We start from the raw sequence: 57,671 nt of genomic DNA, 5'->3' as shown, positions 1-57,671 counted from the left end.
ATCGAGCTGTCCCAGTCCGCCAAGGAGCTGCTGTCGAAGAAGGGTTACGACCCGGTGCTGGGTGCGCGTCCGCTGCGTCGCACCATCCAGCGCGAGATCGAGGACACGCTCTCCGAGAAGATCCTCTTCGGTGAGCTGCGTCCCGGTCACATCGTGGTCGTGGACACCGAGGGCGAGGGCGAGACCCAGACCTTCACCTTCCGCGGTGAGGAGAAGGCGGCACTGCCGGACGTCCCGCCGATCGAGCAGGCGGCCGGCGGAGCCGGTCCGAACCTGAGCAAGGAGGCGTAACCTCTCGGGGTTCGCCTGAACGGAAGGGGCCGGTGCCGATCAGCACCGGCCCCTTCCGCGTGTCCGGAGGAGTGACGGGAACTACGACAGCTGACCGTCGTAGTCCGGCAGCTTGTACGTCGTCTCGGCGTGGCCGCCGGAGAGGTCGGTGGCGCTGTTGCCGATGTTCGCGATGATCGTGTACCCCTTCGACTCGATGCCGACGCGCTGGGCGGTCTTGTACGCGGCGACGTCCTTGAAGAGGTCGAGCAGGCCGCGGGTGTAGAGGCCGGAGACCTTGTAGCCGTCGTACGTGAGGTTGTACTCGGTCACCGGGCCGATGATGCCCGGGCGGGCGGTGACGAAGAACAGGGAGACGCCGTGCTCCTGGGCGTACCTGGCGACGTCCAGGACCGGCTTGTTGGCCGGTGCCGGGTAGGAGAAGCCGAAGTCGGTCTCCAGGGTGGTGTTGTCGATGTCGAAGACGATCGCCTGCTTCTCGCCCGGCCTGGTGGCGGCGATCCGCTGCTTCAGGGCGGGCAGCGCCTGGTTCATCAGGGCCTGGCAGTCCTGCTGCCAGGTGGCGTAGTCGACGTCCTCGGCGGCGGCCGCGGTGGTGGAGGTGCTCGTCGTCGCCGCGACGGCGTCCGCCGGGGCGGCGACGGCCACCAGGGCGGCCGCGGAGGCGGCGATGACGGCGGTGCGGTGCGCCAGGGGGCGTCGACTTCTCATGTGTGGGGGTTCCTCTCACGTCCGGACGTACCTGCGTTGACGGGTGCATGTTCCTTGACGAGGGTGGCGCGAGGGGAACCGTAGGGTTACTGGGGGGTAGGTGGCCAGAGACGTGCGTCACACAACGCTGTGAATCCTCAAGACGTCCGGAATGACCGGGAGTTGGTCGAGTAGGTGCTCCGGGACCTCGCCGGTCTCCGGGGCGAGGGCGAGGGTGACCGCGCGCAGGCCGGGGAAGATCCTCCGGACGTCCGAGAGGTCCTCGGTGCCCAGGAGGTTGTTGAGGCGAAGGTCGGTGACGCCGGGCAGGGGCGGGCCGTTCCAGCCGACGGCCTGCCAGTTGGTGCGCAGCTCCGTCAGCCCGGGAACGCGGGCGATCTCCTCGAAGTCCTCGGCGCGGAGGGTCTCGTGCAGCGTGGCCAGGCTCAGCTGCCGGAGCGAGGTGAACCGGCGCAGGCCGCGCAGCCCGGTGTGCCGGAGCGCGTCCTTGGTGAAGCGCAGGTAGCGCAGCGGGAGACCGGCGGGAAGGGCGTCGTCCAGGGACTCGCCGTGCAGGGCTACCCCCAGGTCCAGCTGGTCCAGCGTCGCCGAGCCGGCGAGCGCGTGCAGGGCGCCCGGCCGCTCCACCCCGGGCAGCAGATCCAGCGCCAGCCAGGACAGGGGAAGCCGGGCCGGCGCGGTGAGGTCGTCCACCTCCGGGCATCTGCTGAGGTCCAGATAGGTGAGCCGGTGCAGGGCCGACAGGCAGCTCAGGTCCCGCAGTTCGTTGTTGCCGCGGATGACGAGCGCGGTCACCCGCCCGGGGTCGAGGACGTCGCCGAGCGCGGCCGGGTCGATGTCGCCGACGAGCTGGAGGCGTTGCCGTCCGCCGAGACCGTTCAGGACCCGCAGCTGCCGTGCCGAGTGCGCGGTGAAGAAGAGGTCGTCCTCGGGCAGGTGGGCGATGACCTCCTCGCCGTAGCGGGACGTCTCGAACCGGTTCCAGGTCCAGGTGAGCTGGGCGCGGACGTCCAGCGCCGGATGCTTCCGGAAACGGGCCAGCACGGGTACCGCCGCCTCCGTGCCGATGAGGGACGCCGTGACCACCACCGCCCGTGCCTCCGCGTCGCCGAGCCCTTCCGGGCCGGGCAGCAGCTCCAGGGCGAGCGGGCCGGCCGAGGCCAGGGCGCGGGCCTCCGCCGTGGTCCGGGGCGGGATGAGCGCGGCCGCGTTCCGCTCCACGGCGGCCCGTACGGCGGGGTCGAGCTGGGTGGCGTGTTCCAGCGCGGCCAGCGCGAGAAGCCGTACGCGCGTGGCCGCCGGTCCGTCGAGGTGCCGTGCCGACTCGGTCAGGTCGGTGAGCAGTTCGGCGCGCTCGCGCGGACGGGCGTGCGCCACCGCCATCCTGACCACATCCGCCCACTGTTCGTCGACGGCGCCCCGGACCAGCAGGCCGAAGTCGCCGTCCTCCACGGCGGCCTTCGCGCCCAGGTAGTCCTGGAAGGTGCGGTGCACGAACTCGACGGTGCCCGCGGCGGGTTCGCGCAGCAGTCCGCTGCGGACGAGGAGGTGGCGCAGGATCGAGGCGGCGTCACCCTGCTCCGCGACGGCCGGCAGGGACGGGAGGACGTCGGCGACGATGCGCTCCGCCCGCGCGCGGTCCATCTCCGACTGGTTGTTGCGGATCAGCCAGTAGGCCAGGCGCTGGAGCAGCTGGATCTGCGGGAGTTCGGTGAGCTGGACGCCGCTCCGCTCGCCGCCGCGCGGGAACATGTCGCGCTCCTCGTCCCGGCGGGCGAGCAGCATCGACAGGGCGGCGTCGTACAACTCCTGCCGCCCGTGCGGGAGATAGCCGCGCCGGTCGCGGTGCAGGGCACAGATCAGGCCGCACATGAGGGGGTTGGTGGCGAGGCGGCCGAGGTCGGGTTTGGTCTGGACGGCGTCGAGGAGGCCGCGCTCGTAGCCGTCCAGGCGGTCCAGGTCGGCCTCGTCCGCGTGGCTGCGGGCCGCCGCGTGCCAGCGGGCGACGAACGCGGCGACGTCGGCCGGGCCCATGGGGGTCAGGGCGAGCTCCGTGAAGCCGTCCGGGGTGAGCCAGTCCTCCCGGACGGCGGAGGGACGCGAGGTGACCAGCCACTGGTTGCCGGGATAGACGTCCAGCAGGTCCCGCAGCCAGCGGCGGGTGTGCTCGCGCTCCCGCTCGGGGATCTCGTCGATGCCGTCCACCAGCAGCAGCCCGCGGCCCGCGCCGAGCACGCGGTCCGCCCAGCCGTCCGGCCCGCTGGCGTGGAAGGGGACGCGTACGGCGGCCAGGAAGGCGTCGGGGGCCGGGAGGCCGTCGGGACGGCGGACGAGGGTGCGCAGCGGGAGGACGAACGGGACGCGGTCACCGCGCTCGCCCCGGGCCGCGGTGACCGCCAGCCACTGCACGAGCGTGGTCTTGCCGGAGCCGGCGACTCCGCGCAGCAGCACCCGCTCGTGCTCGGCGAGCGTCTGGTCGGCGGGCCGGGCGGTCGCGGCGGAGGAGATGTGCAGGCCGCCGGGGCCGGTTGCGTGGTCGTCCCCGGCCGGGCCGAGGGCCTGGAGGCTGAGGTAGGCGGCGTCCAGGGGCCAGCGGTCGGGGGAGTCCGTCAGGTCGATGCCGTAGATGGTGAGGTGGCTGTGCTTCGTCGCCAGGTATGCCAGGTAGCGCTGCTCGAAGGCGGTGTCGGTGCCGCCTGGCGGGGGCGTCCGGGCGATCAACGCGTCGACCTTGGCGATGAGTTCGCGCTGCCGGCGGCTCTGCTCGACCAGGGTCCGGGCGACGAAGGAGGACCGCTGGGTGAAGAAGTGCACGATGTGCAGACAGGCCGTGGTGAGCAGCCGGCCGTAGAAGAGGCTCGCGTCGAAGGAGAGGTCCCGGTCCGGGTTGCCGGCGGACGAGCGGAGGTTCGCGGCGAGGAACTCGTGGCCGAGCTCCACCGCCTGGGCGTCCGTCATGGTGAGGTCGCCGAGGGCGTGGAGCGTGTCGGTGAGCGCGTGGACGACGGCCTGTTCCTCGTCGGCGTGGATGGGGCGCTCGCCCGTCCGCAGGGACTGGCGGACCAGTTCGGCCGAGAGCCGGTGCAGCGCCCGTTCGTCGAGGGTGCGCTTCTCGCCCTTGAAGGAGACGAAGCCCGAGATCCGGATCGGCTTGTCGACGAGGGCGGCGCCGGGGCCCTCGGCGACGAAGAGCTTCCTGATCAGCGGAGTGACCACGCCGGACGCCACTTTGGCGCCCAGGGTCGTCGGTTCCATGTGGCCTCCCCCTGAGCCTCGTTGACTGGTCAGCAGCGTAGTCCCCGTCACATTCCCGGGACTTCGGATCTTCTCGGCCGGTGACATGCCGCACAGGCGATTTGTCCGTTACTAGGGCGCATAGTAATTTAGCTGATTCGGGCAAAAAGGACTTTTAGTCTTCAATCAATGGTCGGATCCGGCCGTACTGGGTTGATTCGTCCCGGATGAGCTGTCTGTCAAGAAGCGTGAAGTTTTGAGAAGAAGTACTAGCTTCCGTCGTAGTTAGGCGGTTTGGGTGCTGATGGGATCCAGGGTTACCAAGGTGTGGCCCATCCGGCGGACGTCTTGCGCCGGGTGGCATTCCTGTCCCCGTCCCCGTGAGGTATCCGATGTCCCAGCGCGTCTCGTCCCTTTCTTCCCGTACGTCCCGGCTTCGTACTCGTGCGGCCGTCCTGGCCGCCGGCCTGGGAGCGTCGGTCGTACTGGGGGCCGGGGTCGCGGCCGCAGCCGACACCGGTGTGGCCGCCCTGCCGGCCGCCGGTACCGCCAACGCCGTCCAGGCGCAGGCCGCGGCGCAGGCCAAGGCAGCCACCGTGAAGAAGGCGGCCGCGGTGAAGCACGCCGCCGCCGTCAAGAAGGCCGCCGCGAAGAAGGCCGCCTCCTGGATCGACCCGGTGAAGAAGTACACGCTCTCCGCGAGCTTCGCCCAGGCCGGCGGCATGTGGCACTCCACCCACAGCGGGCAGGACTTCGCCGTGCCGAGCGGCACCAACGTCATGGCCGCGCACGGCGGCACCGTCGTCAAGGCCGGCGGCAACGGTGCCGGTGACGGGCCCGCGTACGGCAACGCCATCGTCATCAAGCACGGCAACGGCACCTACTCGCAGTACGCGCACCTCTCGCGCATCGACGTACGGGTCGGCCAGATCGTCGCCACCGGTCAGCACATAGCCCGGTCCGGCAACACCGGCAACTCCAGTGGCCCGCACCTGCACTTCGAGATCCGTACGACCCCGAACTACGGCTCGGCCATCGACCCGGTCGCCTTCCTGCACGCCAAGGGCGTCAAGGTCTGAGGTCCGAGGCCCCGGCCGACACGGTCCGGCCGGGCCGGGCCAAGGATGGTCCCGGACTGGCCACGTCTGGCCACGTCTGGCCAGGTCTGGTCTAGGACCCCTGGTGCGCCTGCGTCACCAGGTCGACGGCGACCTCGAGAACGGCCTCGCGCTTCTCCTCGGGCCGGCCGTTGAGGTCCTGCAGGAAGAACATCCCGGCGTGCAGCGTGAACAGGGCGCTGACGCAGCGGACCTGGGCGACCAGGTCCGCGTCCGGGTCGACGATGATCTCGCGCATGCCCATCATGCGGCTCTTGAACGACTCGCCGATGCTCAGTTCCCGCATCGTCGCCTGGTTCTCCTGCATGAAGCGGAACAGCGGGGCCGCGTCCGACAGGGCCTGGCTGTAGCGGCCCAGGATCTCCCGCTTGGTCTCCAGGGAGTGCGGCTGCTGCCGCCCCCACTCGATGAGGTCCTCGATCGGCTGCGTCAGGTCGGCGAAGAGACTGACGATGATCTCTTCCTTGGTCTTGAAGTGGTAGTAGAGCGCCGCCTTGGTGACGTCCAGGCGCTCGGCGATCTCGCGCAGCGAGGTCTTCTCGTATCCCTGCTCGGCGAAGAGCTCGAGTGCCACGTCCTGGATGCGCTGGCGGGTGTTGCCGCGGCGCTGCCGCTTGGTGCCGTCCATCGTGCCGCCCATCTTCGCACCCCCGGAAAACTTACTTGACGCCCGGCTAGTTGCGCGTCTACCTTCACAGTGTAACTAGCCGGGCGGCAAGTAAGTAGGCCGCCGGCGGTGGTACCCAGGGGAGTGGGAACGATGGCGGACACAGAGACGGCCGGGACCGGGGCGGAGAAACAGCCCAGGAGCGTGCGGGTGGTACTGCTCGCGCTCATGATCACCATGATGCTCGCGATGCTCGACAACATGATCGTGGGCACGGCGATGCCGACGATCGTCGGTGAGCTCGGGGGACTTGAACACCTGTCGTGGGTGGTGACCGCGTACACCCTCGCGACCGCTGCCTCGACCCCCATCTGGGGCAAGCTCGGCGACATGTACGGGCGCAAGGGCGCCTTCATGACCTCGATCGTGATCTTCCTGATCGGCTCCGCGCTCAGCGGCATGGCCCAGAACATGGGCGAGCTGATCGGCTTCCGCGCGATCCAGGGCCTCGGCGCGGGCGGTCTGATGGTCGGCGTCATGGCGATCATCGGCGACCTGATCCCGCCGCGCGAGCGCGGCAAGTACCAGGGCATGATGGCCGGCGTCATGGCGCTCGCGATGATCGGCGGCCCGCTGGTCGGCGGCACCATCACGGACAACTGGGGCTGGCGCTGGTCCTTCTACATCAACCTGCCGCTCGGCGCGGTCGCGCTCACCGCGATCAGTGTCGTCCTGCACCTGCCGAAGAAGCGGGCCAAGACGCGCATCGACTACCTGGGCGCCGGACTGCTGACCCTGGGCATCACCTCCATCGTGCTCGTGACGACCTGGGGCGGTTCCGAGTACGCCTGGTCGTCCGCGCGGATCATGGAACTCATCGCCATCGGCGTCGCCTCGCTCATCGGCTTCGTGTTCTGGCAACGCAAGGCGGCCGAGCCGATCCTGCCGCTGCACATCTTCCGCAGCCGCAACTTCACGCTGATGTCGGTCATCGGCTTCGTCACCGGCTTCGTGATGTTCGGCGCAACCCTCTTCCTGCCGCTGTACCAGCAGTCGGTGCAGAACGCCTCCGCGACCAACTCCGGTCTGCTCCTCCTGCCGATGCTCGGCGCGATGCTCGTCACCTCGATGGTCGCGGGACGGGTCACCACGAGCAGCGGCAAGTACAAGGTCTTCCCGGTCGTGGGCAGCGTGCTGATGGTCGTCGGGCTGTACCTGCTGTCGACGATGGACACCGGTACGAGCCGGTTCACCTCCGGCGTCTTCATGGCCGTCGTCGGTCTGGGCATGGGCTGCCTGATGCAGATCACCATGCTGGTCGCGCAGAACAGCGTGCAGATGAAGGACATGGGCGTCGCGTCCTCGTCCACCACCCTGTTCCGTACCCTCGGCTCGTCCTTCGGTGTCGCCATCATGGGCGCCCTGTTCAACAACCGGGTCCAGGACGTCATGTCCGAGCGGGCCGGTGCGCTGGGCTCGAAGGTCACCGAGCAGTCGGCGCAGCTGGACGCGGCGAGCCTGGCGAAGCTGCCGGTGGCGGCACGCGAGGCGTACCAGCACGCGGTGTCCTCCGGCACGCACTCCGCCTTCCTGCTCGGCTCCGTGGTCGCGGTGGTCGCGCTGGTGGCGGCCGTGTTCGTGAAGGAGGTCCCGCTGAAGGGAGCGGGACCGGCCGCCGACAAGCCGGGCGAGGACGAGGGCACGGGGACGGTGGCGCAGGCCACGGTCGTCGAGGCCGTCTGACCTGCTCCGACAGCGAGCCGAAGGCCCCCCGGGCGGTGTCCGCCCCCGGGGGGCCTTCGCTGTGGACCGCCCCGGGAGCCGGGCGTGTGGCGCCCCGGCTACGGCAGGGCGCGTGCGCCTTGGGTACGGCGGTATCGGGTGGCTGTCCGTTGTGTTCGTCGGCCGGTGGTGCGCCTTGGGTACGGCGGTATGGGGTGGCTGTCCGTTGTGTTCGTCGGCCGGTGGTGCGCCTTGGGAACGGGGCGGTATCGGGTGGCTGTCCGTCGTGTTCGTCGGCCGGTGCGCTCGCCTCGGCTACGGCGGCATCGGACAGCTGCTGTGATCGTCGGCATGTGGCGCCCCGGTTACGGCGGCACCGCTCAGCTGCTGTGATCGTCGGCAGGTGGCGCCACGCCTACGGCAGCATCGGATAGCTGCCCGTGTTCGTCGGCGCGTGTTCCGGCAGCCACAGCACCGCGACCGCCCCCTCGGCCGGGACGTGCTCCGGCGCTCCCGCCGGGCGGACGTTGCGGAAGGTCAGCCGGGCGCCCAGTACGCGGGCCTGCCCCGCGGCGATGGTGAGGCCCAGGCCGTGGCCGTGCCCGGCGCGGTCGCTGCTGCCGGTGCGGAAGCGGCTCGGGCCCTCGGCGAGGAGGTCCTCGGGAAAGCCGGGGCCGTGGTCGCGGACCCGGATGACCCGGCCCTCGACGCTGACCTCGATCGGCGGTTTGCCGTGCCGGGCCGCGTTGGCCAGCAGGTTGAACAGCACGCGCTCCAGCCGCCGGGGGTCGGTCGTGACCTCCGACTCGTGCACCACGCGCACCCCGACGTGCGGGTCCTTCGCCGCCACCCGCCGGCTGACGAACTCACCGAGCAGGATGTCCTGCAGTTCGGCCCGCTCGGAGGCGCCGTCCAGGCGGGCGACCTCCAGGACGTCCTCGACGAGGGTCCGCATGGCCTGCGCCCGGTCCAGGACCAGTTCCGTCGGCCGGCCCGGGGGCAGCAGCTCGGCGGCGGTCAGCAGCCCGGTCACCGGGGTGCGCAGTTCGTGCGCGATGTCCGCGGTGACCCGGCGCTCGGCCTCCAGCCGCTGCCGTAGCGCGTCCGCCATGGCGTCCACCGCGCTCGCGAGGTCGTCGGTCTCGTCCCGTACGACTCCGCCTATGGCGTCCCGCACCCGTACGTCCGACTCGCCCCGGGCGACCTGGTTGGCGGCGGCCGCCGCCTTGCGCAGCCGGCGCGAGAGCTGGCCGCCGATGAGCACGCCGAGCGCGCTGCCGCCGAGGACGACCGCGATGGAGCCGATCACCAGAGCCTGGTCCAGGTCCTTCAGGATGTCCGTGCTGCGGTCGGGGATCCCGGTGTGCAGCGACAGCACGTGCCCGTCCTTGACCGGCACGGCGGCCCAGATGTCGGGCCCACCGTCGGTCCGGTCGGTGACGTAGGTGGCCCGGCGGCCCTCCTCGACCTTCTGTCGCAGCGCGCCCGGCAGCCGCGAGTCGTCGATCTTGATGTTGGGGAAGTTCGGCCGCCCGGACAGCTCGTAGTTGCGCTGGGCGATCTGCACCCGCTCGTCCGCCAGGTCGCGCGCGTTGTCCAGCATCGAGACCCGCGCCGCGTTGTGCACGACCAGGCTGAGCGCGACCGCCACCAGCGCACCGACCAGCGCGATGGCCGCGCTGAGTTTCCATCTCAGGCCCGTACGCATGTCCGCACGCTCCAGGACCGGGCGCCGAAACTTCCCCCGCATACTCTGATCCCCTGCTCAGGCCTTCAACTTGTAGCCGAAGCCGCGGACCGTCTCGATCCGGTCCTGGCCGATCTTCGTACGCAGGCGCTGCACATGGACGTCGACCACGCGCGTGTCCCCGCCCCAGCCGTAGTCCCACACGCGCTCGAGAAGTTTGTCGCGCGAGAGGACCGTGCCCGGCGCGGAGGAGAACTCCAGCAGCAGCCGCATCTCGGTCGGCGTCAGGGCCACCTGCAGGCCGGCCCGGCGCACCTCCATGCCCTCGGTGTCGATCTCCAGCTCGCCGAAGCTGAGCACGCCCCCGTCCGCGGCGGAGTCCGCCTCCTCCGCCCGGTCGCCGCCGCTCGCGTGGCCGAAGCGGCGCAGCACCGCGCGGATCCGGGCGACCAGGACGGCACCGTCGAACGGCTTGGTCACGTAGTCGTCGGCGCCGGCCTCCAGGCCCAGCACCACGTCGATCGAGTCGGCGCGCGCCGACAGCATGATCACCGGAACCGTCGACTCGTCCCGGATACGGCGGCACAGGCTGACCCCGTCGAGCCCGGGGACCATGACGTCCAGGAGGGCGATGTCGGGGCGGTCCGCGCGAAAGGCCTCCAGGCCCGACAGTCCGTCGGGCATGGCGGTGACCGCGAAGCCGTCCCGCTCCAGCGCGAGTTGGGTGGCCTCGCGGATGACGTCGTCGTCCTCGACGAAAAGGACGTGGGTCTGGTCTGCCATGCCGCTGCTCTCGCCTCTCGTTTCTGCCGTCGCTCACGGTCTCGTGTGAACTCGCCCATATGCGAGCTCGTGAACGCCGGCCCTGCGGACCGGTGCCCCCGTGAAAAGGCCGACCGCTCACTGAAGGATCGTTCCGGGCCGCCCGGTCGGTTCACTCTGCCGGAGATTCGTGGAACTCGCGGACTTCGCGGAACGCACCGCATCCGCAAGGTCCCCAAGGTCGGTAAGGTCCGCAAAGTCCGCGAGGCCCGCAAGCCTTGGGGCGGGTGCTCGGTGCTCAGTCGTCCGGATCCACCGTGGGTTCGTTCCCGACGGCGTTGCTGTAGTCGTTGTGTGTGCGGTACGCCTCGGCGAACCGGTCCGAGCCCCAGCGGTACGTGATCACGTTCTCACCGGACGGACTCGACACCGGGTCGCCCTTCTCGTACACCTGCTTGGTCACCACCAGGTCGCCGCGGTCTATCTCGGCGTAGACCGGGGGCTCCTCGGCCCGGAACACGTTCTCGTACCGGCCGGCCACCTCGCGATACACGTACGAGCCGACTCCGACCGCGTCACCGCAGGTCAGGACGTTGACCACGACGTCGTCCGCCGAGGATCCGGTCAGGTCGCCGTACGACACGTCGACGGGGTACTCGTCGGCGACACACGGTTTCAGCTCACGCTTGACCTCCGCCGAGACCGCCGGGTCACCCTTGACGAGCCTGACCGCGTCGACGCGGTCGGCGGTCCTGCTGGGACTCACCACGGGTGAGGCCGAGGCCGCGCCGCCCCCGACGACGTCCGAGTGGGCAGGACCCTCGTCGCGCGCGCCGGTGCCACCGGTGGCGCAGGCCGAGACGAAAAGGGCGAGGGCGGCGAGCACGGCCACTGCCGTGATCGCCGCCTGCAAGGTCCCTCGAGCCGGTGGGGGCCCGGGCCGGACGGGTGCTCCGTTCTCCGGAAACCCGTCCGCTCGCCCGTCACCCCCGGCCCTCGTGCCTAGGCCGCGCAACGCTCCCGCTCCTCACGCTCCAGCGCGCGTGCGTCCAGATCGCGGCTCTCCAGCTCCTCGCGGAGCCGGGCGAGCGCCCGGTGCAGCGTGCTCTTGACCGTTCCGGCCGACATGCCGAGTGCGGCGGCCGTCTCCTCCGTGGACATCTGCTCCCAGTGTCGCAGGACGACGACGCTGCGCTGCTTGGGAGCCAGCACCTTCAGGATGTCCATCAGCAGGGCGCGGTCCGCGTGCTGCTCGGTGGAGTCGTCGACGGACGCGTCCGGGAGCTGCTCGGTGGGGACCTCCTCCAGCTTCCGTGCCCGCCACCACTCGGTCCGCGTGTTGATCATGACCCGGCGGAGGTAGGCGTCCGCGAGCCGCTTGTCGGCGATGCCGTCCCAGCGGCCGTACGTCCGGACGAGAGCCGTCTGCAGCAGGTCCTGGGCGTCGACCGGATCCGGGACCAGCCGACGGGCGCTGCGCAGCAGCGCGTCCTGCCGGGTGCGGACGTACTCCTCGAATTCGAGCACCTCGCCCTGCGCCATGATCAACCGCCTCCATCCCCGTTTCCGACCTGCCTGCTGCCGGTTCTCCATTGCCTGCGTCCCGCTTGTCCCCGCGGTACGCAGATGAAGTTACGGAGGGGTTGTCACGGGGCTGTCCGAAGCAGCGCGCGGCTAGCACTCGGCTGTCCGTCGGTTGTGTAACGGAAGTAGGAACGGGGTAAGCAGGCGCACCGAATGGGCCAGGTATAGGGCGATTTGACCGATGGTCGGGCGCGGACGGATGTGTGTCAGGCGTGCGGCAACCGATACAGACCATCGGGCAACGGCTCCACCAGACCGTCCGCGACAAGGCCGTCCAGCGCCCGGGCGCGCTGCACCGGCTCGTGCCACACCCGGTCGAGCGCCGCCTGCGGGACGGGCGCATGCGCCTCCCGCAGTACGGCCAGCAGCTTCCCGCGGACCTGGCGGTCCGTGCCCGCGTACGTCTGTCCGCGCCGCGGCGGCCCGTCGTGCTCCGGCTTGCCCGCCAGCTGCCACGCGCACTGCGCGGCGATCGGGCAGCGGTGACAGGTCTCGTTCCTGGCCGTGCACACCAGCGCGCCGAGCTCCATGGAGGCCGCGGCCCAGCGGGCGGCGGTCACCTCGTCGCGCGGCAACAGCTCGCGTGCCAGCCTGCGTTCGGCGGCCGTGGTCGCGTTCGGCGGGTACTGGACGCCGGTCACGGCACGCGCGAACACCCGGCGGACGTTGGTGTCCAGGACGGCGTGCCGCTGTCCGTAGGCGAAGGAGGCGACGGCCGCGGCCGTGTACTCGCCGATGCCGGGCAGCGCGAGGAGCTGGGCGTGATCGGTCGGTACGTCGCCGCCGTGCCGTTCCGTTATGGCCACGGCGGCGCCGTGCAGCCGCAGCGCGCGGCGCGGGTAGCCGAGCCGGCCCCAGGCGCGGACGGCCTCGCCGGGGGCGTCCGCGGCCAGGTCGGCGGGGCGGGGCCAGCGGGCCAGCCACTGCTCGTAGACGGGCAGGACCCGGCTCACCGGCGTCTGCTGGAGCATGAACTCGCTGACCATCACCCCCCACGGCCCGGCCTCGGCCTGCCGCCACGGCAGGTCACGGGCGTGCGTGTCGAACCAGTCGATGACGGGGGAGTGGAGCGACTCGCCGGGGACGCGGTCGGACGCGGTCCCGGAGGAGGCGCTGTGCGGGGGCTTCGTGGGCGCAGTCATGGCCCTTTGATCCTGCCATGGGTGGGCCGCCGGTCGGGGGCAGCGCCACCCCAGGACGTCGCCCGGCTGCCGGACACCCTCACCGGAAGCCACACCCATGGCCAGAGGCGAAGCGCCACGAGGGACACGGTCGCGAACGCACGGGTCCGCCCGGCGGGCGGGGAACGCCGGGCGTGGTGGCGGGTGGTGACAGGCGGGCTGTGTCCACGTCGGCCTGGTGGCGTACCCACGTTGGGGGGTCGTGCGGAAGACCGGCACGACCACAGCGGGGCTCATTGCCCCGCACCTCGTGGTTACGCACCGTAAGTGATCGGTCGTTGTCGTCACACCCCGCGATCTCCGGGTGCCCGGCCCGGCGAAAGCCGAGGGCGAGGCGGCCGCGACCGGAATGATGATCCGGAAAAGTTGTGGCCCGGGGCGGCGGGTGGGGCAAGCGAACGTGGCGATCTCTCGTACAGTTTGCGCCGTGGGATCTCTGCGCAATCCGGTCGGGCCGCTTCCCTCCACCATCTACTGGCGACGGAGGGCCGTACTGCTGTCCGTACTCGCCCTGTTGACGCTGTTGATCGCCTGGATCGTGACCACGGGCGGCGGAGGCGGCGACAACGGCGCGGACGGCTCCAACGGGAAGAACCCCGCGCCCACGATCACCGCGGGACCCTCCGACTCCGGACCGGCGATCAGCCAAGCCCCGGGCGGGCGCGACGAGTCGAGCGGCGGGGCCTCCAACGGATCGGGCTCCGGAACCGGCGACGGTTCGGGGTCCGGCGCGACCTCGGGCGCGGACTCCGGCGGCTCCGGTGACTCCGGCGGTGCGGGCAGCGCGGACGGCGGTGCCGGTGGCGGTTCGGCGGGCGGTACGGGCGGCGGCGTAGGGACCGGCGACACGCTTCCGGCCGGCTCCCCCCTGCCCAACTGCACCGCGAGCAACGTCACCTTGACCCTGCGCAGCGTGAAGAACGCGTACGCGCCCGGACAGACGCCCGCTTTCGAACTGACCGCCAAGAACTCCGCCGCGAGCGACTGCAAGGTCGATCTCGGCCCGAAGACCGCGGTGTTGACGATCACGCAGGCGGGCACCGACGACGACTACTGGTCCTCCGCCGACTGCCCGAAGGTCTCCGGCGGTCTGGTGTTCCGGGTGCCCGCCGGCAGCAGCATCACGTACACCGTGAAGTGGGACCGCAAGCCGAGCGCTCCCGAGTGCGCGACGCCGCCGGCCGGATCGGCCGGAGCGGGCACCTACCTGGTCGAGGCGAAGGCGCCCGCCTTCGCCAAGACCCAGACGTCGTTCGTGCTCCAGAACGACTAGCGGCCCCCGCAAGAACGAGCAGGAGCCCTCGGAAGAACGACCAGGAGCCCCCGCAGCCTGTCGCAGGGCGCCCCGAGGGCCGTGTCTGGCGGCCATCCCCGCCGGGCGCGCGACGCCCGGCACGGCACCTCGCCGCGTAGTCGCACGACCCGAGTACGCCCGGTACGCGGGTCGTCCTCCGGGCCGCCTTGCGGCGCGGGGCACCGGAGGCCGCCCGCCGATCCGACGCGATCGTCGGGCACGGCCTGGGCCGCGCCCGGGTCTCCCGTTCCTAGACGTACCGCTCCAGGATCGACGACTCGGCCAGCCGCGACAGCCCCTCGCGCACACTGCGCGCCCTGGCCTCGCCGACGCCGTCGACCGTCTGGAGGTCGTCCACGCTCGCGGCGAGCAGTTTCTGCAGCCCGCCGAAGTGCTCCACGAGCCGGTCGATGATCGCGCCCGGCAGCCGCGGCACCTTCGCCAGCAGGCGGAAGCCCCGCGGGGACACCGCCGAGTCGAGCGCCTCGGGAGAGCCGGTGTAGCCCAACGCGCGGGCCACCGTGGGCATTTCGAGAAGCTCGGCGTGCGCGAGGGCGTTGAGCTCGTACAGGGCCTCGTCGACCGTGCGGGAGCGCTTGGCGGTGGGTTCGGGGACGTAGTCCCGTACGACAAGTTCACGCTCGGGCTCGACGCCGGCGATCAACTCGTCGAGCTGGAGGGCGAGAAGGCGGCCGTCCGTGCCCAGTTCGACCACGTATTCGGCGATTTCGGTGGCGATGCGGCGCACCATCTCCAGGCGCTGGGCGACCGCGGAGACGTCCCGGACGGTGACCAGGTCCTCGATCTCCAGCGCCGACAGCGTGCCCGCGACCTCGTCGAGGCGGAGCTTGTAGCGCTCCAGGGTGGCGAGGGCCTGGTTGGCCCGGGACAGGATCGCCGCCGAGTCCTCCAGGACGCGGCGCTGCCCGTCGACGTACAGCGCGATGAGGCGCATGGACTGGGAGACGGAGACGACGGGGAAGCCGACCTGCTTGCTGACCCGGTCCGCGGTGCGGTGCCGGGTGCCGGTCTCCTCGGTGGGGATCGTCGGGTCCGGGAGCAGCTGCACGCCGGCCCTCAGGATCGTCGACAGGTCCGAGGACAGCACGATGCCGCCGTCCAGCTTGCACAGCTCACGCAGGCGGGTGGCGGTGAACTCGACATCCAGGACGAATCCACCGGTGCACATGGACTCGACGGTCTTGTCGGAGCCGAGCAGGATGAGACCGCCGGTGTTGCCGCGGAGTACCCGCTCGAGGCCGTCACGCAGTGCCGTGCCCGGTGCCACGGCACTCAGTGAGGCACGCATCAGGCCATCGGCACCGGAACTCCCACCGGATTTTCCGGGAGCTGCTGCCCGGTCGTTGGCTGCCACTGCACTCCTCCGGTCGCAGGTTCTGGGGGCTCCGTTTCGCACATGTGGTTCGTACGGACGGGCGAGACCTGGGCAAAGTCTACCGGCGGTCCTCGGCATCCCGTGGGGCCTCTCTGCGACGCGACCGTGGAAGGACACTCAGGGCCTCTCCCATGTCCGCGACTTCCTGGACCTTCATACCGGCCGGGATCTTGCCGGGATCGGTCGGTACGAGGGCGTGGGTGAAGCCCAGACGGTGTGCTTCGGCGAGCCGGCGCTGGACGCCCGTAACCCGTCTGACCTCGCCCGCGAGGCCCACTTCGCCGATCGCGACCAGGTTCTTGGGCAGCGGGGTGTCGGTCGCGGCCGACGCCAGCGCGAGGGCGATCGCGAGGTCGGCGGCCGGCTCCGACAACTTCACACCGCCGACCGTCGCGGAGTAGATGTCCCTTTTGCCCAGGGCGCTGATCCTGCCGCGCTGTTCGAGAACGGCGAGCATCATCGAGACGCGGGACGTCTCCAGGCCGGACGTGGTCCGCCGGGGCGAGGGAATCTGTGAGTCGACGGTGAGTGCCTGGACTTCGGCCACCAGGGGGCGGCGGCCCTCCAGGGTGACGGTCAGGCAGGTGCCCGGCACCGGTTCCGCCCGCCGGGTCAGGAACAGGCCGCTGGGGTCGGCGAGGCCGGTGATGCCCTCGTCGTGCAGTTCGAAGCAGCCGACCTCGTCCGTGGTGCCGTAGCGGTTCTTGACACCCCGTACGAGCCGGAGGCGCGCGTGCCGGTCGCCCTCGAAGCTCAGGACGACGTCCACCAGGTGTTCCAGGAGGCGGGGTCCGGCGATTGCCCCGTCCTTGGTGACATGGCCCACCAGGAGGGTCGACATCCCGCGTTCCTTGGAGGCCCGGATCAGGGCCCCGGCCACCTCCCGCACCTGTGCCATGCCGCCCGGGGCCCCGTCGATCTCCGGGGAGGCCACGGTCTGCACGGAGTCGACGATCAGCAGGGACGGCTTCACCGCGTCCAAGTGCCCGAGGACCGCGGCCAGATCGGTCTCGGCGGCGAGATAGAGGTGGTCGTCGATGGCCTTGATGCGGTCGGCCCGCAGCCGCACCTGACTCGCCGACTCCTCACCGGTGACGTACAGCGTGCGGTGTTCGTCACTCGCCGACTTGGCCGCCACGTCGAGAAGGAGGGTCGACTTGCCGACGCCCGGCTCGCCCGCGAGCAGGACGACGGCGCCGGGCACCAGTCCGCCGCCGAGCACGCGGTCCAGCTCGGGCACGCCCGTGGGGCGGGCCGTGGCCTGCCTGCCGTCGACCTGTCCGATGGGCACCGCCGAGGTGGTGACACGCCCCGGGGCCGTCGTGCGGACAGCGGGCGCGCCGTACTCCTCGACCGTCCCCCACGCCTGGCACTCGGGGCAGCGGCCGAGCCACTTGGCCGTCTGCCAGCCGCACTCCGTGCAGCGGTAGGACGGCCGGTCCTTGGTGGTCTTCGTGCGGGCAGCCATGGACGAACCGTAACCGCCACCACTGACAACCCGGATGCGGCCGGTCGCCGGGACGCCGACGGCGCACGTCCCACCCCCGTCGACATTTCGGGCACCCCGTACGAACCGGCCACCGGCCGTCACGAACGAGCCATCGACTCGCGGGTTGCTGTCCCCTTATGAGGGATCGTTTCACCCGTACGAATTAAAAGTGCTCAAGGGGGAGGAAGGGGCCAACGCCCGCCGCCTACGGTCCACGGATGATGAGCAGCAGTCCGGAGATCTCGACCCGCACCACCGGCGCACACCGGGCGCACCGGGAGGCGCGTGACCGTGGTGCCGCACGCACGCTCGCGCAGCGGCCGCCCGCGCGCTACGAGCCGTATCTGGACGGCCTGTTCACCTACTGCCTTTCCGTGCTGTGCGACCACGACGCGGCGACCGCCGCCCTGGGAGACGTCCTCGCGCTCGCCGGGCGCCGCCGCGGCCCGGAAGCGGCCGGTGACCGCAGGGCCTGGCTGTACGCGCTGGCCCGCTGGGCCTGTCTGCGCAAGCTGGCCGAGGCCAAGCAGAAACGTCAGGCCACGCACGCGTCGGGCCGTCGCCACGGCCCCGACCGGCAGCGGTCCGCACAGCCCGCCGCCCCGCCGGTCTCCACCGAGATCCACGAGCAGCGCCGCGGCCAACTCGCCCAGCTCGCCTGGCCGGAGGCGGCCGGCACCACCCCGGAACAGCGCGAGGCACTCGAACTCGCGGTGCGCCATCACCTCGCCGCCCACGAGGTCGCCGCCGTCCTCGGCACCGACCTCACCGCCGCCCGCGAACTGCTCGCCTCCGCCGCCTGCGAGGTCGAGCGCACCCGGGCCGCCCTCGCCGTCGTCGAGACCGGCTCCTGCCCGGGCGTGGCCCGCCTGACCGGCGACAACCAGCTCGTGCTCAGCACAGCCGTGCGCCGCGAACTGGTCCGGCACGTCGACGACTGCCCGCGCTGCCGCCGCTGCGCCGAGCGCGCGGTCCCCGGCCGCTGGCCCGGCGCCGGCGTCACCCCCGCCGAGCTGCCCGTCCTGGAGGCACCCCGCGCGGCCCTGCACGTCGCCATGGCGCACCTCCCGCGCGCGCGAGGCAGCGCCGCCCCGCGCTTCGACCGGCGCGGTTTCCCGATGGACCCCAAGGACCGGGCCGCCCGGAAGGAGCGGCTACGCGCGCGTGCCGTCACGACGACGGTCGTCGCGACCGTCGTCGCCGCCCCGGTGCTCGCCCTGTGGGCCGCCTACCGGGGAGCGCCGGCCGGCGACGGCCAGGACGGGCACCCGGCCACCGCCAGCGAGGCGCAGGGCCCCGACAGCCTCGACGGCGAGTCGGCGACCGGCGGCTACGAGAACGCGGGAAACGCCAGCATCAGGCACGGCGGCCGCTTCGCCGGAAAGGACACACCCGACGTGTCCGTCGAGGTCGTCAGCGTCAACGGCGCCGGCCACAAGGGCGCCGGTCACCTCGAGGTGTCGGCCGGCCACAGCGGCGACACCACGCTGGTCACCCTCGCCGCGACCGGCTCGACCCCGGTCCGCTGGTCCGCGACGACGGCCGCCCCCTGGCTCTACCTGAGCCAGTCCTCGGGAACCCTCGACCCGGGCGAGACGTTGACGATCAAGGTGTACGTCGACCATCTGCGCGAGCCGGCCGGCCACTGGAGCGCGCGCGTGGCGATCTCACCCGCCGGCGCCGTCGTCTCCATCGACGGCTACGGCACCGCGCCCAGCCCCTCCGCCCCCGGCAACCACCCCGGCCATCCGGGACACCCCGGCCCGGGTCACGGCGACCCGCACCCGTCCGACCCGGACCCGACCCCCACGACATCGGCGCCCACGGACCCCACGCCGAGCGACCCGCCGTCCTCGCCGCCCCCGGACCCGACTCCCACCGACTCCGCCCCGACCGATCCGCAGGGCTCGACCCCGCCGCCCGACGACAGCGGCGACCCGAGCCCGTCCGACTCGTGACCCTTCACGTTCCACAGGCCGACATGGCCCCTGCCGCGCCCAGGCCCGCAGGCCCGCAGGCCCTCCTCAGCCGACCGGGTCCGCCGGGTGAGGCGCCAGCAACGGCAGCTGTGAGGCCAGCCGCTCCTCGCACAGCTCGACCAGGCGGTCGTAGCCGGCCTTGCCCATGAGTTCGGTCAGCTCCGGCCGGTAGGACACATACACCGGGTCGCCCCCGCCGTGCGCCGAGGTCGCCGACGTGCACCACCAGTGCAGGTCGTGCCCGCCCGGACCCCAGCCGCGCCGGTCGTACTCACCGATCGACACCTGGAGCACGCGCGTGTCGTCGGGCCGGTCGATCCACTCGTAGGTGCGCCGCACCGGAAGCTGCCAGCAGACGTCCGGCTTGGTCTCCAGCGGCTCGCGGCCCTCCTTGAGCGCCAGGATGTGCAGCGAGCAGCCCGCGCCGCCGGCGAAACCGGGCCGGTTCTGGAAGATGCACGAGCCCTCGTAGGGACGGGTCTGCCGGGAACCCTCGTCGTCCTCCGAGACCCAGCCCGTCTCCCGACCCACGTCATGGTGCTGCCACAGCTCCGGCGTGAGTCGGGCCACATGTCCCGCGACCCGCTTCTCGTCGTCCTCGTCCGAGAAGTGGGCACCGAGGGTGCAGCAGCCGTCGGCCGCTCGGCCCGCCTGGATGCCCTGGCAGCCGCTGCCGAAGATGCAGTTCCAGCGAGAGGTCAGCCACGTCAGGTCGCAGCGGAAGACCTGCTCGTCGTCCGCCGGATCAGGAAACTCCACCCACGCGCGCGCGAAGTCGAGTCCCTTCTCGTCGGCCGCCAGGGCCTTCTGCGACTTCTTCGATGGCTTCGCCGGCTTCGCCCGCCCGGGACCGTCGGTCGAAATGTCGGTCTTCGCCTTTTTCGTCTTTGGCACTCGTCCAGGGTAAGTCGCCGGGAGCCGCTCCGGGGACGGCCGAAGCCTCCGCTGGCAGTAGCGTTCCGTGCATGAGACTCGGTGTCCTCGACGTGGGATCGAACACGGTGCACCTGCTGGTGGTCGACGCGCACCCCGGCGCGTGCCCGCTGCCCGCCCACTCGCACAAGGCGGAGCTGCGCCTCGCCCAGCTGCTCGACGACGCCGGTGCCATCGGCCCCGAAGGGGTCGACAAACTGGTCACCGTCCTCCGGGACGCCCTCCAGGCCGCCGAGGACAAGGGCGTCGTCGACCTGCTGCCGTTCGCGACCTCCGCCGTGCGCGAGGCCAGCAACGCCGACGACGTCCTCGCGCGCGTGCAGGCCGAGACGGGCGTGGAGCTCCAGGTCCTCACCGGCGCCGAGGAGGCCCGGCTCACCTTCCTCGCCGCCCGCCGCTGGTTCGGCTGGTCCGCGGGCAAGCTGCTCGTCCTCGACATCGGCGGCGGCTCCCTGGAGATCGCGTACGGCATCGACGAGGAACCCGACGCGGCGGTCTCGCTGCCGCTCGGCGCGGGCCGCCTGACCGCCGGCTGGCTGCCCGGCGACCCGCCCGACGCGGAGGCGATAAGGGCCCTGCGCCGCCACGTGCGGGCCCAGATCGCCCGCACGGTCGGTGAGTTCGCCCGCTTCGGCGCCCCCGACCACGTGGTCGCCACGTCGAAGACCTTCAAGCAGCTGGCCCGTCTCGCGGGCGCCGCCCGCTCCGCCGACGGCCAGTACGTCCAACGCCAGCTCAAGCGGGAGTCCCTGGAGGCCTGGGTCCCGCGACTGGCCGGCATGACAGTCGCGGAACGCGCCGAACTGCCGGGCGTGTCCGAGGGCCGGGCCGAGCAGCTGCTCGCCGGCGCCCTGGTGGCCGAGGGCGCGATGGACCTCTTCGGCGTGGAGAACCTGGAGGTCTGCCCCTGGGCCCTCAGGGAGGGCGTGATCCTGCGGCGCCTGGATCACATGGGGTCGGCCTGACCCGTCGTCGGCGCCCGGATCACCGCCCGGATCACCCGGCATCGGCGCGATCGACCGTCGGCGCGATCGACCGTCGGCGCCACCGAGTATTGGCGCGACCGACCGTCGGCGCCTGGGGCGGTGGCTCGGTACGGCGCGCGTCGACGGGCGGGGGGTGGTGGCTCGGTACGTCCCGCGTCGACGGGCGCGGGCCGGCACCTCGGTACGGCCGCGCCGCGTGGCGGGATCGGCCGCGCGCCGCGCGGGAGGGGCGCACGCCCGTGGCGAACACCACAACGGCCTGCAGACGCCCCGCATCCCCCCGACCGCACCCCGTACGCTAGCCCCCGTGGCAAAACCAGTCGTGCGCATCCCGGATGCGAAGGTCGCGCTGTCCACGGCCTCCGTGTACCCGGAGTCCACAGCGACGGCCTTCGAGATCGCCGCGCGCCTCGGGTACGACGGAGTCGAGGTCATGGTCTGGACCGACCCGGTCAGCCAGGACATCGAGGCGCTCCGCAGACTCAGCGACTACCACCAGATCCCGATACTCGCCGTACACGCTCCCTGCCTGCTCATCACGCAGCGGGTGTGGTCCACCGACCCCTGGGTCAAGCTCCAGCGCGCCCGCGCGGCGGCCGAGAAGCTGGGCGCGAGCACGGTCGTCGTCCACCCGCCGTTCCGCTGGCAGCGCCAGTACGCCCGCGACTTCGTCACCGGGATCTGGCGGATGGCGGACGAGACGGATGTGCGGTTCGCCGTCGAGAACATGTACCCCTGGCGCTACCGCGACCGCGAGATGCTCGCCTACGCGCCCGACTGGGACGTGACGAAGGACGACTACCGCCACTTCACGATCGATCTCAGCCACACCTCGACCGCCCGCAGCGACGCCATGCAGATGGTCGACCGCATGGCGGACCGCCTCGGCCACGTCCACCTCGCGGACGGCAGGGGCTCGGCCAAGGACGAGCACCTCGTCCCCGGCCGCGGCACCCAGCCCTGCGCCGAGCTGCTGGAACGGCTCGCGCTCACCGGCTTCGACGGCCACGTCGTCATCGAGGTCAACACCCGTCGCGCCATGTCCGGCGCGGAGCGGGAGGCCGACCTCGCCGAGGCCCTGGCCTTCACGCGCCTGCACCTGGCGTCCGCGGTGAAGGTGCCCCGGCGGTGACCGGCGTGACCGCCCGCAGGCGTGGCCGTCCCCCTCGTACGGAAGCCGCCGACACCCGCGACCGCATCCTGGGCGCGGCCCGCGAGGAGTTCTCCGAGCGCGGCTACGAGAAGACGTCCGTGCGCGGCATCGCGAAGGCGGCAGGCGTCGATCCGGCCCTGGTCCACCACTACTTCGGCACCAAGGAACAGATCTTCGAGGCGGCCATCACGGTCGCCTTCGCACCCGCGCTGAACGCGCCTGACGCGATCGCAGAGGGTCCCGTCGACGAGGTCGGGGAGCGGCTGACCCGCTTCGTCTTCGGCATCTGGGAGAACCCGGTCACCCGCGCGCCCCTGCTGGCGATCGTCCGGTCCGCCGTGACGAACGAGACCGCGGCCGCCGTCTTCCGCCGGCTCGTCGCCTCGCAGCTGCTGCGCCGCATCGCCGCGCAGCTCGAACTGCCCGACGCGGAACTGCGCGCCGAACTGGCGGCCGCGCAGCTCGTGGGGACGGCGATCCTGCGGTACGTGATCAAGGTGGAACCCCTGGCGTCCGCGGACATGGAACAGATCGTCGCGCGCCTGGCGCCCGTGGTGCAGGGGCACCTGACCGGCGCCTGAAACACCGGCCCGCGCCGAAGCCGCGCCGAACGCCGCGGCGGACCTCGGACGGTCCGAAGGCGGGCCACACCCGGTCCGCACCCGGTCCGAAGGCGGGCCACACCCGGGCGGCACCCGGTCGGCACTTCGCCCTCACCCCGCCCGAACCGACCGCAGCCCCTGAGACGTACATCCCGCATTCCGGACAACCTGTCCGCCCCCTGGATGACCGGCGTACGCTCGTTAGCAGTCAGAAGTCTCTGATCGCAGTCCCCGCAGTCCCCGAAGGAGCGAGCGACGATGCCCGAGCTGAGGTCCCGCACAGTCACCCACGGCCGCAACATGGCGGGCGCCCGCGCCCTTATGCGCGCCTCCGGTGTACCCGGCGCGGACATCGGCCGTAAGCCGATCATCGCGGTCGCCAACAGCTTCACGGAGTTCGTGCCGGGCCACACCCACCTCCAGCCCGTCGGCCGGATCGTGAGCGAGGCGATCGTCGCGGCCGGCGGCATCCCGCGCGAGTTCAACACGATCGCCGTGGACGACGGCATCGCGATGGGGCACGGCGGCATGCTGTACTCCCTGCCCTCCCGCGACCTGATCGCGGACAGCGTGGAGTACATGGTCGAGGCGCACTGCGCGGACGCCCTGATCTGCATCTCCAACTGCGACAAGATCACCCCGGGCATGCTGAACGCGGCCCTGCGCCTGAACATCCCGACGGTCTTCGTCTCCGGCGGCCCGATGGAGTCCGGCCGCGCCACCCTGGTTGACGGCACGGTCCGCACGCTCGACCTGGTCGACGCGATGTCCGAGGCCGTGAACGAGAAGATCTCGGACGAGGACATCCTCCGTATCGAGGAGAACGCCTGCCCGACCTGCGGCAGCTGTTCCGGCATGTTCACCGCCAACTCGATGAACTGCCTGACCGAGGCCATCGGCCTCTCCCTCCCCGGCAACGGCTCGGTCCTCGCCACCCACACGGCCCGCAAGGCGCTGTACGAGGACGCGGGGCGCACGGTGATGGACATCACCCGCCGCTACTACGAGCAGGACGACGAGACGGTCCTGCCCCGCAACATCGCCACCATCGCGGCCTTCGAGAACGCGATGGCCCTCGACATCGCGATGGGCGGCTCCACCAACACGATCCTCCACCTGCTGGCCGCCGCCCAGGAAGCGGGCGTCCCGTTCGGCCTGGAGGAGATCAACGAGGTCTCGCGCCGGGTGCCCTGCCTCGCGAAGGTCGCGCCGAACGTGGCGAAGGACCGCACGTACTACATGGAGGACGTGCACCGCGCCGGCGGCATCCCCGCCCTCCTCGGCGAGCTGCACCGCGCGGGCCTGCTGAACGAGGACGTCCACTCGGTCCACAGCCCCTCCCTCGCGGACTGGCTGAAGACCTGGGACGTGCGCGCCGGCTCGCCCTCCCCGGAGGCCGTCGAACTGTGGCACGCGGCGCCCGGCTGTGTGCGCTCCGCCGAGGCGTTCTCCCAGTCCGAGCGCTGGGCGGCACTCGACCAGGACGCCGAGGGCGGCTGCATCCGCTCCGCCGAGCACGCGTACTCCAAGGACGGCGGCCTGGCGGTGCTGAAGGGCAACCTGGCCGTGGACGGCTGCGTGGTCAAGACGGCCGGTGTCGACGAGTCGATCTGGACGTTCGAGGGCCCGGCGGTGGTCTGCGAGTCCCAGGAAGAGGCCGTCGAGAAGATCCTGAACAAGCAGATCACGCACGGCGACGTCGTCGTCATCCGCTACGAGGGCCCCAAGGGCGGCCCCGGTATGCAGGAGATGCTCTACCCGACCTCCTTCCTCAAGGGCCGCGGCCTCGGCAAGACCTGCGCCCTGATCACCGACGGCCGCTTCTCCGGCGGCACGTCGGGCCTGTCGATCGGCCACGCCTCCCCGGAGGCGGCCTCCGGCGGCACGATCGCCCTCGTCGAGGACGGCGACCGGATCCGCATCGACATCCCGGGCCGCACGATCGAGCTCCTCGTCGACGAGGCCGAACTGGCCCGCCGCGAAAAGGCGTTGGGCGGGGTGTACGCCCCGAAGAACCGCGAGCGGAAGGTGTCGGCCGCGCTGCGGGCGTACGCGGCGATGGCCACCAGCGCGGACAAGGGCGCCGTGCGAGACGTGAGCAAGCTGGGCTGAGGGCCCGAGGCACTCACTCCGGTCCGGTGGGCCGCGCCCTGACGCGAAGTCGTCGGGGCGCGGCCCACGTGCGTGCGCCGTGCTCAGACGTGGCGTTCTTGTGCGTGCGCGGTGCTTTGACCGGCGGCCCTCGCGTGTCCGCCGTGCTCTGACGGTGCGTTCTTGCGCGCGGGTGCTCCGACGGCGCGGCCCTTGTGCGTGCGCCGCGCTCTGATGGGGTGGCTTTTGCGCGTGCGGTGCTTAGACGGGCGACCCTCGTGCGTGCGACGGCCGTGACGAGACGGCCTCGTCCCTACCGCGGCGGCCTCGTCCCTGCCGAGACGGCCCTCGTCCCTGCCGCGCTACCAGGCCGCCGGGTCGCGGCCGTCGACGGCGTAGACGGTGCCGTCGGGAGCCCCGGCGAAGACGTGACCGTCGGCGATCAGTGGTTCCGGCAGCGCCGCCGTGACCCGGTCGGATTCCGTGCCCGGCCGCGGCGAGGTCTGCCCGACGAGCCTTCCCCGGCCGGCGTCGACGGCGAGCAGCCGCCCGTCGGCGGCCGTGAAGTACACGTGACGGTCGTCGGCCACGGGCGTCGAGCCCCGGCTCACAGCCGTCTGAAGGCTCCAGCGCTGCTTGCCCGCCGCCATGTCGACGGCCATCAGTGAACCGTTCGCGGCCAGGAGATGGACCATGTTCCCGTGGACACCGGCTCGGGCGCCCTCGAGCGGGAAGGACAGTGTCACCCGCCGCGAGGCCCCGGTGGCCGGGGTGTAACGGACCACGCCTCTCGTCTCCTCGTACACCGGGTCGACGGAGACGAAGAAGACGGACCCGCCGTGCACGCCGATCGGCTGCAGGGACCCGTCCAGCCGCGCGTCCCACCGCACATCGCCGGTGACCGGGTCCAGCGCGCTGACCCGCGTGCTCGACCCGTCGGCGGAACCGCTCGTCGCGTACGCCGACCCGTCCCCGCCGAAGGAGGAGAAGTACGGCACGTCCTGCCCCGGCACCCGCCGGCTCCACTTCGTGTCGCCCGAGGCGCTGTCCACGCCGGTGACCGTTCCGTCGGCGCCGGTGAGCAGCAACATGCCACCGGCGTACGCGGCCCCGCCGTGGACCGGCTCCTCCCGCTGCCAGTGGCTCCGGCCCGAGGCGGGATCGAGGGCCTCGAACCGCTGCCCGCCGTCGGCCGAGAGCTGCACCAACCCTCCTGACAGGACGGGCGGCCCGCTCCGGCTGGCCGCCGCGACTCGATGCCGCCACAGCACGCTGCCGTCGGCCGGGTCGAGGGCGAAGACCACACCGGGCTGGGCGCAGAACAACCTCCCCGTCCCGTACGAGCACTGCGAGGTCACCGCCCCCTTGACGACCGGCTTCGCCTCCCACGCCCGGAACCCGGCCGACGCGGCACGGGAGTGCGTGTCCTTCGGCGTGGCACCGCCGCTCTCGTCGCGGAACAGCGGAACCGAGGCGAACGCACCGATCACGACCAGCCCGAGCGCCCCGGCCGCGAGGGCCACCTGCCCGCGCAGGCTCTTGCCGCGCCACCCCTTCCCGGTCGCACGTTCCCCGAGGCGGCGCGCGGGCTGCCCCCCGGAATCGAAACTCGGCTCAGCCTGCGGACCCCGCCGCGACGCGAACGGCGACACGGCGGGCGACGCGGACGGCGACACGGCGGGCGAGGCAGCCGGCGCCCCGGCGGACGAGGCAGCCGGCGCCCCGCCCTGCGGTGCGGGCTCGTCCTCGGCGCGGGGCCACAACGGCGGTAGTTCCCCGGTCCGCTGCACCGGTATGAACGCCTGTGTCTCGTACGAGGCCGCCACCGACCGCAGTTCACGCATCAACTCGTCAGGAGTCGGCCGGTTCTCCGGGTCCTTGGCGAGGCACCGCAGGACCAGCGGCGCGAGATTCCCCGGCACGCCCGTCAGGTCGGGCTCGTCGTGCACGACCTGGTAGGCGACGACGTACGGACTGTCGGAGTCGAAGGGCCCGCGGCCCGTCGCGGCATGGACCATGACGGACCCGAGTGCGAAGACGTCGGCGGCGGGCCCGACCTCCCGCGGCCGCCTGAACTGCTCGGGCGCCATGAACGGCGGGGTACCGATCAACTTGCCCGTCTCGGTGCGCAACTCGCTGTCTTTCGGCCGCGAGATGCCGAAGTCGATGACCTTCGGACCGTCCTCGGCGAGCAGCACGTTGCTCGGCTTCAGATCCCGGTGCACGACGGAGACCCGGTGGATGTCGCGCAGTGCCTCGGCCAGCCCGGCCATCAGCCGGCGCAACTGGGCGCCGTCCATGGGTCCGTTCCGCTTCACGTGATCGGAGAGGGTCGGGCCGGGAATGAACAGCGTGGCCATCCAGGGCCGTTCGGCCTCGGGGTCCGCGTCCACGACGGACGCGGTGAAGGCCCCGCTCACCCGCCGTGCCGCCGCCACCTCCTGCCGGAACCGCCCCCGGAACTCGGGGTCCTTGGCGAACTGGGCGTGGACGACCTTCACCGCGACCTTCATCCCGGAGGTGCTCCGGGCCAGGTGCACGATGCCCATGCCGCCGGAGCCGAGGCACGACTCAAGACGGTAGTGACCGGCGTACTCGGGAAGTTCCGCTTCCGCGCCCGCTCCGGCGTTCTGTTGTGGCGCCATGGGAACACCCCCGTGCTGTTCGTCCGCGCGCGCGACGCACGGAGCCTAGTCGATGACTCGTGCGAGACAGAGGCGGCTTGCTAGCCTCGATGTGCGAGTTGCGTACATGTGTTTCATGGCGTGATTCAGGGGAATCAACGGGACCCCATGGCATTCATGGGGTCGCAACGGGGGGAGTTGTCCATGTCTGTCGACCGAGTCGAAGAGGTCAGAGGCGTCGGAGAGGCCGTGCAGGCCGAAGAGGTCGCCACGGCGGAGACCGGCGAGACGAAGGAGGCCGTCACCACGGCGGCCGCGGCACTGCACTACTACGCGGTCGCGCCGGGCGTCCGCCTCAACGTCCGCAGTGGTCCCGGCACCACGTACGGCATCGTCCGCATCCTGGCCGAGGGCGCCATGGTCCCGATCTTCTGCCAGACACCCGGCTCCACGGTGACGGGCCCGTACGGCACCACCAAGATCTGGGACAACATCGACAGCGGTGAGTACGTGTCGGACGCGTACGTGAAAACGGGCAGCGACGGGTATGTAGCAGCGCGCTGCGCCTGATCCGCCACGGAGCCCGCGGACACCCGGAGACATAATCAACGGGTGAGCGACGAGAACGGCACCCCGTCCACCCCCGCGGGCTCCACGGGCCCCCGCCCCGAACCCCTGCGCTTCTTCGGCACGACCTGGGTGAACCACGACGGCGACTACACCCTCCGCCGCGTCGGCGTGGCCGCGGGTTCGCTCGCCGCCGTGGCCGGCTCCTGCCTGGTCCTCCGCTTCGCCTACGAGGGCCTGCAGATCGCGGACACCGGGCGCTTCGTGACCTTCCTGGTGATCGTGATGTTCGCGGTCTGCAGCGCCCTCGCCTTCCGCCAGACCCTGGACGGCTTCACCAAGCGCCCCGACCCCGACCGCCAGGCATCCCTCCGCGGCCTCCTGGCCATCGGCTTCGTCGGCTCACTCCTCGCCTACTTCTTCCGCTCCCTCATCGAGGCCCCGGGAGAGAAGCTGCACCGCGAGGAGTACGAAGCAGCCCGCGTCCAGCACGAAAAGCGTGCCCACCGCCGCACCGGCAACCCCTCGAAGAACCGCACCGCGAACCCACCGAAGAAGCGCCGCCGCAAGTAGGTACGAAGGCAGGCCCCAGCCCGCCTCTCACCGAAAACACCCCGCGCCCCGCACCCACTCCCACCACCATGGTCGTATGACCGCATCCTCGGCACCCCACCGCGCGCCTGCCTCGCCTGCCGTCCGGGCGCACTCCTTCAATGCCGCCGCGGCCCAGTACGCGGCCAACCGCCCCACGTATCCACCAGCCCTCTTCGACGCGATCGAGGAGCTGTCCGGCCGGTCCCTGGCGGGTGCGCGAGTCGCGGACATCGGCGCCGGGACCGGCATCTCCACCGCCCTGCTCCACGAGCGCGGTGCCGAGGTGGTCGCGGTCGAACCGGGCGAGGGCATGGCCGCCGAGTTCCGCCGCACCCTCCCCGGCATCCCGATCCTCAGGGGGAACGGCAACTCCCTTCCCCTGGCCGACGCCTGCGCCGACCTTCTCGCCTACGCCCAGTCCTGGCACTGGACCGACCCCGCCGAGTCGGTCCCGGAGGCCGTACGCGTCCTGCGTCCGGGCGGCGCGCTCGCCCTGTGGTGGAACACCGACGCCCTCGACGTGCCGTGGATCGCCGAGGAGGCCGACCGCATCGGGCGCTTCCTCGGCATCGACCTCGCGGAGGAGAAGGCACGGGCCGGCACTCGCGCCGCCGACCCCGCCGGACGCCTCGACTTCGTCCGCCGCGAGGTCCGCTGGAGCCGGCGCGTCTCCATCGACACGCACCTCGCGAACGTCGGCAGCCACTCCGTCTTCCTCACCCTGGCCGAGGAGGCGGCCGCCGTCTTCCTCGCCGAGGAACGCCGGCACCTGCTGCGGGCCTTCCCCGACGGATTCGTAGAAGAGGTCTACGACGTCGACCTGGCACTCGCCGTCAAGGCGTGATCGCGGGCGGCGGCCCAGTTCCCGATGGCCGCCGCACACGCGTGGTCCACGTGCCGCAGCCCGCCCAACTCCAGCCGCACCCTCCGGTCGTGCGGCAACGCCTCCAGCGCGTCGAGCAGCTTCGGCAGCCGCAGGAAGGTCGCGTGCCCCAGCACCCGTACGTGAAGCCCCGCCTCTCCCAGGTCCTCGGTCTCCACGTGCACTTGGCTCGTGTCCCACGCCGTCTTCCCGACGGCCAGCGCGAGTCCCACCAACACTCCCTCGAAGACGTTGCCGAACACGATCGCCCCCGCCGTCACCCCCAGCACGACGGCCTCACCCCGGTGCTCGCGCCACAGCCCCCGCACCTCCCGGACCGGCACGAGTGCGCAGCCCGCGTGCACCAGCAACCCCGCCAACGCCGCCACCGGAATCGCCCCGAGCAGCCCGGGAACCCCGACCGTGAACACCAGCAGCCAACCTCCGTGCAGCACCCGTGCCGCCTTCGTCCGCGCCCCGGCCCGCACGTTCGCCGCGCTGCGCACGACGACCGCCGTCATCGGCAGGGCCCCGAGCATCCCGCAGACCGCGTTCCCGGCGCCCTGCGCCATCAACTCCCGGTCGTAGTCGGTGCGCGCACCCCGGTGCAGCCGGTCCACCGCCGCCGCGCCGAACAGCGACTCCGCGGACGCGATCAGCGCGAAGGCGAGGACGGTCCCGATCACGCCCACCCCCGTGAGCCGCCCGAAGTCCCCGGCCTCCGGCAGCCGCACGGACTCCAGCAGCCCCCGCACCTCCACCCGCCGCACACCCAGGTCGAACACCCCGGTCACGGCGGCCGCCAGCGCCACCGCCATGAGCGGCGCGGGCATCAGCCGCGCCCCCCGCTTCCACCGCGGCCACATGAGCACTACGGCGATGGTGCCGGCGCCCACCGACAACGCCACCGGATCCCCGAGCCCGGGCAGCGACACCAACCCGGTGATCTTCCCGAGGCCGCTCGCCGGCGCTGCCACGTCACCGAGCGCGTAGACCTGGCCGACGACCAGCACCAGCCCGATCCCGGCGAGCATCCCGTGCACGACAGCCACGGAGACAGCGCGGAACCACCGCCCGAGCCTGAGCGCCCCGAGCCCCAACTGCACCAGTCCGGCGCCGAACACGAGCACACCGAGCGCCTCGAGGCCGTACCTCTGCACGGCCTCGTACACCAGCACCGTCAGTCCCGCCGCCGGTCCGCTGACCTGAAGGCTGCTGCCGGGCAGCGACCCGGCGACCAGCCCGCCGACGATGCCGGTGACCAGCCCCAGCTCGGCGGGCACACCGGAGGCCATGGCGACGCCCACGCACAGAGGCAGCGCGACGAGGAACACGACGAGAGAAGCGAGCAGATCGTCCTTGCGTACGCGACAGCGCATGACAGAAGCACCTCCGGCGATCGAGGAGATGCGCGGGCGCTGAGCCGGGGGAGGGCATGGCGGACCTGCATGCCAGGCATATGACCTCGCACTGAAATCCATTGTCGTAAAGGGAGGTCGGCCGCGCAGCAGGTCGGCGGTACCGCCTCGGGCGCGCGGAGGCACACGAGCCGGAACCTCCGCTTCTGATCGCGCCGGCACACGCCTGCACCGCACCGCGCGCCCTCACTTGACGGCGCCGTCGCCCGCGAGCATTATTCATCACATGATGAATTACTCCTCCGGTCCACCCGACACGGAGCCCGGCACCGTCCGGAGCCCAGCCGTACGCGCCGAAGGGCTCACCGTCGTCCGAGGCCCCCGCACCGTCCTGCGCGCCCTCGACTTCACCGTCCCCCGCGGCCAGATCACCGGGCTCCTCGGGCCCTCCGGCTGCGGCAAGTCGACCCTCATGCGCTCGATCGTCGGCACCCAGGCAAAGGTCACCGGCACGCTGGACGTCCTGGGCAGCCCCGCGGGCCACCCCTCCCTCCGCACCCGCATCGGCTACGTCACCCAAGCCCCCTCCGTCTACGACGACCTGACGGTCCGCCAGAACCTCGACTACTTCGCCGCGATCCTAGACCCCGGCCGCGCGGCAGCCGACCGCCGCGACGCCGACGTCACCCGAGCCATCGCGGACGTCGACCTCACCTCCCACGCGGACGCCCTCGCCGGCAACCTCTCCGGTGGCCAGCGCAACCGCGTCTCCCTCGCCGTGGCACTCCTGGGCACCCCCGAACTGCTGGTCCTCGACGAACCGACGGTCGGCCTGGACCCGGTCCTGCGCCGCGACCTGTGGAACCTCTTCCACGACATCGCCACCTCCCGCGGCGCGACGCTCCTCATCTCCTCCCACGTCATGGACGAGGCCGAGCGCTGCCACCGCCTGCTGCTGATGCGCGAGGGCGAAATCCTCGCCGACGACACCCCGGACGCCCTCCGCGCCCGCACCGGCTCGGACACGGTCGAGGCGGCGTTCCTGCACCTGGTCGACGAGGCCGTCGCCGCAGGCCACCGAAAGGAAACGGCCCGATGAGTACGACGACGAGCACCCGGACCTCCACCAGCGCCCTCAGCGCCGCCCGCACCACCGCCACCGCCACCCGGGTCCTGCGCCAGCTCCGCCACGACCCGCGCACGATCGCGATGATGATCCTCATCCCCTGCGTCATGCTCGTGCTGCTGCGCTACGTCTTCGACGGCAGCCCGCGCACCTTCGACGGCACCGGAGCGTCACTCCTCGGCATCTTCCCCCTGATCACGATGTTCCTGGTCACCTCCATCGCCACCCTGCGGGAACGCACCTCGGGCACCCTCGAACGCCTCCTCGCCATGCCCCTCGGCAAAGGCGACCTGATCGCCGGCTACGCCCTCGCCTTCGGTGCCGTCGCCATCGTCCAGTCCGTCCTGGCGACGGGCCTCGCGGTCTGGTTCCTGGGCCTGGACGTCACCGGCAGCCCCTGGCTCCTCCTGCTGGTGGCCCTCCTCGACGCGCTCCTCGGTACGGCCCTCGGTCTCTTCGTCTCGGCCTTCGCGGCCTCGGAATTCCAGGCGGTCCAGTTCATGCCGGCGGTGATCTTCCCCCAACTCCTCCTCTGCGGCCTCTTCACCCCGCGCTCCAACATGCACCCGGTGCTCGAGGCCATCTCCGACGTCCTCCCGATGTCCTACGCGGTCGACGGCATGAACGAGGTCCTCAAACACACGGACATGACGGCGACCTTCGTCCGGGACGCGCTGATCGTGGCGGGCTGCGCACTGCTCGTCCTGGGACTGGGCGCCGCCACCCTGCGACGCCGAACCGAGTGACCCGCACGGCTGGCAGGCGTCCGGCCACCGGACACCTCGCCCGGGCCGACGCTTCCCGGTGCGAGGATGAACCCGGACGACGCACCCTCCGGAGGGCCCCAGCCATGACGCAGAAAGTCGCAGTCCTCGGCACCGGCAAGATCGGCGAAGCCCTGCTCAGCGGAATGATCCGCGCAGGCTGGGCCCCGGCGGACCTCCTGGTCACCGCCCGCCGACCCGAGCGAGCCGAGGAACTCCGCACCCGGCACGGAGTCACCCCGGTCACCAACGCGGAGGCCGCCAAGTCCGCCGACACGCTGATCCTCACCGTCAAACCGCAGGACATGGGCACCCTCCTCGACGAACTCGCCCCCCACGTCCCCGCCGACCGCCTGATCATCAGCGGTGCGGCAGGCATCCCCACCTCCTTCTTCGAGGAGCGCCTCGCCACGGGCACCCCGGTCGTCCGCGTCATGACGAACACTCCCGCCCTCGTCGACGAGGCCATGTCGGTCATCTCAGCGGGCAGCCACGCCACCGCCGACCACCTGGCCCACGCCGAGGAGATCTTCGGCGCCGTGGGCAAGACACTCCGCGTCCCCGAGTCACAGCAGGACGCCTGCACGGCCCTCTCCGGCTCCGGCCCGGCGTACTTCTTCTACCTGGTCGAAGCCATGACCGACGCCGGCATCCTGCTGGGCCTGCCCCGCGACAAGGCCCACGACCTGATCGTGCAGTCCGCGATCGGCGCCGCCGTCATGCTCCGCGACAGCGGCGAACACCCGGTCAAGCTCAGGGAGAACGTCACCTCCCCCGCCGGCACCACGATCAACGCCATCCGCGAACTCGAGAACCACGGCGTACGCGCCGCCCTCATCGCCGCCCTCGAAGCCGCCCGCGACCGCAGCCGCGCGCTGGCCTCCGGCAACAGCAGCTGACACCGCGCCGCCCCTGCCCCAGGGGGCGGCACAGCGCACCTACCGCGCCACACTCAGCGCGGTATCAGCCGCCGGCAGCAGCCCGATCGCACGGTAGGCGGCATCCACGGTCGGCCGCGCCATGGCCCGCGCCCTCTCCGCACCATCCCGCAGCACCCCCTCCACATACGCGGGATCCGCGCACAGCTCCCTGTGCCTGTCCTGTACGGGCCTGAGGAGCTCCACCACGGCCTCCGCCGTGTCCTTCTTCAAGGCGCCGTACGACTCATATACACCGCTCAGCTCCTCCGGGTTCCCACCCGTGCACGCGGCGAGGATCTCGAGCAGGTTGGCCAGGCCAGGCCGTGCCGCCCGGTCGTACACGACCTCTCGCCCGCTGTCGGTCACCGCTCGCCCGACCTTCTTCCGCACGACGTCCGGCTCGTCCAGCAGATAGACGATGCCCGGCCCCGCGTCGTCGCTCTTGCCCATCTTCGACAGCGGCTCCTGCAGATTCATCACGCGCGCCCCGACCGCCGGATGCGTGGCCCGGGGCACCACGAACGTGTGCCCGTACCGCTGGTTGAACCGCACGGCCAGATCCCGGGTCAGCTCCACGTGCTGAGCCTGGTCGTCACCCACAGGCACCTCGTCGCTCGCGTACGCGAGGATGTCGGCCGCCATCAGCACCGGATACGTCAGCAAGGACAACCGGACGCTGCCGCCCCGCTCCCGCTCCAGCGCGGCCTTCTCCTTGTACTGGATCATCCGCCGCATCTCGCCGTCGGTGGCCACGCACTCCAGCACATACGACAACCGCGCGTGCTCGTCCACATGACTCTGTACGAAAAGGGTGCACAGCTCGGGATCCAGCCCCGTCGCCAGCAACAGCGTCGCCGCCTGCCGACTGAGCCGACGCACCCGCGCCGGATCGTGGTCCACGGTCAGGGCATGCAGATCGACGACGCAGAACAGCGCGTCCGCCTGGTGCTGGTCGACGGCGGCCCACCGCCGCATGGCCCCGAGGTAGTTCCCCAGCGTCAGATGCCCGGTCGGCTTGACTCCGCTGAAGACCCGCGTCATCTCTTCTCCTCCTGGTCGAGACCGCCGCACCCGGCCGGCCGGCCCTCCTGGAGGGGGATACGAAAACGGCCGCCGAGTCGGCGGCCGCTGGATGCATACGTGACTGCGGCCGCTGTCAGGCGGCCCACCACTGCTGGGTGCACGTATGCGTGGTCATGCCTGTCAGCCTACGCCGCCGAACCCCCCTCCGGAGTGGAGTTGACACGCCCCGAGCCGGTACGTACTGTTCTCCGAGTTGTCCGACGTGAGCGCCGACCCCGGTCGGTCCCCGGACAGCCATTCCGCAAGTACCAACAACACTCGACGAGCAGTTGTCCTGCTGTCGTGTCATTGGCATGTGTATTCGCGAAATGAGGAATCCGTGTTCGAAAGAGCGCAGGTCCCCGATTAGCTCGGGAGCCGGGAATCCGCTAAAGTCTCACTCGTCGGAACGGCCCAACAGCCGGGATGACAAGCCCGCTGACTGGGAGTCAGGCCCGAAAGGATCTGATAGAGTCGGAACCGCCGGAAAGGGAAACGCGAAAGCGGAAACCTGGAAAGCACCGAGGAAATCGGAACCGGAAACGGTCTGATAGAGTCGGAAACGCAAGACCGAAGGGAAGCGCCCGGAGGAAAGCCGCGAGACAGTGTCTCGGGTGAGTACAAAGGAAGCGTCCGTTCCTTGAGAACTCAACAGCGTGCCAAAATCAACGCCAGATATGTTGATACCCCGTCTCCGGCCGTCTGGTCGGGGCGTGGTTCCTTTGAAGTAAACACAGCGAGGACGCTGTGAACGGCCGGGCTTATTCCGCCTGGCTGTTCCGCTCTCGTGGTGTCATCCCGATTACGGGACAACATTCACGGAGAGTTTGATCCTGGCTCAGGACGAACGCTGGCGGCGTGCTTAACACATGCAAGTCGAACGATGAACCACTTCGGTGGGGATTAGTGGCGAACGGGTGAGTAACACGTGGGCAATCTGCCCTTCACTCTGGGACAAGCCCTGGAAACGGGGTCTAATACCGGATAATACTCCTGCAGGCATCTGTGGGGGTTAAAAGCTCCGGCGGTGAAGGATGAGCCCGCGGCCTATCAGCTTGTTGGTGAGGTAATGGCTCACCAAGGCGACGACGGGTAGCCGGCCTGAGAGGGCGACCGGCCACACTGGGACTGAGACACGGCCCAGACTCCTACGGGAGGCAGCAGTGGGGAATATTGCACAATGGGCGAAAGCCTGATGCAGCGACGCCGCGTGAGGGATGACGGCCTTCGGGTTGTAAACCTCTTTCAGCAGGGAAGAAGCGAAAGTGACGGTACCTGCAGAAGAAGCGCCGGCTAACTACGTGCCAGCAGCCGCGGTAATACGTAGGGCGCAAGCGTTGTCCGGAATTATTGGGCGTAAAGAGCTCGTAGGCGGCTTGTCGCGTCGGTTGTGAAAGCCCGGGGCTTAACCCCGGGTCTGCAGTCGATACGGGCAGGCTAGAGTGTGGTAGGGGAGATCGGAATTCCTGGTGTAGCGGTGAAATGCGCAGATATCAGGAGGAACACCGGTGGCGAAGGCGGATCTCTGGGCCATTACTGACGCTGAGGAGCGAAAGCGTGGGGAGCGAACAGGATTAGATACCCTGGTAGTCCACGCCGTAAACGGTGGGAACTAGGTGTTGGCGACATTCCACGTCGTCGGTGCCGCAGCTAACGCATTAAGTTCCCCGCCTGGGGAGTACGGCCGCAAGGCTAAAACTCAAAGGAATTGACGGGGGCCCGCACAAGCAGCGGAGCATGTGGCTTAATTCGACGCAACGCGAAGAACCTTACCAAGGCTTGACATCGCCCGGAAAGCATCAGAGATGGTGCCCCCTTGTGGTCGGGTGACAGGTGGTGCATGGCTGTCGTCAGCTCGTGTCGTGAGATGTTGGGTTAAGTCCCGCAACGAGCGCAACCCTTGTTCTGTGTTGCCAGCATGCCCTTCGGGGTGATGGGGACTCACAGGAGACTGCCGGGGTCAACTCGGAGGAAGGTGGGGACGACGTCAAGTCATCATGCCCCTTATGTCTTGGGCTGCACACGTGCTACAATGGCAGGTACAATGAGCTGCGATACCGTGAGGTGGAGCGAATCTCAAAAAGCCTGTCTCAGTTCGGATTGGGGTCTGCAACTCGACCCCATGAAGTCGGAGTTGCTAGTAATCGCAGATCAGCATTGCTGCGGTGAATACGTTCCCGGGCCTTGTACACACCGCCCGTCACGTCACGAAAGTCGGTAACACCCGAAGCCGGTGGCCCAACCCCTTGTGGGAGGGAGCTGTCGAAGGTGGGACTGGCGATTGGGACGAAGTCGTAACAAGGTAGCCGTACCGGAAGGTGCGGCTGGATCACCTCCTTTCTAAGGAGCATCTAGGCCGCCAGGCATTGTCTGGTGGTCCAGGGCCATTACGTCGGCATACGTTCGACGGTGGTTGCTCATGGGTGGAACGTTGATTATTCGGCCGGGTTTCCGGGTCGGAGGCTGCAAGTACTGCTCGTAAGAGTGTGGAAAGCATGATCTTCGGACGGGATGCGGTCGGGCACGCTGTTGGGTATCTGAGGGTACGGCCGATAGTCTGGCTGCCTTCAGTGCCGGCCCCGGTGAAAATCTGCTTCGGCGGGTTGTGACGGGTGGTTGGTCGTTGTTTGAGAACTGCACAGTGGACGCGAGCATCTGTGGCCAAGTTTTTAAGGGCGCACGGTGGATGCCTTGGCACCAGGAACCGATGAAGGACGTGGGAGGCCACGATAGTCCCCGGGGAGTCGTCAACCAGGCTTTGATCCGGGGGTTTCCGAATGGGGAAACCCGGCAGTCGTCATGGGCTGTCACCCATACCTGAACACATAGGGTATGTGGAGGGAACGCGGGGAAGTGAAACATCTCAGTACCCGCAGGAAGAGAAAACAACCGTGATTCCGGGAGTAGTGGCGAGCGAAACCGGATGAGGCCAAACCGTATACGTGTGAGACCCGGCAGGGGTTGCGTATGCGGGGTTGTGGGATCTCTCTTTCACAGTCTGCCGGCTGTGAGGCGAGTCAGAAACCGTTGATGTAGGCGAAGGACATGCGAAAGGTCCGGCGTAGAGGGTAAGACCCCCGTAGTCGAAACGTCAACGGCTCGTTTGAGAGACACCCAAGTAGCACGGGGCCCGAGAAATCCCGTGTGAATCTGGCGGGACCACCCGCTAAGCCTAAATATTCCCTGGTGACCGATAGCGGATAGTACCGTGAGGGAATGGTGAAAAGTACCGCGGGAGCGGAGTGAAATAGTACCTGAAACCGTGTGCCTACAAGCCGTGGGAGCGTCGCGCATTGAGTTTACTCAATGCGTCGTGACTGCGTGCCTTTTGAAGAATGAGCCTGCGAGTTTGCGGTGTGTTGCGAGGTTAACCCGTGTGGGGAAGCCGTAGCGAAAGCGAGTCCGAACAGGGCGATTCAGTAGCGCGCTCAAGACCCGAAGCGGAGTGATCTAGCCATGGGCAGGTTGAAGCGGAGGTAAGACTTCGTGGAGGACCGAACCCACCAGGGTTGAAAACCTGGGGGATGACCTGTGGTTAGGGGTGAAAGGCCAATCAAACTCCGTGATAGCTGGTTCTCCCCGAAATGCATTTAGGTGCAGCGTCGTGTGTTTCTTGCCGGAGGTAGAGCACTGGATAGGCGATGGGCCCTACCGGGTTACTGACCTTAGCCAAACTCCGAATGCCGGTAAGTGAGAGCACGGCAGTGAGACTGTGGGGGATAAGCTCCATGGTCGAGAGGGAAACAGCCCAGAGCATCGACTAAGGCCCCTAAGCGTACGCTAAGTGGGAAAGGATGTGGAGTCGCACAGACAACCAGGAGGTTGGCTTAGAAGCAGCCACCCTTGAAAGAGTGCGTAATAGCTCACTGGTCTAGTGATTCCGCGCCGACAATGTAGCGGGGCTCAAGCGTACCGCCGAAGTCGTGTCATTCATACACATATCCCCAACGGGAGTATGGATGGGTAGGGGAGCGTCGTGTGCCGGGTGAAGCCGCGCCGGAAGGCAGTGGTGGACGGTTCACGAGTGAGAATGCAGGCATGAGTAGCGATACACACGTGAGAAACGTGTGCGCCGATTGACTAAGGGTTCCTGGGTCAAGCTGATCTGCCCAGGGTAAGTCGGGACCTAAGGCGAGGCCGACAGGCGTAGTCGATGGATAACCGGTTGATATTCCGGTACCCGCTGTGAAGCGTCAAACATTGAACCAGGCGATGCTAAGTCCGTGAAGCCGTTCCGGACCCTTCGGGGAAAGGAAAGTGGTGGAGCCGACGGACCAGACCTGCAGTAGGTGAGTGATGGGGTGACGCAGGAAGGTAGTCCATCCCGGGCGGTGGTTGTCCCGGGGTAAGGGTGTAGGACGTTGTCCAGGTAAATCCGGACAGCACATAGTCTGAGACCTGATGCCGAGCCGATTGTGGTGAAGTGGATGATCCTATGCTGTCGAGAAAAGCCTCTAGCGAGTTTCATGGCGGCCCGTACCCTAAACCGACTCAGGTGGTCAGGTAGAGAATACCGAGGCGTTCGGGTGAACTATGGTTAAGGAACTCGGCAAAATGCCCCCGTAACTTCGGGAGAAGGGGGGCCATCACTGGTGATCCGATTTACTCGGTGAGCTGGGGGTGGCCGCAGAGACCAGCGAGAAGCGACTGTTTACTAAAAACACAGGTCCGTGCGAAGCCGTAAGGCGATGTATACGGACTGACGCCTGCCCGGTGCTGGAACGTTAAGGGGACCGGTTAGTGCGCTTTCGGGCGTGCGAAGCTGAGAACTTAAGCGCCAGTAAACGGCGGTGGTAACTATAACCATCCTAAGGTAGCGAAATTCCTTGTCGGGTAAGTTCCGACCTGCACGAATGGCGTAACGACTTCTCGACTGTCTCAACCATAGGCCCGGTGAAATTGCACTACGAGTAAAGATGCTCGTTTCGCGCAGCAGGACGGAAAGACCCCGGGACCTTTACTACAGTTTGATATTGGTGTTCGGTTCGGCTTGTGTAGGATAGCTGGGAGACTGTGAAGCTTGGACGCCAGTTCAGGTGGAGTCGTCGTTGAAATACCAGTCTGGTCGTGCTGGATGTCTAACCTGGGTCCGTGATCCGGATCAGGGACAGTGTCTGATGGGTAGTTTAACTGGGGCGGTTGCCTCCTAAAGAGTAACGGAGGCGCCCAAAGGTTCCCTCAGCCTGGTTGGCAATCAGGTGTTGAGTGTAAGTGCACAAGGGAGCTTGACTGTGAGACCGACGGGTCGAGCAGGGACGAAAGTCGGGACTAGTGATCCGGCGGTGGCTTGTGGAAGCGCCGTCGCTCAACGGATAAAAGGTACCCCGGGGATAACAGGCTGATCTTCCCCAAGAGTCCATATCGACGGGATGGTTTGGCACCTCGATGTCGGCTCGTCGCATCCTGGGGCTGGAGTCGGTCCCAAGGGTTGGGCTGTTCGCCCATTAAAGCGGTACGCGAGCTGGGTTTAGAACGTCGTGAGACAGTTCGGTCCCTATCCGCTGCGCGCGCAGGAATATTGAGAAGGGCTGTCCCTAGTACGAGAGGACCGGGACGGACGAACCTCTGGTGTGCCAGTTGTCCTGCCAAGGGCATGGCTGGTTGGCTACGTTCGGGAGGGATAACCGCTGAAAGCATCTAAGCGGGAAGCCTGCTTCGAGATGAGTATTCCCACCCCCTTTGAGGGGTTAAGGCTCCCAGTAGACGACTGGGTTGATAGGCCGGATCTGGAAGCACCGTAAGGTGTGGAGGTGACCGGTACTAATAGGCCGAGGGCTTGTCCTCAGTTGCTCGCGTCCACTGTGTTGGTTCTGAAACCACGAACAACCCCATGCCCATGGTCACGGGTGTGGTGCGGTTGTCTGTTTCATAGTGTTTCGGTGGTCATAGCGTGAGGGAAACGCCCGGTTACATTCCGAACCCGGAAGCTAAGCCTCACAGCGCCGATGGTACTGCAGGGGGGACCCTGTGGGAGAGTAGGACACCGCCGAACAAATCTTGGGAAAACCCCCGCACCTCAGGTGCGGGGGTTTTCTGCGTTCGGGCTCGTTTAGGGTCGATGTATGCGCTACGACCTGGTTATCTTCGACAATGACGGCGTCCTCGTCGACAGCGAGCCGATCTCCAACCGGCTGCTGGCCGCCTATCTGACCGAGCTGGGGCACCCGACCACCTACGAGGACTCCATCCGGGACTACATGGGGTCCGCGATGCACCGGATCCACGACCTCGTCCAGGAGCGCACCGGACAGCGGTTGCCGGCCGACTTCGACGACAGCTTCCACCGGCGGGTGTTCGCGGCCTTCGAGCGGGAACTGGAGCCCGTCCCCGGGGTGTTCGGCGTTTTCGAGAAGCTGGCCGCCGACGGGGTTCCCTACTGTGTGGCGTCTTCCGGGAGTCATGAGCGGATCCGGGTCGGGCATCGGAAGACCGGACTCGACCGGTGGTTCGACGACGCGAGGATCTTCAGTGCGCAGGACGTGGGGCGGGGAAAGCCGGCACCCGATCTCTTCCTGTACGCGGCCGAGCGGATGGGGGTCGAACCCGCGCGGTGTGTGGTGGTCGAGGACAGTCCGCTGGGCGTGCGGGCGGCCGTCGCGGCCGGGATGAACGTCGTCGGGTTCACCGCCATGACGCCCGCCGACAACCTCGTCGGCTCTGGCGAACTCTTCGATGACATGGCGGAGTTGGCTGACCTGCTCAGATGATCCCCGCCACTGGAAGGGCGCTGACATTTGTCATGCGGAGCTCCGGACGATCGTTTCTACTCCCGGGTGGGCACCTGCCGCGAAGCTGAGGGCATGACGACGAACCGGAAGTCCGGCATGAAGCACAACCTCGCTCCGCTGCTCATGGATGTGGCGGTGCCCATCGGGTCGTACTACCTGCTCAGGAACGGATTCGGGATGAGCACCCTCGCCGCGCTCGGCTGGAGCAGCGTGGTGCCGGCCCTGCGGACCGGGTGGGGTGTCGTGAGGGACCGGACGGTCAACGGGTTCGCCGCGCTCATCCTCTTCGTGAACGTCGTGGGGCTGCTGCTCAGCTTCGTCGCCGGCGACCCGCGGTTGATGCTCGCCAAGGACAGCGGGGTCAGCAGCGCGATCGGTATCGGCATTCTGGTCTCCGTGGCGATGGGCAGGCCGATGATGACCGCGGCCATGAAGCCGTGGCTGGTGAAGGGTGATGCGGCGAGGGAGGCCGCGTGGGCGGGGCTGCTGAGCGGATCGTCGCGGTTCCGGCGGGCCGAGCGGGTCTTCTCCCTGGTCTGGGGTGTGGTGCTGCTCGGCGAGTGTGTGGTGCGGGTCGTGGGGGCGTACACGCTGCCGGTCGACACGATGGTGTGGCTCGGTTCGGTCATCATGATCGTCGCGATGGTGCTCGGTTTCCTCGTCAGCGGGGCTCTGGCCGCGGGACCCATGGCCGGGATGCTGGCCGCCGAGGTCGAGGCGCGGAAGGGCGGGAGCCGGGTCTCCCTGTCGCCCGCCGTGGCGCCCGAGGTCGCCCTCGTCCGCTAAAGCTGAGGGAAATTCATCTTTGGCTGGATCTACCCACGAGTACGCCGGGGCCCTACGCTCGCCGCCATGACAGATGTGCTGCGGCGCGGTAGGGCCTCGTTGGCGTTCAGCTTCTTCGCTCAGGGCGCCGCCTTCGCGTTGCTCGTGACGCGCATCCCGGCCATCCAGGACCGGTACGGCGTCTCCGACGGGCTGCTGCCCGCCTTCCTGGCCGCCGTGCCGATCCTCGCGGGAGTCGGGAGCGTCACGACCGAGCACCTGGTCAAGCGCATACGGCCGAGCCGGCTGCTGCGCTGGTCCCAGCCCGTCGTGCTCCTGGCGCTGCTCGGGGTCGGGGCGGGCGACTCCATGGTGGAACTGGCGGTCGCGCTCGGCGTGTTCGGGCTCGCCGTCGGAGCGCTCGACGCGTCCATGAACATGCTCGGGGTCTCGCTGCAGCGGACGTACGGGCGCAGCATCATGCTGAGTTTCCATGCCGCGTACAGCCTGGGCGGGATCATCGGGGCGTCGCTCGCCTGGGTCGGGGCGCACTGGCATCTGGCGCTGTGGGTGTCGTATCTGCCGGTGGCGGCGGTTCTGCTGCCGACCGTGCTGGTGGGCAGCCGGTGGTACGTCGACGGGGACGCGGGCCCGGTGAAGGAGGACACCGGTGGTGAGGCGGGGCCGCTGGTCTTCAAGCTGCTCCTGCCGCTGTGCCTGGTGATGACGTTCGCGTACATCGGGGACTCGACGGTCTCCAACTGGAGCGCGAAGTACCTGCAGGACGTGCTGGGGAGCTCGGAGCAGCTGGCGACGGTGCCGTACAACGTGTACATGGTGACCACGCTCCTCGGGCGGGCGATCGGGGACGTCGGGGTACGGCGGTTCGGGGCCGTGGCGGTCGTACGGCTGGGGGCGCTGGTCGCGGCGCTCGGGTTCGCCGTGGTGGCCGTGGCTCCCGGGGCGTGGGTGGGCATGCTCGGTTTCACCCTGCTGGGGCTGGGCCTGTGCGTGCTGGTGCCGCAGACCTTCGCGGCGGCGGGGCGGCTGTTTCCCGGGGCGTCCGACGCGGCCATCGCGCGGCTCAACATCTTCAACTACGTGGGCTTTCTGATCGGGTCGCCTCTGGTGGGGGCGCTCGGGGACGCGTGGACCTACCGGGGGGCCATGCTCGTGCCGATGGTGTTGGTGCTGGTGACGCTCGTGTACGCCAGGTCGTTCGCCCCTCAACCGGACCGATACGGTGGCGGGCATGAGCGGCCGCGCACAGCTGATGTGGGACGAGGCAGTAACGGGCTATGACTTCGGTCGGGACCATCCGATGGACCCGATCAGGCTGGCCCTGACCCGGAGGCTCGTCGACGCCTTCGGCCTGGACCGGGAGGTGGATGTCGTCGCGGCCAAGCCGGCCGGGGAGTCGACCTTGCGGCTCGTCCACCGGGACGACTACGTCGAGGCCGTGAAGGCGGCCTCCGCCGACCCCGGGGCGGCCGACGGGTCGTACGGGCTGGGGACGATGGACGATCCGGCGTTCGCCGGGATGCACCAGGTGTCGGCGCTCATCGCCGGGCAGTCGGTGGGGGCGGCGGAGGCCGTGTGGCGCGGGGAGGCGCTGCACGCGGTGAACTTCGCGGGCGGGCTGCACCACGCGATGCCCGGGGCCGCCTCGGGGTTCTGTATCTACAACGACGCCTCGCTCGCCATCGCCCGGTTGTTGGAGCTGGGTGCCGAGCGGGTCGCCTATGTCGACGTCGACGTGCACCACGGTGACGGTGTGCAGGCCGCGTTCTGGGAGGACCCCCGGGTTCTGACGATCTCCCTGCACGAGCATCCGCGGACGTTGTTCCCGCAGACGGGGTGGCCGGAGGAGACGGGTGCGGACTGCGCGGAGGGCAGTGCGGTCAATGTGGCGTTGCCGGCCGGGACCGGGGACGCGGGCTGGCTGCGGGCCTTTCACGCCGTCGTGCCCGAACTGATCGCCGACTTCCGGCCGCAGGTTCTCGTGACCCAGCACGGGGCCGACACGCATTTCGAGGATCCGCTGGCGCATCTGGCCGTCTCGCTGGACGCGCAGCGGGCGGTGCAGGTGGCCTGTCACGACCTGGCGCACGAGTACGCCGAGGGGCGGTGGGTCGCGCTCGGCGGGGGCGGGTACGCGGTGGTCGAGGTCGTGCCGCGGTCGTGGACCCATCTGGTGGGGATCGCCGCGGGTCGGGAGGTGGCGCCCGAGACCATGATTCCGGAGAGCTGGCGGCAGGAAGTGTTCGCCCGTACGCGGCAGTTGGCGCCGATGCGGATGACGGACGGGCGGTGGCCGGTGTCGTGGGCCGACTGGGAGGCGGGGTACGACCCCGCGGACCGGCTGGACCAGGCGGTGGTGGCCGCTCGCCGCGCGGTCTTTCCGCTGCGGGGGCTGCTGGCGTAGCCGGTGGGGCGGCTGCTCGCGTCCGGCCGTACGTCCGCGGAACGGGCACCGGCCGTACGTCCGGGGTACGGGCACCGCCGGACGTCACGGAACGGGCATTACGCCAACAGTGCGGTGTTTCGGCTGTTCCCCTGCCGCCCTCACTCCTCATCGGTCACCATCACTCACGTGTTGAGCACCGGGGCCCTGCGTGCCCACCTCCTGGCCGCCCGCCTCGCCGGGCCGGTGGCCACCTCCCGGGAGGAGAGCCTGCGGAGTTACCGGCTGTTCGCTGCTCGCGACCCCCGCGTACTGATCGGTCTCGACCCGGAATGGACCTGGCAGCAGCGGGATCTGATCGAACTGATGGCGGACAAGTGTGGGGTTTCGGCCGATCCGAAGTGCGTCTCGGGTCATGATGTGATCGATCCTGAGCGCACGCTGGCCGCCCTCGACGCCTTCGCAGACCGGCTCGCCGTGGTGGCCCGCCGTGCCGCACCCGTGCTCATCGGCACCGGACACCCGCACCGGCTGCTCGGTTTCTACGCCGCCCTCGCGGACGCGTTGTCGGCGGCGGGATGTGTCGTCCTCACCCCGTCGCAGGGTCACTGTGTCGACATAACGACCCGGTTCGGTCTACGCACGTACAACCTCGACTACGTACGGCGAGTCGCGCTCGTACGCGAACCAGGCACTTCTCGCCCCGGTTGTGCGACCGGCGCACACACGCACTCGCCGCTCCCGGTTCGTATCGCGCTGGCCGGGGCCGCGGAGGCCGGTGGGACCCTGCCCGAGCTGGTGATCGGGGATCACGGATGGGTCTGCGGAGCAGGTCAGCTGGGGTTCGAGGCCATCGGGCTCGCCGACACCGACGATCCCGCCCTCTTCGTCGGCGAGGCGGAGGGGCGCGTGTCCGTCGTCGTTCCACTTGATGACGCCGTGCGGTCCGATTACTACCGGCCGCTGACCCGCTACGTACTCAATCGAGCGTGTCTGTCACAGTAGGCCGCCGATGGGTGCACCTCTTCCCCACTTGCATCACCCGCCCCTACATTGGGGAGTGAGCACGCAACGACGAAGAGTCACCGGAAGGGGAAGCCGGTGACCGTCGAGTGCGGAAGGTTCAGGTGTGTCATGGCTGCAGCTGGCGAGAGGCCTCTGAACGAGGTTCAGTTCCTTACCGTGGCGGAGGTCGCCTCGGTGATGCGAGTGTCGAAGATGACCGTGTACCGGCTGGTGCACAGCGGTCATCTGCCCGCGATCCGGGTAGGACGGTCGTTCCGAGTCCCGGAGCAAGCGGTTCACGAGTACCTCCGCGAGAGTTATGTGGGGGTGGAAACAGCCTGACGGCGGCGGCGGGGGAGATCTCCGGGGCTGTCCCCGGGCCTCCCCCGTCCCCTCGATTACGAGCTCAGCTCTCGGGCGGGTAGGCTAGCCCCTCGTAGGTCGTGTGGGCCCATGGCGCCCAAACACCGAGTGATGAGAAGTGAGCGAGGGTAGTCGTGGGCTCTGTTATCAAGAAGCGGCGCAAGCGGATGGCCAAGAAGAAGCACCGCAAGCTGCTCAAGCGCACGCGCGTTCAGCGTCGCAACAAGAAGTAAGCGACGACGCGAGAGCGCGTTCTGTGGCCCCCCACCCATGATGGTGGGGGGCCACTCGCGTACGCGGGGGCCGGAAGTCGTCACTTCGCGCAGCGGGTGGTCATCACAGCGCAACACCGAACCGCTAAGTTGGCCGCACAGGGGAACGCGGCACGTTGCAGGAGCCGTACAGGAGCCGTGCGAGAGCCGCAGGCGGGCCGCACGAGGCTGGAAGGAAGGCGCTGATCTTGGGCAAGGTCGTGCTCGTGACCGGAGTGGCCCGCAGGTTGGGGGGCCGGTTCGTACGACGGATCCAGCGTGACCCGCAGGTGGACCGGGTGATCGCCGTGGACGCGGTCCCGCCCGAGCACCACCTGGGCGGCGCGGACTTCATCCAGGCCGACATCCGCCAGCCCGGCATCGCGCGCGTGCTCGCCGAGACGGCGGCCGACACGGTCGTCCACATGGACGTGACCGCGACCGCGCTGGGCAGCGGCAGCCGGACCACGGTCAAGGAGACCAACGTCATCGGCACCATGCAGCTGCTCGGCGCCTGTCAGAAATCCCCCACCGTCAAGCGTCTGGTCGTGAAGTCCAGCACCAACGTCTACGGGTCGGCGCCCCGCGACCCCGCCGTCTTCACCGAGACGACCCCGCCCAAGTCGCTGCCCAGCGGCGGCTTCGCCAAGGACACGGTGGAGGTCGAGGGGTATGTGCGGGGCTTCGCGCGGCGCCGGCCCGACGTCGCCGTGAGTGTGCTGCGGTTCGCCAACATCCTCGGCCCGGCCGCCGATTCGCCGCTCGCCTCGTACTTCTCGCTGCCCGTCCTGCCGACCGTGTTCGGCTACGACCCGCGGCTGCAGTTCGTGCACGAGGACGACGTGATCGAGGTGCTGCGGATCGCCTCGCACGATCCGGAACGCGGCACGCTCAACAGCGGCACCTTCAACATCGCGGGCGACGGCCTCCTGCTGCTGTCCCAGTGCTCGCGGCGCCTGGGCCGCCCCACCGTGCCCCTGCTGCTTCCCGCGGTCACCTGGGCCGGCTCCCTGGTGCGTACGCTGGGTATGACGGACTTCTCGCCCGAGCAGATCCGGCTGCTCACCCACGGCCGGGTGGTGTCGACGGACCAGATGCGTGAAACGCTCGGATTCACGCCGAAGTACACGACGGCGGAGACCTTCGCGGACTTCGCACGCAGCCACGGCCCCGGACTCCTGCCGCCCGAGGCTGTTGCCGGGGCCGTCGACCGGATCGCCGCGCTGCCCCTCGCGGGCGGCGGCCACCTCCCGACGACGAGCGCCAACTGAGGAGCGCATCAACGATGGCGGATGCCAAGGTCATTCCGTTCGACGACGACCGGTCCCGCGGGAGTGCCGCGCAGCGGCCGCCGCGGCGCCGGAGTACGGGAAGCCGGCGCAAGAGCACGGAAAACGCGCTGATGCGCGAGGTCCAGCCCCTGCCCACCGCGGCCACCGCGCAGGATGATGTTCCTGTGACCAGTGAGGAACAGCCGCCCCAGCAGCCGCAGTCCGTCGGCGGCCACGCCGACGAGCCCGGTGGCCTGGAAAGGCGTGTCGCCGGCGGCCTGGCCTTCCTGCGCCGCCGCCTCACCGGTGACTACGAGGTCGACGACTTCGGTTACGACGCGGAGCTGACCGACCAGGTCCTGATGTCCCTGCTGCGCCCGCTGTACGAGAAGTACTTCCGGGTGGAGGTGAAGGGCATCGAGAACATCCCCTCCGACGGCGGCGCGCTGATCGTCGCCAACCACTCCGGCACGCTGCCGCTGGACGGCCTGATGCTGCAGGTCGCCGTCCACGACAACCATCCGGCCGGGCGGCACCTGCGGCTGCTCGCGGCGGACCTGGTCTTCATGCTGCCCGTGGTCAACGAGCTGGCGCGCAAGCTCGGCCACACCCTGGCCTGCGGGGAGGACGCCGAGCGGCTGCTGGGCCAGGGCGAGCTGGTCGGGGTCATGCCGGAGGGTTTCAAGGGCATCGGCAAGCCCTTCAACGAGCGGTACAAGCTGCAGCGGTTCGGCCGGGGCGGCTTCGTCTCCACCGCCCTGCGCCACGGCACCCCGATCATCCCGTGCTCGATCGTCGGGGCCGAGGAGATCTACCCGATGATCGGCAACGCCAAGACGCTGGCCCGGGTGCTGGGCTTCCCGTACTTCCCGCTCACGCCGACCTTCCCGTGGCTCGGCCCGCTCGGTGCGATCCCGCTGCCGACGAAGTGGACGATCCAGTTCGGCGAGCCGATCCCGACGGACGGCTATCCGCCGGAGGCGGCCGAGGACCCGATGCTGATGTTCAACCTGACCGACCAGGTCAGGGAGCAGATCCAGCACACCCTGTACAAGCTGCTGGTGCAGCGCCGGTCGGTGTTCTTCTGAGCTCCGCCCGGACGCCGTTCTGCAGGGACACCTGACGGAAGAAGCTCTTCGCGTACGACAGCGGGGGCGCCCCTCGTGAGAGGGGCGCCCCCGCTGTCGTACGGACTCAGTCCGCGTCCTCGCTGTCGATGCCCAGGCCGGGCAGCAGGCCCGGGAGGAGCGGGGGAAGGGTGACGTCCGGCTCGCCCGGCGGGGTGCTGCTGGACGGGGACGCGGTGCCGGTGTCCTGCGGCGGGTCGAGCAGGCCGCCGGTGTCGCCGCCGATCAGGCCACCACCTTCGGTGGCGGTGCCGGCCGAGTCGCTCGGGGTGCCGCTGCCGCTGCCGGTCCGGCTTCCGTCCGAGGGGCCGCTGCCGGTGCTGGGCGCGGTCGACCGGTGCGTGCCGGACGAACCCGCGGAAGGGGGGCCCGAACGCTGGCGCTGACCGGTGCCGCCGGTGCGGGCGGGAGGCTGCGGGAGCAGGGACTGCAGCGGGGCGACCTCTTCGTCTATGGCGTCGAAGACCGACGACACCTGTCGGCTCACATCGCCGAGCTGCACGGGCAGCCGGTCTCGCAGGGCCCCCCAGACGTCCCGGTGCGAGTGGGAGAAGGCGGAGAGAGCCTGCATGGGGCTCAGGGAGTCCGGGTCGCGCCGGTACGCCTCGTGCAGCAGCCGGTGGCCCTCGGAGGCGTCGTACTGCATGCCGGACAGGGTGCGCCGGATCTCGCCCAGGGACTCGTGGTCCAGGGGGCCGCCGCGGTCGCGCTCGATCAGTCGGCGGGCCTCGCTGAGGCGGGTGGAGGCCTGGTCGAGATAGGCCTGGCCGCGCTCGTCGTCCCCGTCGGACAGGTAGGTGAGCTTGAAGTCCTCGATGCCGCGCTTGAGGCCGTAGAGCGAGTCGCCGGGCAGGGCGTCCGAACTCGCGGCGGCCACTCCGCCGAACGCTCCCGCGGCGACGCCGACGCTGAGCCCGCCCGCGGCGAGGCCCTTCGTCAGCCGCGAACGCGGTCGCAGTCTGCCCAGTGGGGACGCCCGGTGTGCGCCTCTGGCCCGGGACCGCTGTTCGGGCACGGACGTGCCGGCGGCCTCGCCTCCGGCGGTGCCCTCCAGCATCATGGCCTCGAACATGGCCACCAGCTGGGCCCGCTGGACGACCTTGACCTCGGGGTCCAGCTCGGGTTTGGGCAACTCGCCGAGACCTTCGGCGAAGGCCAGCATGCGGCCCCGCTCGGTCTGTTCCGCAGCAGCCGAGGACGGTGCCGGTCCTTCGGACTGCTCGGCCGCCGGGCCCCGGTGGGATTCCTCCAGGGCCTGGGCGAAGGCGTTCGCCCGCCGGTGCGCCGATACGTTCGCGATCACTGGCGGCACCTCCTCTCGTCATGACGGTCGACTCCCCAGGGGGTCCTGAGGGTTGCACACCCTGACCAAACGCACTCGATCGAGTGATCGAACTCGGCCAGGGGGTGACCACAGGGAGCCTGCATCCCGCACAACGAGTGGCGCGGCACTTGGGTTACGGACGACGGATGATCAGATGGGGGAGTCAACGGACTTTCACCGTAAGCGAATTGGGTGTTACGTGGAGTGGCCGGTCAGCGGGCGTCGTCCGGGAGGAGCCGGGCGAGGGTGCGTACGGCCCGGTACTGGAGGGTCTTGATGGCGCCCTCGTTCTTGCCCATCACCCGGGCGGTCTCGGCGACGGAGAGGCCCTGGAGGAAGCGGAGCGTCACGCACTCCTGCTGCTGCGGGTTGAGCCGCCGTACGGCGTCGAGGAGGGCGGCGTTGGAGAGGGACTCCAGGACGGAGTCCTCCGGCGACCGCGCGACCTCGTTGGCGTCGAGCATCTCGCCGGTGGTGACCTCCAGCCGGAAGCGGCTCGACTTGAAGTGGTCGGCGACCAGGTTGCGGGCAATGGTGACCAGCCACGCGCCGAAGTCGCGGCCCTGCCAGGTGAAGGTGCCGATCCTGCGCAGTGCCCGCAGGAACGTCTCACTCGTGAGGTCCTCGGCGGTCGCCTTGCCCCCCACGCGGTAGTAGATGTACCGGTACACGGTGTCGCTGTACTGGTCGTAAAGACGCCCGAAAGCGTCGGCCTCGCCGGCCTGGGCACGTTCGACGAGGTCCATCATGCGGGCGCTGTCGCTGTCCGCGGCGGGACGGCGGGCGGTGGCGGCGCCGGTAGAGCGCCCTCGTCTGCCGACGGCGGCGCTGCCTTCGGCAAGTGCGTAGCAGGGGCCGACAGGGTCGGTTGCTACGGCGAGGGTGGGGACGGCGTACGCGGTGGGGACGAAGCCGCGCAACAGGTCTTGGACCGTTGCGCGCAGCGTAGCCAGGCCCGAGGCGTCAACCCCGACGTGTGGGTACACGGGACTCCCAGAGGCAGAGCTTCCATCACGTGCAGTGCCGGATCGTTCACCCGTCGTAGCGACGGATGGGTACCGGTGTGCGTCTGAGGAGAATAACGCTTAGTGCAGGCACTGCTACACCCAGTTGCTCAAATCATCGATTACGTCGCTTCTGTAACCGATTGGTGCCCGATCAACTGCCGCAGAGTGACCGTTTATTGATCGAAATAGGTCGCGTTCCGTCATGGTCCGGGGCGTGTTGTGGCCGTGTGCAGCCAACGGGACTGGACAGCGGCTTGTTGGGGTACGACCCGTGGATTGGCCGGGTTTGGTGCGCGGACGCCGCCGGGGTGGCCGGATCGATCACGCGGGCCGGGCGTCGGTGCGGTCAGGTGTCCGGGCGGGCTCGGGTCAGCGCCGGCGCCGGTGCAGGGCGATCGCCGCCGCCGTACCGCCGGCCACCGCGCCCACGCCCGCCGCCGCCGGGATGCCGACCTTGGCCGCCTTGCGGCCCGTGCGGTAGTCGCGCAGCCGCCATTCCAGTCGGCGGGCGTGCTTGCGCAGTTTGGAGTCCGGGTTGATGGCGTAGGGGTGTCCGACCAGGGAGAGCATCGGGATGTCGTTGTGGGAGTCGCTGTAGGCGGCGCAACGGCCGAGGTCGAGGCCCTCCGCCGCCGCCAGCGCGCGGACCGCCTCCGCCTTCGCCGGACCGTGCAGCGGTTCGCCGACCAACTTGCCCGTGTAGACGCCGTCGACCGACTCGGCGACCGTGCCGAGGGCGCCGGTCAGCCCCAGCCGCCGGGCGATCACCGTGGCGATCTCCACGGGGGCAGCCGTCACCAGCCACACCTTCTGTCCGGCGTCCAGGTGCGCCTGGGCCAGGGCGCGGGTGCCCGGCCAGATGCGCTCCGCCATGTACTCGTCGTAGATCTCCTCGCCGATCGACTGCAGTTCGGCGACGCGGTGGCCCTTGACGATGGACAGCGCCGAGTCGCGGGCCTCCTGCATGTGTTCGGGATCCTCGACCCCGGCCAGCCGGAACCAGGCCTGCTGCCAGGCGAACTTGGCGAGGTCGCGCGTCTCGAAGAACTTCCGCTTGTACAGGCCGCGGCCGAAGTGGAACAGCGCGGCGCCCTGCATGACGGTGTTGTCGAGATCGAAGAAGGCGGCGGCCCGGTCGTCGCCGAGTACCGGGAACACCGGTTCCGCGACTGTGCCGGAGGCCTCCTCGACCTCCTGCGACGACTTGCGCGCTGCCTCTGCCGAGGCCTCGCCTGCCAACACGCTCCGCGCCGTGGCGAAGCGCCTACGGGGGGTGAGCCATCCAAGAGCGGCCATGGCGTGAGCATAGCCAGTTTGTTCGGGGGTTCCGGAGTCGCGAGGTTTGGAGGCTGTGAACTCTCCGCGACCGTGCCGTTAAAGAACCGATCCCCCCGGGCCGGAGCACCGATCCGCCCGGCGTGTCGCCCGGGCGCGTCCCACGGGTCCCGGCCGGGCGCGTTCCGGCGCGACAATGGCCGGCATGAGTCCCATCTTCCGCCGAAAGCCCGCTCGGGTACCCGAGGACCGGCTCGTCACCCTGATCCGTAAGCCGGGCTGTCATCTGTGTGACGACGCACAGGCCGTGATCGAGAAGGTCTGCGCCGACCTGGGGGTGCCCTGGGAGCGCAAGGACATCTCCGAGGACGCCGAACTGCACCGGGAGTACTGGGAGCAGATTCCCGTGGTACTCGTCGACGGCGAACAGCACACGTTCTGGCGGGTGGACGAGGCGCGGCTGCGCAAGGCGCTGACCTCTGACTGAGCCCCCGCGGAGCGCCGAAGGTCACTGACCGGGCAGTCCAACTGGTCCGCACATTCGCTTAGGATCGATGGTGACGGGGTCTCGGGGGCGTGGATCGGTGAGGAGAGTGTCGGTTTTGCCCCCAAGAGATGAGGAACGACGGTGCGGGTGCGCCGGTTCCGTGTGCGTGCGCCGGGGGCGCGTGACCCCGGTCACGTTCGCCGGGCAAATCGGACACCATCTTTGTGCACGCGTTCACAAAGACATAGCCTGCATTCGACGGGGCGGTCTGGGAACGTGTGACCGCCTGCAGCCCCGCTCTACCCGCAGGAGCACCGTGGCAACTGGCCGAACTCACCGACCGGCGACCCGTAGCCGAGGGATTCCCGAGGCCACCGTCGCCCGTCTTCCGCTGTACCTCCGCGCGCTGACCGCACTGTCGGAGCGCTCGGTGCCCACGGTCTCCTCCGAGGAGCTCGCGGCCGCCGCGGGGGTCAACTCCGCGAAGCTGCGCAAGGACTTCTCCTACCTCGGCTCCTACGGGACCCGGGGTGTGGGGTACGACGTCGAGTATCTCGTCTACCAGATCTCCCGCGAACTGGGCCTCACCCAGGACTGGCCGGTAGTGATCGTCGGTATCGGCAACCTCGGTGCCGCGCTCGCCAACTACGGGGGCTTCGCCTCCCGTGGTTTCCGGGTCGCCGCCCTCATCGACGCCGATCCCGCGATGGCCGGGAAGCCCGTCGCCGGGATTCCGGTCCAGCACTCCGACGAGCTGGAAAAGATCATCAAGGACAACGGGGTGTCGATCGGTGTGATCGCGACCCCCGCCGGTGCCGCCCAGCCGGTCTGCGACCGGCTCGTCGCGGCCGGCGTCAGCTCCATCCTGAACTTCGCGCCGACCGTGCTGACCGTCCCGGACGGGGTCGACGTGCGCAAGGTCGACCTCTCCATCGAGCTTCAGATCCTCGCCTTCCACGAGCAGCGCAAGGCGGGTGAGGTGGCCGCCGCGGCCGCCGCCGCCCCGGCCGCCGCCACCCGCGAGGAGTCCACCGACAAAGGGCCCGACGGGGACGTACCCGCCGTGATGCCGGCATGAGTCTCCTCGTCGTCGGGCTGAGTCATCGCAGCGCCCCGGTCAGCGTGCTCGAGCGGGCCTCGCTGTCCGCGGACGCCCAGATGAAGCTGCTGCAGGACACCGTCGCCGCCGAGCCGGCCACCGAGGCCGCCGTCCTCGCCACCTGCAACCGCATCGAGCTGTACGCCGACGTGGACAAGTTCCACGCGGGCGTCGCCGAGCTGTCCACGCTGCTCGCCCAGCACAGCGGGGTCGGCCTGGAGGAGCTCACTCCTTATCTTTACGTGCACTACGAGGACCGGGCCGTCCACCACTTCTTCTCGGTGGCGTGCGGGCTGGACTCCATGGTCGTCGGCGAGGGACAGGTCCTCGGCCAGATCAAGGACGCCCTCGCCCGGGCGCAGGACCTGCACACCGCCGGCCGCCTGCTGAACGACCTGTTCCAGCAGGCCCTGCGGGTCGGCAAGCGCGCCCACTCCGAGACGGGCATCGACCGCGCCGGGCAGTCCCTGGTCACCTTCGGCCTGGAGCAGCTGTCGTCCGGTACGGCCGTCACGCGGTGGGCCGAGGGCAAGAAGGCCCTGGTGATCGGCGCCGGCTCGATGTCCTCGCTGGCCGCGGCCACCCTCGCGCGTGCCGGTGTCGCCGAGATCGTGATCGCCAACCGCACCTACGACCGCGCCGAGCGTCTCGCGCAGATCCTCACCGAGGGCGACGACACGGACGTGCCGGCCCGCGCGGTACCGATGGACGCGGTGCCGGCCGAGCTGACACGTGCCGACGTCGCCGTCTCCTGTACAGGGGCGACGGGACTCGTGCTGACCGCCGGGGAAGTCGCCGCCGCGGTCGAGAGCCGGCTGCCCGAGGGCGCCCTGTCCGGGCACCGGGCCGAGGACGACGTACCCGCGCATTCTCCGCACGACCTGCCGCCCACCTCCGTCGGTACCGAGGAGGGCTGTCCGCTCGACCTGTCCGCGGTGCAGGGCGCGACCGGTTTCTCCGTGGCCGGGGAGGCCGCCGTGGCCGGTCTGGACGCGGCGACGCTGGAGCAGCACGCCGCCTGGGTGGTGGGCGGCACCGTCGACCGCCGGGACAGCGTCCGCCGGCCCGAGGCCGACGCCGAGCTGATCACCGCGCTCGCCGCGACCGCGGCCACCGTCGGCCGGATCCCCGAGCGGCGCAGGCCCGAACCGGCGGCCGTGGCACCCCGGTCCGAGCCGGTCCTCTTCCTCCTCGACCTGGCCATGCCGCGCGACATCGACGCGGCCGCGCACCGGCTGACCGGTGTGCGGCTGGTCGACATCGAGTCGCTCGCCGAGGCCTCCGCCGACGCGCCGATGGCGGCCGACGTCGACCAGGTGCGGCGTATCGTTTCCGACGAGGTCGCGGCCTTCGGGGCAGCCCAGCGGGCCGCGCACATCACGCCCACCGTCGTCGCGCTGCGCACCATGGCGGCCGATGTCGTGGCGGGCGAGATCGCCCGGCTCGACGGGCGGCTGCCCGGCCTGGACGACAGGCAGCGCGGCGAGATCACCCAGACCGTGCGGCGCGTCGTGGACAAGCTGCTGCACGCGCCGACCGTACGGGTCAAGCAGCTCGCGGCCGAACCCGGCGGCGCCGGGTACGCGGACGCGCTGCGCACCCTGTTCGACCTCGACCCCGAGACGGTGGCCGCCGTCTCGCGCGCCGAGGACGGCATCGACAAGCCCGATGAGAACAGCAAGAACCGAGGGCCAGCATGACTGAGGCAGCGGCCGGAGCGCCCGCCCGTGGGCGAACAGACGAAAAACGGGCACTGAGGCTCGGAACCAGGCGGAGCAAACTCGCCATGGCCCAGTCCGGGCTGGTGGCGGACGCCGTGAGCCGGGTGACCGGGCGACGCGTCGAGCTCGTCGAGATCACCACGTACGGCGATGTCTCCCGTGAGCACCTCGCGCAGATCGGCGGCACGGGTGTGTTCGTCACGGCGCTGCGGGACGCGCTGCTCGGGGGCGAGGTCGACTTCGCGGTTCATTCGCTGAAGGACCTGCCGACCACGCAGCCCGAGGACCTGGTCCTGGCCGCCGTACCGGAGCGCGAGGACCCGCGGGACGTGATCGTCGCCCGCGACGCCCTCAAGTTCGCCGACCTTCCGCGCGGGGCCCGCGTCGGCACCGGTTCGCCGCGCCGCATGGCGCAGCTCAACGCGTACGCGCGCGGCCACGGCCTCGACATCGAGACCGTGCCGATCCGCGGGAACGTCGACACCCGGATCAGGTACGTCAAGGACGGTGAGCTGGACGCCGTCGTCCTGGCCGCCGCCGGACTGAACCGGATCGGCCGGGCCGACGAGGTGACCGACTTCCTGTCGGTCGACACGGTTTTGCCCGCCCCCGGCCAGGGGGCACTCGCGATCGAGTGTGCCGCGGACAACGCGGACCTGATCGCCGCGCTCGGAGAGCTCGACGACCCGTTCACCCGGGCCGCCGTGACCGCCGAGCGGTCCCTGCTCGCCGCCCTGGAGGCCGGTTGCAGTGCCCCTGTGGGCGCGCTGGCCGACCTTCCCCCACTCTCGGCTCCGCTCGAGCGGGGGGACCCCCAGGCCGACGGGCAGATTGTCAAGCAAATGCGCCTGCGGGGGGTCGTCGGCACGACCGACGGCTCACGCATGGTGCAGTTGTCCACCACCGGTCCCGTGCCCGAGACGTACGACCAGGCAATGGCGCTCGGCCGTGAACTCGCGGCCGAGATGCTTGCCCAGGGCGCGGCCGGTCTGATGGGGGAGCGAGCACAGTGAGCCCCACCACTCTTCCCGCCGGTCCGGAACACGGGCACGTCACCTTCCTCGGTGCCGGACCCGGGGATCCGGGACTACTTACGCTGCGCGCCGTGGAGGCGCTGGCGAACGCGGACGTTCTCGTCGCCGAGCACGAGGTGCTCGACGTCGTACGTTTGCATGCCAAGCCGGGTGTGTCCGAGGTGAACACGGACACGAGCCCCGCTGACCCGTTGCCGGGCCCAGGCACGCCCCAACTCACGGTGGTTGACGGCACGTCGACGACCGTTGGGGTACCCGCTGTGCGGGATGCGGCACATCTTGTCATGCAGGCCGCGCGCGGCGGCAGGCGGGTCGTGCGTGCGGTGTCGGGGGACCCCGGACTCGATACGTACGCCGCCGAGGAGATGCTCGCCTGCGCCGCCGCGGGTGTGCCCTTCGAGGTCGTGCCCGGTGTCGCCGCGGTCGTCGGCGTGCCCGCCTACGCGGGTGTGCCGCTGCGCGACGCGCAGGGCGCGGACGTACGGTTCGTCGACGCGCGGACCGCCTCGGACCGTTGCTGGACGGAGGTCGGGGCCTCGGACGGTACGGTCGTCGTCTCCACGACGCTCGACTCCGTGGCCGCGGCCGCCGGTGAACTGGTGTCGGCGGGCCGCAAGCCGGACACGCCGATGACCGTGACGGTCGCCGGTACGACGACCCGGCAGCGGACCTGGACCGCCACGCTCGGGACGATCGCCCAGATGCTGAAGCAGGGCAAGGTGCTGCCGTCCCCGGAGGGCGGCCGGCCGGTGATAGCCGTGGTCGGTGAGCGTTCCGCCGCGGCTCAGCGTGAGCAGCTCTCGTGGTTCGAGTCCAAGCCGCTGTTCGGCTGGAAGGTCCTCGTGCCGCGGACGAAGGAGCAGTCGGCCTCGCTCTCCGACCAGTTGCGTTCCTACGGCGCGGTGCCGCACGAGGTGCCGACGATCGCCGTCGAACCGCCGCGCACACCCCAGCAGATGGAGCGGGCGGTCAAGGGACTCGTCACCGGACGGTACGAGTGGATCGCCTTCACGTCGGTCAACGCCGTCAAGGCCGTCCGTGAGAAGTTCGAGGAGTACGGGCTCGACGCCCGCGCCTTCGCCGGCATCAAGGTCGCCGCGGTCGGGGAGCAGA

The 57,671-nt window shown here is 69.9% G+C and carries 46 protein-coding genes and 3 rRNA genes (2 of these 49 cut by a window edge); 32 read left to right on the top strand and 17 right to left on the bottom strand.

Annotated features, from left to right (window positions below; all coding sequences use genetic code 11):
- Window positions 1–291 carry the final stretch of an ATP-dependent Clp protease ATP-binding subunit gene (locus OG985_RS21285; protein ID WP_371669925.1) on the top strand. The gene continues 2,238 nt to the left of window position 1, outside the view, so the window shows 291 of its 2,529 coding nt (coding positions 2,239–2,529); its start codon lies beyond the left edge, outside the window; it ends in the stop codon at window positions 289–291.
- A gap of 81 nt (window positions 292–372) precedes the next feature.
- Here the strand turns inward: OG985_RS21285 and OG985_RS21280 are convergent, their stop codons facing one another.
- Window positions 373–1,002: an HAD family acid phosphatase gene (locus tag OG985_RS21280; RefSeq protein WP_371669924.1), complete on the bottom strand. Its 630-nt coding sequence runs from the start codon at window positions 1,000–1,002 to the stop codon at window positions 373–375.
- Window positions 1,003–1,119: 117 nt separating this feature from the next.
- Window positions 1,120–4,257: an NACHT domain-containing NTPase gene (locus OG985_RS21275; protein ID WP_371669923.1), complete on the bottom strand. Its 3,138-nt coding sequence runs from the start codon at window positions 4,255–4,257 to the stop codon at window positions 1,120–1,122.
- A gap of 371 nt (window positions 4,258–4,628) precedes the next feature.
- Between OG985_RS21275 and OG985_RS21270 the strand changes: the two genes are divergently transcribed.
- Window positions 4,629–5,315 carry a M23 family metallopeptidase gene (locus OG985_RS21270; RefSeq protein WP_371669922.1) on the top strand — a complete coding sequence of 229 codons (687 nt, stop codon included), beginning with the start codon at window positions 4,629–4,631 and terminating at the stop codon, window positions 5,313–5,315.
- 91 nt (window positions 5,316–5,406) lie between these two features.
- On the opposite strand, the gene OG985_RS21265 is transcribed toward OG985_RS21270, so the two are convergent.
- The gene (locus OG985_RS21265; protein ID WP_371669921.1) at window positions 5,407–5,994 is read right to left on the bottom strand and encodes a TetR/AcrR family transcriptional regulator; all 588 of its coding nucleotides are present in this window, start codon (window positions 5,992–5,994) and stop codon (window positions 5,407–5,409) included.
- 120 nt (window positions 5,995–6,114) lie between these two features.
- On the opposite strand from OG985_RS21265, the gene OG985_RS21260 reads away from it, so the two are divergent.
- On the top strand, window positions 6,115–7,704 hold the full coding sequence (locus OG985_RS21260) for an MDR family MFS transporter (protein ID WP_371669920.1): 1,590 nt from the start codon (window positions 6,115–6,117) through the stop codon (window positions 7,702–7,704).
- Between the two features lie 394 nt (window positions 7,705–8,098).
- Here the strand turns inward: OG985_RS21260 and cseC are convergent, their stop codons facing one another.
- The 5 genes from cseC to OG985_RS21235 all read right to left on the bottom strand — a co-directional run bounded on the left by cseC (window position 8,099) and on the right by OG985_RS21235 (window position 12,858).
- Window positions 8,099–9,433, bottom strand: a complete 1,335-nt coding sequence (gene cseC / locus OG985_RS21255; protein ID WP_371669919.1) for a two-component system sensor histidine kinase CseC — start codon at window positions 9,431–9,433, stop codon at window positions 8,099–8,101.
- A gap of 15 nt (window positions 9,434–9,448) precedes the next feature.
- The gene (cseB, locus tag OG985_RS21250; protein WP_371669918.1) at window positions 9,449–10,153 is read right to left on the bottom strand and encodes a two-component system response regulator CseB; all 705 of its coding nucleotides are present in this window, start codon (window positions 10,151–10,153) and stop codon (window positions 9,449–9,451) included.
- 277 nt (window positions 10,154–10,430) lie between these two features.
- Window positions 10,431–11,045, bottom strand: a complete 615-nt coding sequence (locus OG985_RS21245) for a hypothetical protein (protein WP_371669917.1) — start codon at window positions 11,043–11,045, stop codon at window positions 10,431–10,433.
- An 89-nt stretch (window positions 11,046–11,134) separates the two neighbouring features.
- Window positions 11,135–11,674: a SigE family RNA polymerase sigma factor gene (locus OG985_RS21240; RefSeq protein ID WP_356045295.1), complete on the bottom strand. Its 540-nt coding sequence runs from the start codon at window positions 11,672–11,674 to the stop codon at window positions 11,135–11,137.
- Window positions 11,675–11,922: 248 nt separating this feature from the next.
- Window positions 11,923–12,858 carry an A/G-specific adenine glycosylase gene (locus tag OG985_RS21235; protein ID WP_371669916.1) on the bottom strand — a complete coding sequence of 312 codons (936 nt, stop codon included), beginning with the start codon at window positions 12,856–12,858 and terminating at the stop codon, window positions 11,923–11,925.
- Between the two features lie 466 nt (window positions 12,859–13,324).
- Between OG985_RS21235 and OG985_RS21230 the strand changes: the two genes are divergently transcribed.
- On the top strand, window positions 13,325–14,170 hold the full coding sequence (locus OG985_RS21230) for a hypothetical protein (protein WP_371669915.1): 846 nt from the start codon (window positions 13,325–13,327) through the stop codon (window positions 14,168–14,170).
- 271 nt (window positions 14,171–14,441) lie between these two features.
- On the opposite strand, the gene disA is transcribed toward OG985_RS21230, so the two are convergent.
- Both disA and radA read right to left on the bottom strand, forming a co-directional pair.
- The gene (disA, locus tag OG985_RS21225) at window positions 14,442–15,566 is read right to left on the bottom strand and encodes a DNA integrity scanning diadenylate cyclase DisA (protein ID WP_371669914.1); all 1,125 of its coding nucleotides are present in this window, start codon (window positions 15,564–15,566) and stop codon (window positions 14,442–14,444) included.
- Window positions 15,567–15,645: 79 nt separating this feature from the next.
- Complete coding sequence (radA, locus tag OG985_RS21220; RefSeq protein WP_371669913.1) at window positions 15,646–17,055, bottom strand: DNA repair protein RadA; 1,410 nt, start codon at window positions 17,053–17,055, stop codon at window positions 15,646–15,648.
- A gap of 239 nt (window positions 17,056–17,294) precedes the next feature.
- Between radA and OG985_RS21215 the strand changes: the two genes are divergently transcribed.
- On the top strand, window positions 17,295–19,034 hold the full coding sequence (locus tag OG985_RS21215; RefSeq protein ID WP_371669912.1) for a hypothetical protein: 1,740 nt from the start codon (window positions 17,295–17,297) through the stop codon (window positions 19,032–19,034).
- 66 nt (window positions 19,035–19,100) lie between these two features.
- Here OG985_RS21215 and OG985_RS21210 read toward each other — a convergent pair whose 3' ends face one another.
- The gene (locus OG985_RS21210) at window positions 19,101–19,949 is read right to left on the bottom strand and encodes a hypothetical protein (RefSeq protein ID WP_371669911.1); all 849 of its coding nucleotides are present in this window, start codon (window positions 19,947–19,949) and stop codon (window positions 19,101–19,103) included.
- Between the two features lie 71 nt (window positions 19,950–20,020).
- Here OG985_RS21210 and OG985_RS21205 point away from each other — a divergent pair, with 71 nt between their 5' ends.
- The 4 genes from OG985_RS21205 (at window position 20,021) to ilvD (ending at window position 24,841) form a co-directional block, all read left to right on the top strand.
- Window positions 20,021–20,953: a Ppx/GppA family phosphatase gene (locus OG985_RS21205; protein WP_371669910.1), complete on the top strand. Its 933-nt coding sequence runs from the start codon at window positions 20,021–20,023 to the stop codon at window positions 20,951–20,953.
- 328 nt (window positions 20,954–21,281) lie between these two features.
- The gene (locus OG985_RS21200; RefSeq protein WP_371669909.1) at window positions 21,282–22,106 is read left to right on the top strand and encodes a sugar phosphate isomerase/epimerase family protein; all 825 of its coding nucleotides are present in this window, start codon (window positions 21,282–21,284) and stop codon (window positions 22,104–22,106) included.
- Window positions 22,103–22,708 (top strand): TetR family transcriptional regulator, encoded by a 606-nt coding sequence (locus OG985_RS21195; RefSeq protein ID WP_371669908.1) that lies wholly within the window; start codon window positions 22,103–22,105, stop codon window positions 22,706–22,708. Before OG985_RS21200 ends, OG985_RS21195 begins: the two co-directional genes overlap by 4 nt.
- Before the next feature lie 279 nt (window positions 22,709–22,987).
- On the top strand, window positions 22,988–24,841 hold the full coding sequence (ilvD, locus tag OG985_RS21190) for a dihydroxy-acid dehydratase (RefSeq protein WP_371669907.1): 1,854 nt from the start codon (window positions 22,988–22,990) through the stop codon (window positions 24,839–24,841).
- A 341-nt stretch (window positions 24,842–25,182) separates the two neighbouring features.
- Here ilvD and OG985_RS21185 read toward each other — a convergent pair whose 3' ends face one another.
- Complete coding sequence (locus OG985_RS21185) at window positions 25,183–27,465, bottom strand: serine/threonine-protein kinase (protein ID WP_371669906.1); 2,283 nt, start codon at window positions 27,463–27,465, stop codon at window positions 25,183–25,185.
- 183 nt (window positions 27,466–27,648) lie between these two features.
- Between OG985_RS21185 and OG985_RS21180 the strand changes: the two genes are divergently transcribed.
- From OG985_RS21180 to OG985_RS21170, 3 genes are all read left to right on the top strand, one after another.
- A complete protein-coding gene (locus OG985_RS21180) occupies window positions 27,649–28,014 on the top strand; it encodes an SH3 domain-containing protein (protein WP_371669905.1) in 366 nt (121 codons plus the stop codon).
- 42 nt (window positions 28,015–28,056) lie between these two features.
- On the top strand, window positions 28,057–28,584 hold the full coding sequence (locus OG985_RS21175) for an EamA/RhaT family transporter (protein ID WP_371669904.1): 528 nt from the start codon (window positions 28,057–28,059) through the stop codon (window positions 28,582–28,584).
- A 76-nt stretch (window positions 28,585–28,660) separates the two neighbouring features.
- Window positions 28,661–29,449 (top strand): class I SAM-dependent methyltransferase, encoded by a 789-nt coding sequence (locus OG985_RS21170; protein WP_371669903.1) that lies wholly within the window; start codon window positions 28,661–28,663, stop codon window positions 29,447–29,449.
- Here OG985_RS21170 and OG985_RS21165 read toward each other — a convergent pair.
- The gene (locus OG985_RS21165) at window positions 29,413–30,846 is read right to left on the bottom strand and encodes a SulP family inorganic anion transporter (protein ID WP_371669902.1); all 1,434 of its coding nucleotides are present in this window, start codon (window positions 30,844–30,846) and stop codon (window positions 29,413–29,415) included. The two genes, OG985_RS21170 and OG985_RS21165, sit on opposite strands and share 37 nt — an antisense overlap.
- A gap of 265 nt (window positions 30,847–31,111) precedes the next feature.
- Here OG985_RS21165 and OG985_RS21160 point away from each other — a divergent pair, with 265 nt between their 5' ends.
- The 3 genes from OG985_RS21160 to proC all read left to right on the top strand — a co-directional run bounded on the left by OG985_RS21160 (window position 31,112) and on the right by proC (window position 33,614).
- Window positions 31,112–31,924 (top strand): ABC transporter ATP-binding protein, encoded by an 813-nt coding sequence (locus OG985_RS21160; RefSeq protein ID WP_371669901.1) that lies wholly within the window; start codon window positions 31,112–31,114, stop codon window positions 31,922–31,924.
- The gene (locus tag OG985_RS21155; RefSeq protein WP_371669900.1) at window positions 31,921–32,697 is read left to right on the top strand and encodes an ABC transporter permease; all 777 of its coding nucleotides are present in this window, start codon (window positions 31,921–31,923) and stop codon (window positions 32,695–32,697) included. The genes OG985_RS21160 and OG985_RS21155 overlap by 4 nt, the downstream gene beginning before the upstream one ends.
- 104 nt (window positions 32,698–32,801) lie before the next feature.
- Entirely contained in the window at window positions 32,802–33,614 is an 813-nt protein-coding gene (proC, locus tag OG985_RS21150; protein WP_371669899.1) for a pyrroline-5-carboxylate reductase, read from the top strand.
- Between the two features lie 39 nt (window positions 33,615–33,653).
- Here the strand turns inward: proC and trpS are convergent, their stop codons facing one another.
- A complete protein-coding gene (gene trpS / locus OG985_RS21145) occupies window positions 33,654–34,676 on the bottom strand; it encodes a tryptophan--tRNA ligase (protein ID WP_371669898.1) in 1,023 nt (340 codons plus the stop codon).
- Window positions 34,677–35,512: 836 nt separating this feature from the next.
- On the opposite strand from trpS, the gene OG985_RS21140 reads away from it, so the two are divergent.
- The 12 genes from OG985_RS21140 (at window position 35,513) to OG985_RS21085 (ending at window position 48,572) form a co-directional block, all read left to right on the top strand.
- Window positions 35,513–37,037: ribosomal RNA gene (locus tag OG985_RS21140) — 16S ribosomal RNA — on the top strand.
- 319 nt (window positions 37,038–37,356) lie between these two features.
- Window positions 37,357–40,481: ribosomal RNA gene (locus OG985_RS21135) — 23S ribosomal RNA — on the top strand.
- A 91-nt stretch (window positions 40,482–40,572) separates the two neighbouring features.
- Window positions 40,573–40,689: ribosomal RNA gene (gene rrf, locus OG985_RS21130) — 5S ribosomal RNA — on the top strand.
- The 16S, 23S and 5S rRNA genes sit together here, the layout of an rRNA operon.
- Window positions 40,690–40,759: 70 nt before the next feature.
- Window positions 40,760–41,404 carry an HAD family hydrolase gene (locus OG985_RS21125; RefSeq protein ID WP_371669897.1) on the top strand — a complete coding sequence of 215 codons (645 nt, stop codon included), beginning with the start codon at window positions 40,760–40,762 and terminating at the stop codon, window positions 41,402–41,404.
- 93 nt (window positions 41,405–41,497) lie between these two features.
- Window positions 41,498–42,211 carry a VC0807 family protein gene (locus OG985_RS21120; RefSeq protein ID WP_371669896.1) on the top strand — a complete coding sequence of 238 codons (714 nt, stop codon included), beginning with the start codon at window positions 41,498–41,500 and terminating at the stop codon, window positions 42,209–42,211.
- 66 nt (window positions 42,212–42,277) lie between these two features.
- Window positions 42,278–43,492 carry an MFS transporter gene (locus OG985_RS21115; RefSeq protein WP_371669895.1) on the top strand — a complete coding sequence of 405 codons (1,215 nt, stop codon included), beginning with the start codon at window positions 42,278–42,280 and terminating at the stop codon, window positions 43,490–43,492.
- Window positions 43,443–44,615: an acetoin utilization protein AcuC gene (locus tag OG985_RS21110; protein WP_371669894.1), complete on the top strand. Its 1,173-nt coding sequence runs from the start codon at window positions 43,443–43,445 to the stop codon at window positions 44,613–44,615. Before OG985_RS21115 ends, OG985_RS21110 begins: the two co-directional genes overlap by 50 nt.
- A 168-nt stretch (window positions 44,616–44,783) precedes the next feature.
- The gene (locus OG985_RS21105; RefSeq protein WP_371669893.1) at window positions 44,784–45,599 is read left to right on the top strand and encodes a phosphatase; all 816 of its coding nucleotides are present in this window, start codon (window positions 44,784–44,786) and stop codon (window positions 45,597–45,599) included.
- A 129-nt stretch (window positions 45,600–45,728) separates the two neighbouring features.
- Entirely contained in the window at window positions 45,729–45,941 is a 213-nt protein-coding gene (locus OG985_RS21100) for a helix-turn-helix domain-containing protein (protein ID WP_004984898.1), read from the top strand.
- A gap of 155 nt (window positions 45,942–46,096) precedes the next feature.
- On the top strand, window positions 46,097–46,195 hold the full coding sequence (locus OG985_RS21095) for a 30S ribosomal protein bS22 (RefSeq protein ID WP_003948845.1): 99 nt from the start codon (window positions 46,097–46,099) through the stop codon (window positions 46,193–46,195).
- A 227-nt stretch (window positions 46,196–46,422) separates the two neighbouring features.
- Window positions 46,423–47,484, top strand: a complete 1,062-nt coding sequence (locus tag OG985_RS21090) for an NAD-dependent epimerase/dehydratase family protein (protein ID WP_371669892.1) — start codon at window positions 46,423–46,425, stop codon at window positions 47,482–47,484.
- A gap of 14 nt (window positions 47,485–47,498) precedes the next feature.
- The gene (locus tag OG985_RS21085) at window positions 47,499–48,572 is read left to right on the top strand and encodes a lysophospholipid acyltransferase family protein (protein ID WP_371669891.1); all 1,074 of its coding nucleotides are present in this window, start codon (window positions 47,499–47,501) and stop codon (window positions 48,570–48,572) included.
- Between the two features lie 106 nt (window positions 48,573–48,678).
- Here OG985_RS21085 and OG985_RS21080 read toward each other — a convergent pair whose 3' ends face one another.
- The 3 genes from OG985_RS21080 to OG985_RS21070 form a co-directional block, all read right to left on the bottom strand.
- Window positions 48,679–49,914 (bottom strand): DUF5667 domain-containing protein, encoded by a 1,236-nt coding sequence (locus tag OG985_RS21080; protein WP_371669890.1) that lies wholly within the window; start codon window positions 49,912–49,914, stop codon window positions 48,679–48,681.
- Window positions 49,915–50,147: 233 nt separating this feature from the next.
- Window positions 50,148–50,921 carry an ECF subfamily RNA polymerase sigma factor, BldN family gene (locus OG985_RS21075; RefSeq protein WP_371669889.1) on the bottom strand — a complete coding sequence of 258 codons (774 nt, stop codon included), beginning with the start codon at window positions 50,919–50,921 and terminating at the stop codon, window positions 50,148–50,150.
- Window positions 50,922–51,311: 390 nt separating this feature from the next.
- On the bottom strand, window positions 51,312–52,238 hold the full coding sequence (locus OG985_RS21070) for an HAD family hydrolase (RefSeq protein WP_371669888.1): 927 nt from the start codon (window positions 52,236–52,238) through the stop codon (window positions 51,312–51,314).
- 175 nt (window positions 52,239–52,413) lie between these two features.
- On the opposite strand from OG985_RS21070, the gene OG985_RS21065 reads away from it, so the two are divergent.
- The 5 genes from OG985_RS21065 to OG985_RS21045 all read left to right on the top strand — a co-directional run.
- Window positions 52,414–52,704 carry a glutaredoxin family protein gene (locus OG985_RS21065; RefSeq protein WP_371669887.1) on the top strand — a complete coding sequence of 97 codons (291 nt, stop codon included), beginning with the start codon at window positions 52,414–52,416 and terminating at the stop codon, window positions 52,702–52,704.
- A gap of 316 nt (window positions 52,705–53,020) precedes the next feature.
- Window positions 53,021–53,782, top strand: coding sequence for a redox-sensing transcriptional repressor Rex (locus OG985_RS21060; RefSeq protein ID WP_371669886.1), 762 nt, complete (start codon window positions 53,021–53,023; stop codon window positions 53,780–53,782).
- Complete coding sequence (locus tag OG985_RS21055) at window positions 53,779–55,503, top strand: glutamyl-tRNA reductase (protein ID WP_371669885.1); 1,725 nt, start codon at window positions 53,779–53,781, stop codon at window positions 55,501–55,503. Before OG985_RS21060 ends, OG985_RS21055 begins: the two co-directional genes overlap by 4 nt.
- On the top strand, window positions 55,500–56,537 hold the full coding sequence (gene hemC / locus OG985_RS21050) for a hydroxymethylbilane synthase (protein WP_371669884.1): 1,038 nt from the start codon (window positions 55,500–55,502) through the stop codon (window positions 56,535–56,537). Before OG985_RS21055 ends, hemC begins: the two co-directional genes overlap by 4 nt.
- Window positions 56,534–57,671 carry the 5' portion of a uroporphyrinogen-III synthase gene (locus OG985_RS21045; protein WP_371669883.1) on the top strand. 566 nt of this gene lie beyond the right edge of the window, so 1,138 of the gene's 1,704 nt are visible here — the first part of the coding sequence; it begins with the start codon at window positions 56,534–56,536; its stop codon lies beyond the right edge, outside the window. The genes hemC and OG985_RS21045 overlap by 4 nt, the downstream gene beginning before the upstream one ends.

The organism is Streptomyces sp. NBC_00289 (assembly GCF_041435115.1).
GTDB lineage: Bacteria > Actinomycetota > Actinomycetes > Streptomycetales > Streptomycetaceae > Streptomyces.
This window is presented reverse-complemented; position numbering and strand designations above follow the sequence as displayed.

Excerpts from the sequence above, each read along its gene's own strand:
- OG985_RS21280 (WP_371669924.1), bottom strand. The coding sequence starts at position 1,002 with ATGAGAAGTCGACGCCCCCTGGCGCACCGCACCGCCGTCATCGCCGCC.
- OG985_RS21275 (WP_371669923.1), bottom strand. The coding sequence starts at position 4,257 with ATGGAACCGACGACCCTGGGCGCCAAAGTGGCGTCCGGCGTGGTCACT.
- OG985_RS21270 (WP_371669922.1), top strand. The coding sequence starts at position 4,629 with ATGTCCCAGCGCGTCTCGTCCCTTTCTTCCCGTACGTCCCGGCTTCGT.
- OG985_RS21265 (WP_371669921.1), bottom strand. The coding sequence starts at position 5,994 with ATGGGCGGCACGATGGACGGCACCAAGCGGCAGCGCCGCGGCAACACC.
- OG985_RS21260 (WP_371669920.1), top strand. The coding sequence starts at position 6,115 with ATGGCGGACACAGAGACGGCCGGGACCGGGGCGGAGAAACAGCCCAGG.
- cseC (WP_371669919.1), bottom strand. The coding sequence starts at position 9,433 with ATGCGGGGGAAGTTTCGGCGCCCGGTCCTGGAGCGTGCGGACATGCGT.
- cseB (WP_371669918.1), bottom strand. The coding sequence starts at position 10,153 with ATGGCAGACCAGACCCACGTCCTTTTCGTCGAGGACGACGACGTCATC.
- OG985_RS21240 (WP_356045295.1), bottom strand. The coding sequence starts at position 11,674 with ATGGCGCAGGGCGAGGTGCTCGAATTCGAGGAGTACGTCCGCACCCGG.
- OG985_RS21235 (WP_371669916.1), bottom strand. The coding sequence starts at position 12,858 with ATGACTGCGCCCACGAAGCCCCCGCACAGCGCCTCCTCCGGGACCGCG.
- radA (WP_371669913.1), bottom strand. The coding sequence starts at position 17,055 with ATGGCTGCCCGCACGAAGACCACCAAGGACCGGCCGTCCTACCGCTGC.
- OG985_RS21215 (WP_371669912.1), top strand. The coding sequence starts at position 17,295 with ATGATGAGCAGCAGTCCGGAGATCTCGACCCGCACCACCGGCGCACAC.
- OG985_RS21205 (WP_371669910.1), top strand. The coding sequence starts at position 20,021 with ATGAGACTCGGTGTCCTCGACGTGGGATCGAACACGGTGCACCTGCTG.
- ilvD (WP_371669907.1), top strand. The coding sequence starts at position 22,988 with ATGCCCGAGCTGAGGTCCCGCACAGTCACCCACGGCCGCAACATGGCG.
- OG985_RS21185 (WP_371669906.1), bottom strand. The coding sequence starts at position 27,465 with ATGGCGCCACAACAGAACGCCGGAGCGGGCGCGGAAGCGGAACTTCCC.
- OG985_RS21180 (WP_371669905.1), top strand. The coding sequence starts at position 27,649 with ATGTCTGTCGACCGAGTCGAAGAGGTCAGAGGCGTCGGAGAGGCCGTG.
- OG985_RS21170 (WP_371669903.1), top strand. The coding sequence starts at position 28,661 with ATGACCGCATCCTCGGCACCCCACCGCGCGCCTGCCTCGCCTGCCGTC.
- OG985_RS21165 (WP_371669902.1), bottom strand. The coding sequence starts at position 30,846 with ATGCGCTGTCGCGTACGCAAGGACGATCTGCTCGCTTCTCTCGTCGTG.
- OG985_RS21160 (WP_371669901.1), top strand. The coding sequence starts at position 31,112 with ATGATGAATTACTCCTCCGGTCCACCCGACACGGAGCCCGGCACCGTC.
- OG985_RS21155 (WP_371669900.1), top strand. The coding sequence starts at position 31,921 with ATGAGTACGACGACGAGCACCCGGACCTCCACCAGCGCCCTCAGCGCC.
- proC (WP_371669899.1), top strand. The coding sequence starts at position 32,802 with ATGACGCAGAAAGTCGCAGTCCTCGGCACCGGCAAGATCGGCGAAGCC.
- trpS (WP_371669898.1), bottom strand. The coding sequence starts at position 34,676 with ATGACGCGGGTCTTCAGCGGAGTCAAGCCGACCGGGCATCTGACGCTG.
- OG985_RS21125 (WP_371669897.1), top strand. The coding sequence starts at position 40,760 with ATGCGCTACGACCTGGTTATCTTCGACAATGACGGCGTCCTCGTCGAC.
- OG985_RS21120 (WP_371669896.1), top strand. The coding sequence starts at position 41,498 with ATGACGACGAACCGGAAGTCCGGCATGAAGCACAACCTCGCTCCGCTG.
- OG985_RS21115 (WP_371669895.1), top strand. The coding sequence starts at position 42,278 with ATGACAGATGTGCTGCGGCGCGGTAGGGCCTCGTTGGCGTTCAGCTTC.
- OG985_RS21110 (WP_371669894.1), top strand. The coding sequence starts at position 43,443 with ATGAGCGGCCGCGCACAGCTGATGTGGGACGAGGCAGTAACGGGCTAT.
- OG985_RS21100 (WP_004984898.1), top strand. The coding sequence starts at position 45,729 with ATGGCTGCAGCTGGCGAGAGGCCTCTGAACGAGGTTCAGTTCCTTACC.
- OG985_RS21085 (WP_371669891.1), top strand. The coding sequence starts at position 47,499 with ATGGCGGATGCCAAGGTCATTCCGTTCGACGACGACCGGTCCCGCGGG.
- OG985_RS21070 (WP_371669888.1), bottom strand. The coding sequence starts at position 52,238 with ATGGCCGCTCTTGGATGGCTCACCCCCCGTAGGCGCTTCGCCACGGCG.
- OG985_RS21065 (WP_371669887.1), top strand. The coding sequence starts at position 52,414 with ATGGCCGGCATGAGTCCCATCTTCCGCCGAAAGCCCGCTCGGGTACCC.
- OG985_RS21055 (WP_371669885.1), top strand. The coding sequence starts at position 53,779 with ATGAGTCTCCTCGTCGTCGGGCTGAGTCATCGCAGCGCCCCGGTCAGC.
- hemC (WP_371669884.1), top strand. The coding sequence starts at position 55,500 with ATGACTGAGGCAGCGGCCGGAGCGCCCGCCCGTGGGCGAACAGACGAA.